60 protein-coding genes and 2 tRNA genes (2 of these 62 running past the window's edge) are annotated in these 56,854 nt (G+C 39.7%); 40 read left to right on the top strand and 22 right to left on the bottom strand.

Features of this window, described 5'->3' with window-relative positions; all coding sequences use genetic code 11:
• The 3 genes in view from pepP to ATS72_RS08555 are tightly spaced (at most 16 nt apart) and all read left to right on the top strand, a layout consistent with a single transcriptional unit that may run on beyond the window.
• A protein-coding gene (gene pepP, locus ATS72_RS08565) for a Xaa-Pro aminopeptidase (RefSeq protein ID WP_058430215.1) crosses the window boundary here: on the top strand, positions 1 to 313 show its final stretch. The gene continues 1,010 nt to the left of window position 1, outside the view; only the last 313 of its 1,323 coding nucleotides appear in the window; the start codon falls outside the window, past its left edge; its stop codon occupies positions 311 to 313.
• A 16-nt stretch (positions 314 to 329) separates the two neighbouring features.
• Positions 330 to 1,517, top strand: a complete 1,188-nt coding sequence (gene ubiH, locus ATS72_RS08560) for a 2-octaprenyl-6-methoxyphenyl hydroxylase (protein WP_058430216.1) — start codon at positions 330 to 332, stop codon at positions 1,515 to 1,517.
• Positions 1,514 to 2,680 (top strand): FAD-dependent monooxygenase, encoded by a 1,167-nt coding sequence (locus ATS72_RS08555; protein WP_058430217.1) that lies wholly within the window; start codon positions 1,514 to 1,516, stop codon positions 2,678 to 2,680. The genes ubiH and ATS72_RS08555 overlap by 4 nt, the downstream gene beginning before the upstream one ends.
• A gap of 207 nt (positions 2,681 to 2,887) precedes the next feature.
• Here ATS72_RS08555 and ATS72_RS08550 read toward each other — a convergent pair whose 3' ends face one another.
• Positions 2,888 to 4,087, bottom strand: coding sequence for an alpha/beta hydrolase-fold protein (locus ATS72_RS08550; RefSeq protein ID WP_058430218.1), 1,200 nt, complete (start codon positions 4,085 to 4,087; stop codon positions 2,888 to 2,890).
• A gap of 366 nt (positions 4,088 to 4,453) precedes the next feature.
• Between ATS72_RS08550 and rpsF the strand changes: the two genes are divergently transcribed.
• From rpsF to alr, 9 genes are all read left to right on the top strand, one after another.
• Complete coding sequence (gene rpsF, locus ATS72_RS08540; protein WP_006793724.1) at positions 4,454 to 4,795, top strand: 30S ribosomal protein S6; 342 nt, start codon at positions 4,454 to 4,456, stop codon at positions 4,793 to 4,795.
• Between the two features lie 44 nt (positions 4,796 to 4,839).
• Positions 4,840 to 5,157 (top strand): primosomal replication protein N, encoded by a 318-nt coding sequence (gene priB / locus ATS72_RS08535; protein ID WP_006793722.1) that lies wholly within the window; start codon positions 4,840 to 4,842, stop codon positions 5,155 to 5,157.
• 12 nt (positions 5,158 to 5,169) lie between these two features.
• Complete coding sequence (rpsR, locus tag ATS72_RS08530; RefSeq protein WP_006793721.1) at positions 5,170 to 5,397, top strand: 30S ribosomal protein S18; 228 nt, start codon at positions 5,170 to 5,172, stop codon at positions 5,395 to 5,397.
• Between the two features lie 35 nt (positions 5,398 to 5,432).
• Entirely contained in the window at positions 5,433 to 5,885 is a 453-nt protein-coding gene (gene rplI, locus ATS72_RS08525) for a 50S ribosomal protein L9 (RefSeq protein ID WP_006793720.1), read from the top strand.
• A 231-nt stretch (positions 5,886 to 6,116) separates the two neighbouring features.
• Positions 6,117 to 6,665: an RNA polymerase sigma factor gene (locus ATS72_RS08520; RefSeq protein WP_058430220.1), complete on the top strand. Its 549-nt coding sequence runs from the start codon at positions 6,117 to 6,119 to the stop codon at positions 6,663 to 6,665.
• Positions 6,652 to 7,137, top strand: a complete 486-nt coding sequence (locus ATS72_RS08515; RefSeq protein ID WP_058430221.1) for a hypothetical protein — start codon at positions 6,652 to 6,654, stop codon at positions 7,135 to 7,137. The genes ATS72_RS08520 and ATS72_RS08515 overlap by 14 nt, the downstream gene beginning before the upstream one ends.
• Before the next feature lie 8 nt (positions 7,138 to 7,145).
• Positions 7,146 to 8,081 (top strand): DUF4097 family beta strand repeat-containing protein, encoded by a 936-nt coding sequence (locus tag ATS72_RS08510; RefSeq protein ID WP_058430222.1) that lies wholly within the window; start codon positions 7,146 to 7,148, stop codon positions 8,079 to 8,081.
• Positions 8,082 to 8,191: 110 nt separating this feature from the next.
• Positions 8,192 to 9,571 carry a replicative DNA helicase gene (gene dnaB / locus ATS72_RS08505; RefSeq protein ID WP_006793716.1) on the top strand — a complete coding sequence of 460 codons (1,380 nt, stop codon included), beginning with the start codon at positions 8,192 to 8,194 and terminating at the stop codon, positions 9,569 to 9,571.
• Complete coding sequence (gene alr, locus ATS72_RS08500) at positions 9,571 to 10,650, top strand: alanine racemase (protein ID WP_058430223.1); 1,080 nt, start codon at positions 9,571 to 9,573, stop codon at positions 10,648 to 10,650. Before dnaB ends, alr begins: the two co-directional genes overlap by 1 nt.
• Positions 10,651 to 10,664: 14 nt before the next feature.
• Here the strand turns inward: alr and ATS72_RS08495 are convergent, their stop codons facing one another.
• Positions 10,665 to 10,904 carry a DUF2960 domain-containing protein gene (locus ATS72_RS08495; RefSeq protein WP_006793714.1) on the bottom strand — a complete coding sequence of 80 codons (240 nt, stop codon included), beginning with the start codon at positions 10,902 to 10,904 and terminating at the stop codon, positions 10,665 to 10,667.
• A 108-nt stretch (positions 10,905 to 11,012) separates the two neighbouring features.
• On the opposite strand from ATS72_RS08495, the gene ATS72_RS08490 reads away from it, so the two are divergent.
• From ATS72_RS08490 to ATS72_RS08480, 3 genes are read left to right on the top strand one after another with little or no spacing between them, the layout of a single operon-like run.
• Positions 11,013 to 11,264: a YkoF family thiamine/hydroxymethylpyrimidine-binding protein gene (locus ATS72_RS08490; RefSeq protein WP_006793713.1), complete on the top strand. Its 252-nt coding sequence runs from the start codon at positions 11,013 to 11,015 to the stop codon at positions 11,262 to 11,264.
• A gap of 34 nt (positions 11,265 to 11,298) precedes the next feature.
• The gene (pnuC, locus tag ATS72_RS08485; RefSeq protein ID WP_058430224.1) at positions 11,299 to 11,922 is read left to right on the top strand and encodes a nicotinamide riboside transporter PnuC; all 624 of its coding nucleotides are present in this window, start codon (positions 11,299 to 11,301) and stop codon (positions 11,920 to 11,922) included.
• Between the two features lie 3 nt (positions 11,923 to 11,925).
• The gene (locus tag ATS72_RS08480; RefSeq protein WP_058430225.1) at positions 11,926 to 12,732 is read left to right on the top strand and encodes a phosphotransferase; all 807 of its coding nucleotides are present in this window, start codon (positions 11,926 to 11,928) and stop codon (positions 12,730 to 12,732) included.
• On the opposite strand, the gene ATS72_RS08475 is transcribed toward ATS72_RS08480, so the two are convergent.
• Entirely contained in the window at positions 12,729 to 12,911 is a 183-nt protein-coding gene (locus tag ATS72_RS08475; RefSeq protein WP_006793710.1) for a hypothetical protein, read from the bottom strand. The two genes, ATS72_RS08480 and ATS72_RS08475, sit on opposite strands and share 4 nt — an antisense overlap.
• Before the next feature lie 246 nt (positions 12,912 to 13,157).
• Between ATS72_RS08475 and ATS72_RS08470 the strand changes: the two genes are divergently transcribed.
• The 3 genes from ATS72_RS08470 (at position 13,158) to ATS72_RS08460 (ending at position 17,112) form a co-directional block, all read left to right on the top strand.
• Positions 13,158 to 13,232: transfer RNA gene (locus ATS72_RS08470), tRNA-Arg, on the top strand.
• 204 nt (positions 13,233 to 13,436) lie between these two features.
• A complete protein-coding gene (locus ATS72_RS08465; protein ID WP_058430226.1) occupies positions 13,437 to 15,656 on the top strand; it encodes an EAL domain-containing protein in 2,220 nt (739 codons plus the stop codon).
• A gap of 187 nt (positions 15,657 to 15,843) precedes the next feature.
• Positions 15,844 to 17,112: an HD-GYP domain-containing protein gene (locus tag ATS72_RS08460; RefSeq protein ID WP_058430227.1), complete on the top strand. Its 1,269-nt coding sequence runs from the start codon at positions 15,844 to 15,846 to the stop codon at positions 17,110 to 17,112.
• Here the strand turns inward: ATS72_RS08460 and ATS72_RS18965 are convergent.
• Entirely contained in the window at positions 17,072 to 17,395 is a 324-nt protein-coding gene (locus tag ATS72_RS18965) for a hypothetical protein (protein WP_074210155.1), read from the bottom strand. The genes ATS72_RS08460 and ATS72_RS18965 overlap by 41 nt on opposite strands.
• 284 nt (positions 17,396 to 17,679) lie before the next feature.
• Here ATS72_RS18965 and ATS72_RS08450 point away from each other — a divergent pair, with 284 nt between their 5' ends.
• The gene (locus ATS72_RS08450) at positions 17,680 to 18,957 is read left to right on the top strand and encodes an outer membrane protein transport protein (RefSeq protein WP_058430228.1); all 1,278 of its coding nucleotides are present in this window, start codon (positions 17,680 to 17,682) and stop codon (positions 18,955 to 18,957) included.
• A gap of 108 nt (positions 18,958 to 19,065) precedes the next feature.
• Here ATS72_RS08450 and ATS72_RS08445 read toward each other — a convergent pair whose 3' ends face one another.
• The 3 genes from ATS72_RS08445 to pepA all read right to left on the bottom strand — a co-directional run bounded on the left by ATS72_RS08445 (position 19,066) and on the right by pepA (position 24,079).
• The gene (locus ATS72_RS08445) at positions 19,066 to 21,918 is read right to left on the bottom strand and encodes a valine--tRNA ligase (RefSeq protein WP_058430229.1); all 2,853 of its coding nucleotides are present in this window, start codon (positions 21,916 to 21,918) and stop codon (positions 19,066 to 19,068) included.
• Between the two features lie 53 nt (positions 21,919 to 21,971).
• The gene (locus ATS72_RS08440; RefSeq protein ID WP_006793705.1) at positions 21,972 to 22,418 is read right to left on the bottom strand and encodes a DNA polymerase III subunit chi; all 447 of its coding nucleotides are present in this window, start codon (positions 22,416 to 22,418) and stop codon (positions 21,972 to 21,974) included.
• Between the two features lie 149 nt (positions 22,419 to 22,567).
• Positions 22,568 to 24,079 carry a leucyl aminopeptidase gene (gene pepA, locus ATS72_RS08435; protein WP_010557831.1) on the bottom strand — a complete coding sequence of 504 codons (1,512 nt, stop codon included), beginning with the start codon at positions 24,077 to 24,079 and terminating at the stop codon, positions 22,568 to 22,570.
• Between the two features lie 309 nt (positions 24,080 to 24,388).
• Here pepA and lptF point away from each other — a divergent pair, with 309 nt between their 5' ends.
• Together lptF and lptG are read left to right on the top strand one after the other, a co-directional pair.
• Entirely contained in the window at positions 24,389 to 25,501 is a 1,113-nt protein-coding gene (gene lptF, locus ATS72_RS08430) for an LPS export ABC transporter permease LptF (RefSeq protein ID WP_058430230.1), read from the top strand.
• The gene (lptG, locus tag ATS72_RS08425; protein ID WP_008131921.1) at positions 25,498 to 26,565 is read left to right on the top strand and encodes an LPS export ABC transporter permease LptG; all 1,068 of its coding nucleotides are present in this window, start codon (positions 25,498 to 25,500) and stop codon (positions 26,563 to 26,565) included. The genes lptF and lptG overlap by 4 nt, the downstream gene beginning before the upstream one ends.
• 80 nt (positions 26,566 to 26,645) lie before the next feature.
• Here the strand turns inward: lptG and ATS72_RS08420 are convergent, their stop codons facing one another.
• On the bottom strand, positions 26,646 to 27,146 hold the full coding sequence (locus tag ATS72_RS08420) for an RDD family protein (RefSeq protein ID WP_006793701.1): 501 nt from the start codon (positions 27,144 to 27,146) through the stop codon (positions 26,646 to 26,648).
• A 326-nt stretch (positions 27,147 to 27,472) separates the two neighbouring features.
• Here ATS72_RS08420 and ATS72_RS08415 point away from each other — a divergent pair.
• Positions 27,473 to 27,557: transfer RNA gene (locus ATS72_RS08415), tRNA-Leu, on the top strand.
• A 101-nt stretch (positions 27,558 to 27,658) separates the two neighbouring features.
• Here the strand turns inward: ATS72_RS08415 and ATS72_RS08410 are convergent.
• Positions 27,659 to 29,551: an EAL domain-containing protein gene (locus ATS72_RS08410; RefSeq protein ID WP_058430231.1), complete on the bottom strand. Its 1,893-nt coding sequence runs from the start codon at positions 29,549 to 29,551 to the stop codon at positions 27,659 to 27,661.
• 12 nt (positions 29,552 to 29,563) lie between these two features.
• Positions 29,564 to 30,694 carry an FIST signal transduction protein gene (locus tag ATS72_RS08405; RefSeq protein WP_058430232.1) on the bottom strand — a complete coding sequence of 377 codons (1,131 nt, stop codon included), beginning with the start codon at positions 30,692 to 30,694 and terminating at the stop codon, positions 29,564 to 29,566.
• Positions 30,695 to 30,961: 267 nt separating this feature from the next.
• Here ATS72_RS08405 and ATS72_RS08400 point away from each other — a divergent pair, with 267 nt between their 5' ends.
• The gene (locus ATS72_RS08400) at positions 30,962 to 31,954 is read left to right on the top strand and encodes a fatty acid desaturase (protein ID WP_058430233.1); all 993 of its coding nucleotides are present in this window, start codon (positions 30,962 to 30,964) and stop codon (positions 31,952 to 31,954) included.
• 293 nt (positions 31,955 to 32,247) lie between these two features.
• Positions 32,248 to 32,451, top strand: a complete 204-nt coding sequence (locus tag ATS72_RS08395) for a LysR substrate-binding domain-containing protein (protein ID WP_052242911.1) — start codon at positions 32,248 to 32,250, stop codon at positions 32,449 to 32,451.
• Between the two features lie 49 nt (positions 32,452 to 32,500).
• On the opposite strand, the gene ATS72_RS08390 is transcribed toward ATS72_RS08395, so the two are convergent.
• Positions 32,501 to 33,376 carry a LysR family transcriptional regulator gene (locus tag ATS72_RS08390; RefSeq protein ID WP_006793696.1) on the bottom strand — a complete coding sequence of 292 codons (876 nt, stop codon included), beginning with the start codon at positions 33,374 to 33,376 and terminating at the stop codon, positions 32,501 to 32,503.
• 119 nt (positions 33,377 to 33,495) lie between these two features.
• Here ATS72_RS08390 and ATS72_RS08385 point away from each other — a divergent pair, with 119 nt between their 5' ends.
• The 7 genes from ATS72_RS08385 (at position 33,496) to ATS72_RS08355 (ending at position 39,034) form a co-directional block, all read left to right on the top strand.
• The gene (locus ATS72_RS08385; RefSeq protein WP_006793695.1) at positions 33,496 to 34,464 is read left to right on the top strand and encodes an aldo/keto reductase; all 969 of its coding nucleotides are present in this window, start codon (positions 33,496 to 33,498) and stop codon (positions 34,462 to 34,464) included.
• A 20-nt stretch (positions 34,465 to 34,484) separates the two neighbouring features.
• Complete coding sequence (locus ATS72_RS08380) at positions 34,485 to 36,224, top strand: alpha-amylase family glycosyl hydrolase (RefSeq protein WP_058430234.1); 1,740 nt, start codon at positions 34,485 to 34,487, stop codon at positions 36,222 to 36,224.
• Between the two features lie 43 nt (positions 36,225 to 36,267).
• Positions 36,268 to 36,459, top strand: coding sequence for a hypothetical protein (locus ATS72_RS08375; protein WP_039038435.1), 192 nt, complete (start codon positions 36,268 to 36,270; stop codon positions 36,457 to 36,459).
• A 19-nt stretch (positions 36,460 to 36,478) separates the two neighbouring features.
• The gene (locus tag ATS72_RS08370; protein WP_058430235.1) at positions 36,479 to 37,768 is read left to right on the top strand and encodes a M20 family metallopeptidase; all 1,290 of its coding nucleotides are present in this window, start codon (positions 36,479 to 36,481) and stop codon (positions 37,766 to 37,768) included.
• Positions 37,769 to 37,879: 111 nt separating this feature from the next.
• Positions 37,880 to 38,287 (top strand): GFA family protein, encoded by a 408-nt coding sequence (locus ATS72_RS08365; protein WP_039038433.1) that lies wholly within the window; start codon positions 37,880 to 37,882, stop codon positions 38,285 to 38,287.
• 12 nt (positions 38,288 to 38,299) lie between these two features.
• A complete protein-coding gene (locus ATS72_RS08360) occupies positions 38,300 to 38,746 on the top strand; it encodes a RidA family protein (RefSeq protein WP_074210154.1) in 447 nt (148 codons plus the stop codon).
• Between the two features lie 66 nt (positions 38,747 to 38,812).
• Positions 38,813 to 39,034 carry a hypothetical protein gene (locus ATS72_RS08355; RefSeq protein ID WP_039038431.1) on the top strand — a complete coding sequence of 74 codons (222 nt, stop codon included), beginning with the start codon at positions 38,813 to 38,815 and terminating at the stop codon, positions 39,032 to 39,034.
• 28 nt (positions 39,035 to 39,062) lie between these two features.
• Here ATS72_RS08355 and ATS72_RS08350 read toward each other — a convergent pair whose 3' ends face one another.
• Together ATS72_RS08350 and ATS72_RS08345 are read right to left on the bottom strand one after the other, a co-directional pair.
• Positions 39,063 to 41,123 carry a TonB-dependent receptor gene (locus tag ATS72_RS08350; RefSeq protein ID WP_058430236.1) on the bottom strand — a complete coding sequence of 687 codons (2,061 nt, stop codon included), beginning with the start codon at positions 41,121 to 41,123 and terminating at the stop codon, positions 39,063 to 39,065.
• 98 nt (positions 41,124 to 41,221) lie between these two features.
• Positions 41,222 to 41,905: a substrate-binding periplasmic protein gene (locus ATS72_RS08345; protein ID WP_058430237.1), complete on the bottom strand. Its 684-nt coding sequence runs from the start codon at positions 41,903 to 41,905 to the stop codon at positions 41,222 to 41,224.
• 119 nt (positions 41,906 to 42,024) lie between these two features.
• Between ATS72_RS08345 and ATS72_RS08340 the strand changes: the two genes are divergently transcribed.
• From ATS72_RS08340 to ATS72_RS08330, 3 genes are all read left to right on the top strand, one after another.
• Positions 42,025 to 42,273 carry a TIGR03643 family protein gene (locus ATS72_RS08340; protein WP_058430238.1) on the top strand — a complete coding sequence of 83 codons (249 nt, stop codon included), beginning with the start codon at positions 42,025 to 42,027 and terminating at the stop codon, positions 42,271 to 42,273.
• A gap of 81 nt (positions 42,274 to 42,354) precedes the next feature.
• The gene (locus ATS72_RS08335; RefSeq protein ID WP_058430239.1) at positions 42,355 to 42,720 is read left to right on the top strand and encodes a hypothetical protein; all 366 of its coding nucleotides are present in this window, start codon (positions 42,355 to 42,357) and stop codon (positions 42,718 to 42,720) included.
• A 23-nt stretch (positions 42,721 to 42,743) separates the two neighbouring features.
• On the top strand, positions 42,744 to 43,820 hold the full coding sequence (locus tag ATS72_RS08330; RefSeq protein ID WP_058430240.1) for an endonuclease/exonuclease/phosphatase family protein: 1,077 nt from the start codon (positions 42,744 to 42,746) through the stop codon (positions 43,818 to 43,820).
• A gap of 274 nt (positions 43,821 to 44,094) precedes the next feature.
• On the opposite strand, the gene ATS72_RS08320 is transcribed toward ATS72_RS08330, so the two are convergent.
• From ATS72_RS08320 to ATS72_RS08280, 7 genes are all read right to left on the bottom strand, one after another.
• Positions 44,095 to 44,382, bottom strand: a complete 288-nt coding sequence (locus ATS72_RS08320; RefSeq protein ID WP_058430241.1) for a hypothetical protein — start codon at positions 44,380 to 44,382, stop codon at positions 44,095 to 44,097.
• A 128-nt stretch (positions 44,383 to 44,510) separates the two neighbouring features.
• Entirely contained in the window at positions 44,511 to 44,807 is a 297-nt protein-coding gene (locus ATS72_RS08315; protein WP_058430242.1) for a hypothetical protein, read from the bottom strand.
• Positions 44,808 to 44,840: 33 nt separating this feature from the next.
• The gene (locus ATS72_RS08310) at positions 44,841 to 45,089 is read right to left on the bottom strand and encodes a hypothetical protein (protein ID WP_058430243.1); all 249 of its coding nucleotides are present in this window, start codon (positions 45,087 to 45,089) and stop codon (positions 44,841 to 44,843) included.
• 465 nt (positions 45,090 to 45,554) lie between these two features.
• Complete coding sequence (locus ATS72_RS08300; protein WP_058430245.1) at positions 45,555 to 45,899, bottom strand: energy transducer TonB family protein; 345 nt, start codon at positions 45,897 to 45,899, stop codon at positions 45,555 to 45,557.
• A 620-nt stretch (positions 45,900 to 46,519) separates the two neighbouring features.
• Positions 46,520 to 46,708 carry a hypothetical protein gene (locus ATS72_RS08290; RefSeq protein ID WP_058430247.1) on the bottom strand — a complete coding sequence of 63 codons (189 nt, stop codon included), beginning with the start codon at positions 46,706 to 46,708 and terminating at the stop codon, positions 46,520 to 46,522.
• Positions 46,709 to 46,986: 278 nt separating this feature from the next.
• On the bottom strand, positions 46,987 to 48,366 hold the full coding sequence (locus ATS72_RS08285; protein ID WP_058430248.1) for an NAD-dependent succinate-semialdehyde dehydrogenase: 1,380 nt from the start codon (positions 48,364 to 48,366) through the stop codon (positions 46,987 to 46,989).
• 215 nt (positions 48,367 to 48,581) lie between these two features.
• The gene (locus ATS72_RS08280) at positions 48,582 to 49,097 is read right to left on the bottom strand and encodes an NUDIX hydrolase (protein WP_006793675.1); all 516 of its coding nucleotides are present in this window, start codon (positions 49,095 to 49,097) and stop codon (positions 48,582 to 48,584) included.
• A gap of 222 nt (positions 49,098 to 49,319) precedes the next feature.
• Here ATS72_RS08280 and ATS72_RS08275 point away from each other — a divergent pair, with 222 nt between their 5' ends.
• The 6 genes from ATS72_RS08275 to ATS72_RS08250 are packed head-to-tail and all read left to right on the top strand — an operon-like array spanning position 49,320 to position 55,476.
• The gene (locus ATS72_RS08275) at positions 49,320 to 50,663 is read left to right on the top strand and encodes a sigma-54-dependent transcriptional regulator (protein ID WP_006793674.1); all 1,344 of its coding nucleotides are present in this window, start codon (positions 49,320 to 49,322) and stop codon (positions 50,661 to 50,663) included.
• Positions 50,664 to 50,676: 13 nt separating this feature from the next.
• On the top strand, positions 50,677 to 50,886 hold the full coding sequence (locus ATS72_RS08270; RefSeq protein WP_006793673.1) for a hypothetical protein: 210 nt from the start codon (positions 50,677 to 50,679) through the stop codon (positions 50,884 to 50,886).
• Between the two features lie 34 nt (positions 50,887 to 50,920).
• Complete coding sequence (locus ATS72_RS08265; protein WP_103379644.1) at positions 50,921 to 52,405, top strand: sensor histidine kinase; 1,485 nt, start codon at positions 50,921 to 50,923, stop codon at positions 52,403 to 52,405.
• A complete protein-coding gene (locus tag ATS72_RS08260) occupies positions 52,406 to 52,867 on the top strand; it encodes a response regulator (protein ID WP_008126515.1) in 462 nt (153 codons plus the stop codon).
• Positions 52,868 to 52,877: 10 nt separating this feature from the next.
• Positions 52,878 to 54,842, top strand: coding sequence for a response regulator (locus tag ATS72_RS08255; RefSeq protein ID WP_058430250.1), 1,965 nt, complete (start codon positions 52,878 to 52,880; stop codon positions 54,840 to 54,842).
• Positions 54,843 to 54,861: 19 nt separating this feature from the next.
• Positions 54,862 to 55,476, top strand: coding sequence for a fumarylacetoacetate hydrolase family protein (locus ATS72_RS08250; protein WP_058430251.1), 615 nt, complete (start codon positions 54,862 to 54,864; stop codon positions 55,474 to 55,476).
• Here ATS72_RS08250 and ATS72_RS08245 read toward each other — a convergent pair.
• A complete protein-coding gene (locus ATS72_RS08245; protein WP_058430252.1) occupies positions 55,433 to 56,356 on the bottom strand; it encodes a hypothetical protein in 924 nt (307 codons plus the stop codon). The genes ATS72_RS08250 and ATS72_RS08245 overlap by 44 nt on opposite strands.
• A gap of 129 nt (positions 56,357 to 56,485) precedes the next feature.
• On the bottom strand, positions 56,486 to 56,854 hold the end of the coding sequence (locus ATS72_RS08240; RefSeq protein WP_039038417.1) for an aldo/keto reductase. 684 nt of this gene lie beyond the right edge of the window; the window shows 369 of its 1,053 coding nt (coding positions 685-1,053); its start codon lies beyond the right edge, outside the window; its stop codon occupies positions 56,486 to 56,488.

Here is a 56,854-nt window from a genome sequence, read left to right as displayed (position 1 = left end):
AATGGCGCAACAAGCCTGTAAAGAATATTACATGCACGGCCTTGGGCATTGGCTGGGGTTAGACGTGCATGATGTTGGTGATTATAAAATAAATAACGTTGAGCGAGCATTTGAGCCTGGTATGGTTTTAACCATAGAGCCAGGACTCTATATAAGCGAAGACTCAAACGCGCCACAAAAGTACAAAGGTATTGGTATTCGTATAGAAGATAATTTACTCATTACCGAATCAGGCCATGAAAACCTTACCTTAAGCGTGCCTAAAACCATTGGCGATATTCAAGCACTTATGCAACAAACTAAAAGCGCATAACAAGTTGGAGAGCACAATGGCTAAGCAGTTTGATGTTGTAGTAATTGGTGGCGGTTTAGTTGGCGCAAGCTGTGCACTTAGCATTGCTAAAATAAACCCCTCAATAAACATTGCCGTGGTAGAAGCAAGCCAAGTAACCGATGAATACCACCCAAGCTTTGACGACCGAAGCATTGCGCTTGCTCAGCAATCGGTAGAGTATTTACAAACACTTAATTTATTTGACCAAAATGCCCCTTACACCTCTGCTATTAAAAGAGTGAGCGTATCGGATAGAGGTCATTTTGGTAAAACCCATATTCAAAGCACTGAATTTGCAAAACCTTCTTTAGGGTATGTAGTTGAGGTTAATCCATTTGGGCGCGCGCTTCATCAGCGGTTAGTGCAATCAAGCATTAGCTTATTTTGCCCTGATAGCGTAATCGAAATACAACAAACGTTGCATAGCAACGCACTGACCTTGCAAAGTGGCGAACAACTTAATGCCAAGCTAATTATTGTAGCCGATGGCGCGCAATCTCCTACACGCCAATTGCTGGGCCTTAATTTTAATACTCAGCCTTATGAGCAAGGCGCTATTATTGCCAATATAGAAGTAGCCGAAGGGCATAATAACCATGCCTTTGAACGCTTTACTCAGCATGGCCCTATGGCACTATTACCGATGAGCAATAACCGATATTCATTGGTGTGGTGTATGGAAAAAGAGCAAATTAATTCATACATGGACTTAAATGAAATCGAGTTTTTAAGTGCATTACAATCAGCCTTTGGTTACCGCGCAGGGCAATTTGTTAAAGTGGGTATGCGCGCAAGCTACCCGCTGGTATATGGACAAGCCGAATCGTTAATAGCTCATCGAACGGTGGTTATTGGTAATGCTGCTCATGCTATTCATCCCATTGCAGGGCAAGGCTTTAATTTAGGCTTGCGTGATGTACAAGTACTGAGTGATTTAATTGCCAATAGCCCTAATGAGTTAGGGAGCTATGCGTTTACACGCGAGTATGGCCAGTTGCGCAGCCAAGATATAAAAACAGTGATGACTTTAACAGATGCCTTAGTAAGGTTGTTTTCAAATTCATCTCGAGTATTAGCGCTTGGGCGAAGCATTGGCTTGTTTTCAATGGATTTATTTCCCGCATTAAAAGCCCCGTTAGCAAAACAATTAATGGGGCAAGTTAAACAAGGTTCACGTTTATGAAGCAAACACAGGTGTGTATTGTTGGTGGTGGTTGCGTGGGGCTAACGTTAGCCCTTGGGCTTGCTAAGGCTAATATTAGTGTTGTAGTACTCGATGCAGCATCAACACAAGCCCCTCCAACTGATGAATACGGTTTACGCGTAAGCGCACTTAGTATTGCAAGCCAAACATTATTAGAGCAATTAAACGTTTGGCCTCAAATTATTGCTCAGCGTGCATGTGCATATACCCATATGGATGTTCGCGATGCCGACAGCTTTGGTAAAATAACCTTTAATAACAAACAACTTGAGCTCGACCATTTAGGTCATATAGTTGAAAACGATATTATTCGCTTTGCACTTATTAAACAGTTAGAGCAGCAAAGCAATGCTACGCTAATGTTTGATACCGAATACCAGCAAATACACCAAAGTGAATCAGACGTATTTGTAACCCTTAAAAGCGGCGAGCCTATTATTGCTAAGCTGCTGGTGGCGGCTGATGGCGCAAATTCAGCTATTCGTAAACAATTTAATATGGCGCTGACCTTTAAAGATTACGATCACCATGCACTCGTTGCTACAGTAAAAACAAAAGAGCCACACGCAAATACTGCGCGACAAGTGTTTTTACCTACGGGGCCATTGGCATTTTTGCCATTGAGTGACGCTAACACTCATTCTATTGTGTGGTCTACCAGCCCTAACCATTGCGATGAATTACTAGCAATGGACGACAACGACTTTAATAAAGCCGTAATGGCTGCCATAGATGGGCAATGCGGCCTGTGTGAAGTGCAAAGTAAACGCGTAGCATTTCCACTTAAAATGCGTTACGCCCAGCAATGGGTGAGCGGCAAAGTGGTATTAATGGGTGATGCAGCGCACACCATTCACCCATTGGCAGGGCTGGGTATGAACCTAGGCCTAAAAGACGCCGCGTATTTAATTGAGTTACTCACAAGTGATAGTAAAGAATTTGCAAGCACCCGCACGCTTCGTGATTACGAGCGTACCCGCAAGCTCGACGCACAAAAACACATAGCCATGATGCAAGGGCTAAAAGAGTTATTTGAAGGCGCAAACCCAGTTAAAAAGCTAATACGCGGAGTTGGGCTGTCACTCGTTGATAACCTAGGCCCAATAAAACACCTATTCGCCAAAGAAGCGATAGGTAAATAAGTAGGTTGGGTTGAGCGAAGCGAAACCCAACAGGTAAAGTGGTTAGTTTTTAGCTGTCAGCTTTTAGAAAAGAAAAACCGATGTTTAATTTAAACATCGGTTTTTGTTTTTAAGTAGTGTGAAACAGATTAAAAGCTGCGCTTTTCACGCGACGAGCATAGCTCGTAATTACTATCGTTAGCTAAAAAGCGCTTTGCGTTAAATTAGTTACAAATTGGCTTGGGCTTCATTCACCATATCTTTGAGTGCATCAATTAACAGTGGGTCGCGCGAATTTTGTTTAGCAAGTTTTAGTGCGTGTTTCATACTAGTAACAGCCTCCTTAAATTGTTTGTCAGCTGTGTACCCTTGAGATAATCGCATGTGGGAGTAGGCTGCATTTGGGTAATCGCGAGTAAAGTGTTTAAGCGTCGTTATTGCTTTTTTAGTATTACCAAACTTTTGCTGGCGGTGGGCAAATTCTACGTACACATCTTGTGGAATTTTAAGCTCAAATCCGTACTTATCGCTCAGTGCTTGGTAGTAACCGGTAATAAGCGATACATCAGCAAATTTTCCATGCTCGTCTGTTACTTTAAATATTAGGTCGCTAAACAAGTGAATTAGGCTATCGCTAATTGCTGGCAGTATGGTGCCCATGTGAGTAAAAGTAGGGTAATGCTTATATTCCCATTTTAGCTGTGTGGGCATTTGTTGTTCTAAATTTACTAACGTATTTAATGCGCCTGTATAAAAACGTGCGCCTTCACTCGCTACACTAATAAATAACTCTTGAGCGCCTTTAGGGTTTTTAGTGTATTTAATAATATTATTTTTTAACTCTTCGTCACTCCACCAACTATTTGGGCTAATAGCTATGTAGTTGTTAAACAATTCAGGCTGATTAACTAAAGTATAAAGCGCCAATGTACCAGCGTTAGAGTGACCAATTAAAGTGTTGTAGCCGTTAGTTGAGTAATTATTGTTTATGTATGGCATGAGTTCATCAGACACAAACTTTAAAAAATTATCGGTTTGCCCAGCGTCAGGCCACTTATTTTTAACAAAGGTTTGAAACTCCGTTTTAGGCTCGCCTTCTACTTTGGGTAAGTAATCACGAACACGGTTAGTTGTATCAATAGCAACAAGCATGGCATTAGGTATTTGCTCGTAATCAACAAGGGACTTTATAACGCCAGACGCCGTATGAAAGTGCTCAACACCATCAAGTAAATAAATAACATAAAGCGGTTGGTCGTCTTTTACAGTGTCAGGTATGAAGATGCTGATTGGCCTATCTTCGTTAAGTATTTTTGATTGTAGAATAACTTTTTTACCAACGGTTATGTCGGTTGTAGCGGTGTTTGAATAGCTAAAAAAAGAGGTGCTAAAAGTAAGTATCAAGGCAAGCGATAATAAGAGCTTCATAAATATCCTTATTTAATAATGTGTTGCTTAATAATTGCACGACTTTAGGCTTGAGTAAACGTTTATATTTTAGGAGCACATATAGGGCTTTATTAATTAAAAGCTTTGATTTTTTTGTGCGAGCAAGCTCAGCGACTTTCAAAAAAACGAAGGCACTTACTTTCAATTTACTTATTGATAGCGGGGCATCGAGTACCATCACCCAATAGCTTTAACACTTATCTATTAAAGCTTAAAAAACCTGCTTGCTTAATTATCCTACTAAGCGTAAAATGCGCGCTCATTTCGGCTTTTAAACTATTAATTCCTTGCCTTAAACCGACCGGCCGAAACGGTAGAAGGCTCTATTAACCGTAAGGAATATCCATGCGTCATTACGAAATCGTATTCATGGTTCACCCAGATCAGAGTGAGCAAGTTGCTGGTATGATCGAACGTTATACTGGTTCTATCACTGAAGCTGGTGGTTCAATCCACCGTCTTGAAGATTGGGGCCGTCGTCAATTGGCTTACCCAATTAACAAGCTTCATAAAGCTCATTATGTTCTTATGAACGTTGAAGCACCTACTGAAGTAATCAGCGAGCTAGAAACTACTTTCCGCTACAACGATGCAGTGCTTCGTAACTTAGTTATCCGCACTAAATCTGCAGTAACTGAAGCGTCTCCTCTTGCAAGAGAAGAGAAGAAAGAAGCACCAGCTGCTTAATTGTTTTGAGTCCAAGCATGGCGTTTAACTGGCGGTAAATATAAATGGTTAGCCCTTTTATGAATCAGCTGGTTTTATCTGGGGTAGTTTGTAAAACACCCAAGTTAAGCCAAAGCCCTGCTGGCATCCCGCATTGCATTTTTGTTTTAGAACATAAATCGATGCAAACCGAAGCAGACCTTAACCGTAATAGTTATGTAAAGCTTCAGGTTGTTGCCAGTGGAAAGCAAATGCAACAACAGACTCAACATTTGCACGTTGGGCAGGCATTGCAAGTGAGTGGTTTTTTAAATCGCCACGAAGGTCGTAACGGCCTTAGCCAATTGGTTTTGCATGCTCAGCATATAGAAAGAATTATTTGAGGAATTAATCTCATGGCACGTTATTTCAGACGTCGTAAGTTCTGCCGCTTTAAAGCGGAAGGCGTACAACAAATCGATTACAAAGATCTAGCTACTCTTAGAAACTATGTTACAGAAAGTGGCAAAATCGTACCTAGCCGTATTACAGGTACTAGCGCTAAATTCCAGCGCCAGCTAGCAACTGCTATTAAGCGTGCTCGCTACTTAGCCCTTCTTCCATACACTGACTTACATAAGTAAGCAGCGGATTAACAGTTTTTAAAAGGTGTAGAAACATGCAAGTTATTCTACTAGATAAGATCGCTAACCTAGGTAGCCTAGGTGAACAGGTTGTAGTTAAATCTGGTTTCGCACGTAACTTCCTTTTCCCTCAAGGTAAGGCAGTTCCTGCGACTAAAGCTAACATTGAAACGTTTGACGCTCGTCGCGCAGAACTTGAAGCGAAAATCGCTGAACAGTTAGTTGCTGCACAAGCACGCGCTGAAAAACTAGAAGCATTAGCAGAAGTTACTTTAGTATCTAAAGCTGGTGACGAAGGTAAGTTATTCGGTTCAATCGGTACTCGTGACATCGCTGACGCTATCTCAGCTGTTGGTGTTGAAGTTGCTAAGTCAGAAGTTCGTTTGCCTCTAGGTACTATCCGTGAGACTGGTGAATTTGACGTATCAATTTCTGTTCACACAGACGTAACGGCTACTATCAAAGTAATCGTAATCGCTGAAGCTTAATTTTAAATTAAGCGACAAAAGCCGTGCTTTTAGCACGGCTTTTTTGTGCCTAAAATTCAGTTTTTTTATTATTAATGTGGTAAAGCCTCCTAATACTCTTCTTATTTAGAATTTAAATTCTTTAAATTTATTTTCATTTCATTCAAACCTTTTACCGCTGTTATTGCGTCTAACTTATCAATACACTGGAAATGGTACCAATACCATAATAATTAAAAGGTGATATCACGGATGTTACACGTTAAACCCGATCAACCCGCTGAGTGCGAAAATGCATTGATTGAGCGCGTAAAGTCGGGTGATCAAAGTGCATACACAATGCTTTACCAATTGCATATAAAGCGCGTTTACGGTTTGTGCTTGCGCTTATTAGCTGATCAGTCACACGCTGAGGATGCTGCGCAAGAAGTGTTTGTTCAGGTGTGGCACAAAATAGCAATGTTTGATGGTCGTTCGCAGTTTTCTACTTGGTTATACAGTGTGGCGAGTAATATTGCGATTAACTACTTACGTAAACAAAAAAGCTGGGTACAAAAAGTCGTTAGCATTGAACAAGACGGTATGGATGAGCAATCGGCTAAAGACTGTAAAGGCTTAAACGGCTTAGATAAGCTAATTGTTAGGTTACCTGAGCGTGCACGGATGGTGTTTGTATTGTTTGCAGTAGAAGGTTATCGACATGAAGAAATAGCAGATCAATTGGGTATTGCCGTTGGATCAAGCAAATCACAATATCATCGAGCAAGGCAGTTATTACAAGAGTGGTATGAAAATGAATAAACCAAACTTTGACGACTTTTTAGATAAATCATTAAACACGCTTGATAAAGAGATAACGCCACAAAAAGATCTGTGGGCAGGCATAGATAGAGCCATTGTAAATACCAATGAGCCTGAGCAATCAGCCGTTACTTTATGGCCAAAGTTAAGCGCAATTGCGGCATGTACCGTTGCTGCACTAGTGGCGCTCAATATGTTTGTAATCAACCCTAAACCACAACCGGTTGTGGCCATAAGTGACTATTTTGCACAGCAAAAGCAAAGCTTACTGGTGCAGTATAAAAATCAAGACGCCTTAACCGATAATTGGCAAACACAATTACAAGAGCTTGAGGAGGCAGAGTATGCCATTAAGCAAGCACTTAAAAACGAACCCCAAAACCAGGCATTGCTAACAATGTTAGCGCAGATTTATCAACAACAACTTGATTTGATTAATAAGGTGCATGCACCTCGTTGGCAAAGTATTTAGGAGAAAACATGAAAGCAATTTTACTAGGATTAAGCTTATTTCCACTTGCTGTACTTGCAGGAGAAAAAATTGATAAACAAATAGAGGTGCCAAAAGAGGGTACTGTTTTTATTGAGAATCAGCGTGGTGATGTAAGTATTGCTGGTTGGGATAAAAGCGAGTTTAAAGTAGTGGGCGAGCTTGACGATAAGGCAGAAGGTTTTGAGCTCGAAACAAGAGGCGACAATACATATTTTGTTGTGAAAATGCCACGTAAAATGGGCTGGGGCAGTAATGGCGATGGCTCTAAACTAACTATTTTTATGCCGCATAGCAGCGCATTAGACTTTCGTGGTGTTAATGTATCGGTAATAGCTAAAGCACTTAAAAATGGTGCAGAAGTAAATGTGGTTAATGGTGAAATTACCGCACAAAATTTAGCAGGTAATATTAAGCTAACCAGCGTTAACGGTGATGTGAATGCACAAAACCTGAGCGGTAATATTCAATTTGAAACGGTAAATGGCGAAATAAATGATGAACAGTCTAGTGGGGAGTTACGCTTTAGCGCTGTGAATGGTGATATTAAGTCGTCATCAAGCGCGAGCGATGTTCGTCTTGAAAATGTGAACGGTGACATAAACTTTAAGCTGGCTAGCATCAAAAACCTACGTATAAACACTGTAAATGGTGAAGCTGAAGTTCGTATTGGTGAGCTACTGGACAGTGCAGATGTACGTTTTGAGTCGGTAAGTGGCGATGCAGAGTTTTTCTTTCCTGCTAATGTATCGGCTAAATTTGAGATTGAAGCCCATGCCAATGGCAAAATTATTAATGAGCTTAGCAATGACAAAGTAAAAAAAGCCAAATATGGCCCAGCCAGTGAGCTTGAGTTTGTTATTAATGGCGGCAATGCAGACGTTGAAATGGATACTATAAGTGGCCGTATTGAGCTTAAAAAGTAAATCGTAAACTTTTGAGTTACAAAAAGCAGGAAAAGATTTCCTGCTTTGCTATTTGCACAACCCCGGCAAGTCGATAGAATAGAGCCATTCAATTTTAGTACTGTGAAGTTATGGCCAAACCAGATAAGCAAGTCGATACCCTTAAAGTTCCTCCCCATTCAATAGAAGCTGAACAATCTGTTTTAGGTGGCTTAATGCTTGATAACCAAGCATATGACCGCGTAGCCGAACTTGTTGTATCTCAAGATTTTTATACTCGCACGCACAAGCTGATTTTTGAAGCAATGACAGAGCTTGCAGAGTTGGGTGATCCAATCGATTTAATTACGATTTCTGAAAGCCTTGAAAAAAATAATAAACTGGCAGGAATTGGTGGTTTTGCTTACTTAGCCGAAATAGCCAAAAATACACCGAGTGCCGCTAATATCGATGCATACGCTAATATTGTGCGAGAGCGTGCGGTTGTGCGTGAAATGATTGGTGTAGCAAATGAAATAGCCGAGGCCGGTTTTAATACCGAAGGGCGCACAAGCCATGACTTATTAGATTTTGCCGAGAGTAAAGTATTTAAAATTGCTGAGCAGCGTTCAAAAAGCACCGAAGGCCCGCAAAGCATACACAACATACTCGAAAAAACCGTTGATAAAATAGAAGAGCTATACCAATCTCCGCAAGATGGTGTAACAGGCGTAAGTACCGGCTATGCTGACTTAGATAAAATGACCACAGGTTTACAGCCTTCTGATTTAATTATTGTTGCAGCACGTCCTTCAATGGGTAAAACCACCTTTGCGATGAACCTTGCAGAGCATGCGGCAATGACACAAGACAAGCCTGTGCTTATTTACTCATTAGAGATGCCCTCTGAGCAAATCATGATGAGGATGCTGGCATCACTTGGTCGTATTAACCAAACTAAGGTACGTACTGGTCAGCTAGACGATGATGATTGGGCGCGTCTTTCATCAACCATGGGCTTGTTGATGGAAAAAGGTAAAATGTACGTTGATGATGCATCAGGGTTAACACCTACCGATGTTCGCTCACGTGCACGTCGTATTGCGCGCGATCATGGTGGTATCAGTATGATCATGGTTGATTACCTTCAGCTTATGCGTGTGCCGAGCTTGTCGGATAACAGAACCCTTGAAATTGCAGAGATTTCACGCTCTCTTAAGTCACTAGCAAAAGAATTAAAATGTCCGGTTGTTGCGCTTTCGCAGCTAAACCGTACGCTTGAGCAACGTGCTGATAAACGCCCAATTAACTCAGATTTACGTGAATCTGGCTCGATAGAGCAGGATGCCGATTTAATCATGTTTATATACCGTGATGAAGTCTACAACGAAGACAGTACTGAAAAAGGCATCGCCGAAATCATCATAGGGAAACAGCGTAACGGTCCAATTGGTAAGGTGCGCTTGACGTTCCAAGGGCAGTTTTCTCGCTTTGATAACTACGCAGGTCCTGCGATGGATGACGAGTATTAATGCGCTTAGCTACTGCTGAAATTAATTTAACGGCACTTGCGCATAATTTAGCGCAGGTAAAGCGTTTTGCACCAAACAGTAAAGTTATGGCGGTATTAAAAGCCAATGCTTATGGCCATGGTTTGGTTAAAATTGCACAACATTTAAATGATGCAGATGCATTTGCAGTAGCACGTATAGATGAAGCTTTAGCGCTTCGTGCTGGTGGGTTAACAAAACCGATTGTGTTACTTGAAGGCTTTTTTAATAAAGACGATTTACCTATTTTATTGGCCAATAACTTTCAAACTATTATTCATGATGGGTATCAGCTTGCCGCTTTGGAAGAGGCTGAGCTTGAAGCGCCTTTATTGTGCTGGCTTAAAGTAAATACCGGCATGCATCGCTTGGGTATTGCCCCAGAGCAGTTTGATGAATTTTATAAGCGCTTGCAAAAAACACCCAACGCCAATAACACCGTTAATTTAATGACCCACTTTGCATGCGCGGACGATGTAAATAACACCAAGACAGCACAGCAAATTTCACAGTTTGACTGCCTAGTAAATAATATTAACCAAGCACATTGCTTATCTAACTCGGCAGGCATTATTGCTTGGCCGAATGCTCATGGCGATTGGGTACGCCCTGGTTTAATGTTATATGGGGTATCACCTATGGCAAACGCATTGGGTGAGCAGCACCAGCTTAAACCCGTTATGCGTTTAACGACACGTGTTATAGCAGTGCGCCATGTTCAGGCTAACGAGGCCGTAGGATATGGTGGGCGTTGGAAAAGCGATAAAGCGACTCAGTTAGCTGTGGTTGCTATGGGATATGGTGACGGTTACCCGCGACATGCAAAAGAGGGTACACCAGTGGTTATTGGCAAGCAGCGCTATGGTATTGTAGGTAGTGTGGCAATGGATATGATTAGCGTAGACATAGGCCAAAACGAGCACAACATAAAAGTAGGCGACAGAGTCACAATGTGGGGCCCAGAGCTACCAGTAGAAGAAATAGCACAGTGCGCCGATACCATTCCTTACGAGCTTTTGTGTAATATTACACCGCGCGTAAGTTATGAGTATCAGCCATAATTAAATAGTGATAATTACTCTTTAATAAAGTAAATATCACTAAAGCCCATGCGGGCAAATTCTTGATCACGAAAGTTACGAACAGAAGCTGACCCTTTAGAGGTCATTTCTATTTGCTGTACCATGCTTAAGTAATTCGTTAAATCAATGCCTTCGGCAGCAGCAATTGCTTGATACATGTCGTGGTATTTATCTTTAGCAAAATTTATTTCGCGCGGTTGGTTTTTAAATTTATAGGTTATTCTGCGTGCCATATTACGCTCATTGTAATTGAGTATTAAAGCGATTTTACACTGTATTTAGTAGCGGCTCTAGCATTGAATGACACGATATAACTAGGCACTCAAACCATAGGGTTAATAATGAAATTATCAGTAGAGATTAGTAAGTACCCACTTCATCAAGATTACATTCCTTTTATCAAAGGCTTTATTGATCGATTAAACGAATACGATGGTTTAAAAGTGATTACTAATACACTATCGACACAAATTTTTGGCGATTATGATTTAGTGATGCAAGTACTCAATACCGAAATTAAACGTTCATACGAAGAGTTTGGCAAAGCTATTTTTGTGTGTAAGTTTTTGTCTGGCGATTTATCGCCTCAGTAGTTTTTTCGCCACAATTTAACGGTAACAGCACACTATGGAATTTATAACAAAAACGTTAAGCGGTTTTACTGCCATGTCGCACTGGGAATATATTGCGGTTGTGTTATCAATTGCTTATTTATTGTTGGCGATAAAAGAAAGCCTGTGGTGCTGGCCTGCTGCGTTTTTTAGTACGCTAATTTATACTATTATGTATTGGAATGGCGCATTGCTAATGGAGTCATTACTCAACTTTTATTACATGTATATGGCTGTATTTGGCTGGGTTGTGTGGCGAAAAGGCAAAGCTAATAATAACAACCTGAGTATTAGTTCTTGGTCTATGGAACGTCATGCGCTTTTAATCATACTTACCTCTATTGCGGCAACAGGCATTGGGTATTTTATGACTAACTATACGCATGCTGATTTTGCCTACCTCGATAGCTTTACAACCTGTTTTGCCGTTGTGACGACTTACTTAGTTGCCAAAAAAATCCTTGAAAACTGGTTGTATTGGATAGTCATAGACGCAGCGTCTATGTATTTATATTACGAAAAAGGCTACTACCCAACATTAGCGCTTTTTGTGTTTTACACCATTATGGCAGGGTGGGGATTTAAAACCTGGTATGAAGAATACGAGCAAAGCCAAGCTAAGCCACTCACACAGCTTTAATTTATGAGTGATTACAATGCACTTATAAACAAATGCCGTGCGTTTATAGCACCAAGTAGCGTTATTTCATGCGTGCCTTTATCACAAGGTTTAAGTAACGAAAATGTGTTAATAAATACGACTCAAGAGAAGTATTTATTAAAGCGTTACAAAGACCATTGGCCAGAATATGCCTTAGAGGCACAGCGTCGCCTGAGTGCGTCAAATATATGCCCTTCCCCTGTATGGCTTGATAAACAAAATCAACTGGCTGTGTTTAATTACTTTGACGGTAGTACCGAAAATAGTCTATCAATTGACGACGTGATTAAAAAGCTTGTCACTGTCCATGCTTACTCGGTTAGCACTGAGCCAATGAACATAGCTCAGGAGCTAAGCTGTTATAAATGTTCACCAGTGTATCTGGAGCATCAGCAGCAAATTAGTGCAGCGGTTAACTTTATTACAGCCATGCCAATCGAGCTTGGTTTTTGCCACAACGATTTAATTAAAGATAATTTAATAGTGAGTGAGTCAGGCAGCTACTTAATTGATTTTGAGTACGCTAAAACAAACGACGTGTATTTTGATTTAGCGGCGCTAAGTGTTAGCTTTGAGCTAAATAAAAATAACGATGATGCGTTATTAAATAGTTACGCTAAATATAAAGATAAACAGGTAGGGTTTGTAACATCAACCGATAAGCTTAATTGTTATAAGCTGTTATTTTTGGTTTTAAGTATTGGTTGGTATGAGCAGCGCGACATAAGAGCTCCAGCAAAAAAATTACGCGCGCAGCTGCTAAAACTTATTGCAGCATGTGGCTTTTAAAGGCCACCAAAACGCGCTGCTAACTCTTTATATTTTGCTACTTCATCTGCATCAAACTGCGGTTCGCCGTTTTCATCTTCTGACTTAGCGATTAATAAACTTTCACGTGCAAGACGTTTTACGCGCTCTTCTTTTACACCTAAAAATTCTGCAACTTGCTCCGTAGACATCAAACTCATTATTAATTCCTCTTTTAAATATTTTCATTACTGTGACAATGATAGTTAAAATGTTGCTAAAGCGTAACTATTTTTATCGAATATTAATAAATAACGCGTTTTTATAAAATAGTCACATGTTTTATTCAAAAGTGCCTAATTAGTAATCATATAAACTAATGTCGCTAGCATTTGTGTAAAGATGGCTTTATCATTAGCGCATGCTAACACATTGATATCGCGAGTTGATGTGGCGGCAGCAAATGTGCTCTCGTGGTGAAATGGATATCACGTGGCCCTCCGGAGGCTGAGTTGTAGGTTCGATCCCTACCGAGAGCGCCATTTGATTTAACTAGGCCAAAAACTTACCTGTGTTTTACTCCCTTTCTAATTATTAACCACCTTGCTTAAATAGACTTTACTGCCTATTGTTTTGATTATGATAGATATCTAATTATGCCATTGGTGCGTTGTGTTTGTGTTACTCAAATACATCAATAGAACAAAGGTGTATTAATACATTCGTACTTTTGGGAAACACAGTGAATGGATAGTATTGAGCAGCTTAAATTTGATCTGGCAAAGGCAGATGCCAAAATATCTGAGCTAGAAAAAAACGCCTGTTGTAATGATTTATTTATACATATATTTAACTCTTCCCCTGTCCCATTTGTATTGAATGACGCTCATAACACTATTGTCCATGCTAATGATACGTTCGTTAATATGTTTGGTTATAGAGCAAGCGATATACCCACATTAGATGAATGGTGGGGCATAGCACTTCCTAATAGCCATTATCGCGACTGTGTGATGAACTTGTGGCACAAAAAATTAAACGATGCAAAAAAAATGAATACTCGCTTTGTGCCAATGCAGCTAACTATACAGTGCAAAGACGGGTGTAAACGTACTGTACTTGGCAGTGCCGTTCCTTTAAAAAATGGGGATGCCAGTATTACATTAAATATTTTTTATGATATTACTGAACTTGAGTATGAAAATAGCCAAATAGGTGAGCTATCTAATATCATTACTGAATTAACCCTTTCTTTAGAACAGCAAAAAAACGATCTCATACTCGAAAAACAAAAAGCCTCAGTAAACACAGAGCGGTTAAGTTTAGCCATGAAGGGCGCTAATGATGGACTTTGGGATTGGGATATTGCTAACGAAAAAATGTATTACTCACCGCGATGGAAATCGATGTTGGGGTATAAAGAAGACGAGCTTACAAATAGTTTTGCTACATGGGAAAGGCTTGTTCACCCTGACGATCTAGCTCCAGCAGTTGCTAAAATTCATTCGTTTATGGAATCTAAAACTAAGCACTATGAAGCTGAGTTTAGAATGCGCCATAAAAATGGTAGCTATGTAAATATTTTGTCTCGTGCTTTTGTTGTTGAAAGTGAGGAAGGTGAAATTACTCGTTTAGTGGGCACTCATGTAGATATTACAGCAAGAAAAAAATCAGAAGAAAAACTCAGCTACCAATCATCTCATGATTCACTCACTGGTTTAGCAAATAGAAGAGAGTTTAAGCGTCGCGTTGAGCTTTTATTGTCAGTTGCTGCTGAAAAACGAGTTGATCATGCTTTATGTTATATGGACCTTGATCAATTTAAAGTAGTGAATGACACCTGTGGTCATTTAGCTGGCGATGAATTACTTCGTCAGCTCGGTTCTTTATTGCAAAAAGTAGTAAGAAAAACAGATGTGGTAGCACGCCTCGGGGGGGATGAGTTTGCTGTATTGATGGAAAACTGCTCATTTGATAACGCCCATCGTGTAACTAGCTTAATTCAAAAAGAAATTGAGGATTATAGATTTGTTTGGGAAGGTCGTAGCTTTCGTATAGGTGTAAGCATGGGGTTGATCCAAATTACCGATAAATATGTGGATTTTACAGAGGTGCTAAAGTTAGCTGATGTTGCTTGTTATATAGCAAAGGAGAAGGGACGAAATAGAATCCATGTTCATTATGATGATGACGAAGAGCTCGCAGTGCGCCAAGGCGAGATGCAGTGGGTAAATAGAGTTCAAGATGCAATAGATGAAAACCGCTTTAAAATATACGCACAATTAATTGAGCCACTCGCTTGCGATAAAAATAAACATTATGAATTGCTATTGCGTATGGTCGATGATCAGGGAGGTATAATTCCTCCGGGTGCTTTCTTACCTCCTGCAGAGCGCTATCAACTGATTGTTAAAGTAGATAGTTGGATGATTGAAAACGCATTTAAGATGATTCTAAATAACCCTAACTTTCTCAAAGGGGTTAACTTCTTGTCTATTAACCTTTCAGGACAGTCACTTACTAATGAGGACTTTTTAATATTTGTTACAGAGCAACTTACCCTTTTGGGTGAGCATAGTGAAAAGATCTGTTTTGAAATAACCGAAACAGCCGCCATTTCAAACCTAGAACTTGCCAGTAAGTTTATTTCCCAATTAAAAGTGCTAGGGTGCCGTTTTGCACTAGATGACTTTGGAAGTGGTTTATCATCATTTGGATATTTGAAGAACCTCAAGGTGGACTACCTTAAAATAGATGGGATTTTTGTAAAAGATATTGAGGTTGATCCGATTGATCATGCAATGGTGAAATCAATAAATGAGATTGGCCACGTTATGGGTATGAAAACTATTGCTGAGTTTGTCGAAACTTCACGAATTAAGCAAACTCTATTAGAAATGGGCGTAGATTACGCGCAGGGTTATGCTGTACATAAACCACAGCCAATAGAGGAACTATTAAAATAATTAGCTTCGAGCAACTAGATTAAAGCCACCTAATTAATAGCGTGGTAAATTTATTTAAACGTACTTTTTTAAGTGAGTGATAAGCAATCCTTTATAGTCATTTATTAACGTAAATGAAACAAATGTTAGACTTGTACAGGTGTAAAATGCTATCAATGGTGTTTAATTACCTATTTTAAATACCTTTATGCTTATTACTCTACCTATCACTGAACTTGTTCCCGGCATGTATGTCGATAGCGTAACTAAGCAACATGAAGGTGTTAATGGAATAAAAATTAAAACCAGTGGTTTGGTTCGTGAAAAATCGATTATAAAACGTTTAGCGACAGAAGGCGTGCTTGAGCTATTAATTGATTTTACTAAAGGCGATGTAGCCATCCCCGCTAAGTACAAGCCAACTTCCAAGTCCCCTGTAAAAAATAAAAATTTAGCGTCTACAAAACTAAGTGATCAAACAAAGGCAAAGCCTGCCAAGGATAAATCAAAACTCGTAAATACACCTGCAAGTATAACGCTTGAGCAAGAGTTTGCTGCAGCCAGTGAAGGTTACGAGCGCCATAGTAAAAAATTAAAGTCGCTATATGGAGATATAACCGCAGGCATGGCCGTTAATGTAAAAGTACTTGATGAAATAGCCGGTGAGATAGTTAGCTCCGTTTTTCGAAATACCAACGCTATGACCATACTTACGCGCGTAAAAGACAAGCACAATTATAACTGGCGACATATGATCAATTGTGCCATTTTTACCGCCGTGTTTGCTAAGTACTTAGGTTACAAGCAAGGGGTTGTTCAACAATTGGCAATGGGCGCATTACTCCATGATTTAGGCCAAGCTAAAATACCACAAGGTATACTATCAAAACCCTCTAAGCTGACCGAATTTGAAATGAGCGCGGTAAAAAAGCATGTATCTCAAGGGCTGATATTAGCAAAAGAGGAAGAGGGTGTAACGCCACTCATGTTAGACATGATAGTAAATCATCATGAGCGATTAGATGGCTCAGGTTACCCCAGAGGTGTAAGTGATCAAAAGCTCAGTCGTGCTGCGCGTATTATGGCTATTGTTGATGTATATGATGCGATGACCGCTGATAAGCTATACAAAGAAGGCGATGAGCCTATTAATGCACTACGTTACTTATTGGCTAGTAACAAGTTATTTGATGCTGAGTTAGTGCAGCGCTTTATAAAGTGTTTAGGTGTCCACCCTGTGGGAAGTATTGTTAAATTAACTAACGAGCGTTTAGCAATCGTGTTAGAGGGAAATACCCAAAACCCTATTAAGCCAAAAGTTAAATTATTTTATAATGCAAAGCATAATCATCACGTAACGCCTAAAGATATAGATTTGAGTACCGACAACCAAGAGCTTAAAATTTTAGCGAGTGTAAAGCCCATGGATTATCAAATTAACTTATCTCGTTTGTTAAAAGATCATCTGCTCGTTTAGCCTTAATACATCGGCGCTTTTGGTTTGCCTGAGCTGATATAAACGCGCCTAAAAAGCAACTTCCCATTAGTACCAACCACAACAAAGTGCCAAGCTCTACATGTAAAGCTGTGCAGCAAAATATGAGCGATACAACAGCATTTAACATAGCGCCTAGCCAGTAACGATTAACAGGGTTGTCGCATTGTCCGGCCTGTGTGCACGCGCAGTAATTTGCCTTATAAAAGAAAAATACACTGGCTCCACAAAAAATGAGACCCACCATAATTAGAACAATCAGCACAGTTTTAACCCGTTGGTTATTTTAAAAAGAGTTTAAAATGCGGCGTAATTCATGTCAATCTAAATGATAATTAATTACATTTAGAGTAATTGCTCTAATAACACATTTCTTGTCCGATGAGTTTTAAATAGTTGTTAAAATGTAGTTAAAAAACGTGTTTTTTAGGTGTTTTTGGTGTGATCATGAAGTTTTTTTCTAAAAATTAATGTAGTGTAGCCGGGTTTTGAATATAAGTAACAACACACATAGCTACCCAAACAGTGAGTTTGGTTAAGGACACAACAATGAAATTTTCTAAAACGCTTATCGCAGCCTCGCTTGCATTTGTTTCAGCTGACTCTTTTGCAGCTGCGTTTCAATTAGCTGAGCAAAACGCATCAGGTTTAGGCCGTGCTTATGCTGGTGAAGCATCTATCGCAGACGACGCGTCTGTTGTTGCACGTAACCCTGCTTTAATGACTGTATTTAAAGATAAGCAACTAAGTGTTGCTGCTATAGCCGTTGTTCCAGATGTGAGCCTTGAAGGCACTGGTACAAACAATGGCATCGACCCGAATGCATTAGATGACGACAGCATTGCGCCTAGCGCTGTTATTCCAGCAACGTATTTCACTATGCCAGTAAACGACAGAGTATCAGTTGGTTTTGGCGCATTTGCTAACTTTGGTTTAGCAACAAAATTTGATGACGATTACGCGGCAGGTCAAATTGCCGGTGAAACAGAAATTGTTACCGTTAATATGAATGCAAGCGTTGCCTATAAAGTAAGCGAGCAGTTCAGCTTTGGTATTGGCTTAAATGCAATTTATGCAGAAGCTAAAATTATTCGCAAGTTTGGTGCTTCAGCTTTACCAATCCCCGCTTCAACAGATGCAGTAAACCTTGAAGGTGATGATATTGGTTACGGCTTAAATGTTGGTGTAATGTACCAATTAGACGAAAACAGCCGTTTTGGTTTTAACTACCGCACAGAAACTGATATCACGTTTGAAGGTGAATACTCAAACGAGCTTCCTTCTGCATTTATTCCTGGTGGATTAGACGGACAGCTTGAACTTCCAGGTTCGGTTGAAATAACGCTACCTGCTATTGCTGAGTTTTCTGGTTCACATCAGTTAGACGAAAAATTAGGCTTGCACTACAGCGTATTGTGGACTGGCTGGAGCAGCTTTGATTCATTAGAAGCACAAGTAACAGCACCAACGGGTGATAAGTTTAGCGCATTTGAAAAAACAGAAAATTTCTCTGATGCACTTCGTTACTCAGTAGGTACTGACTACCAGTACAACGAAAACCTATTGTTACGTGCAGGTATTGCGTTTGACGAGTCGCCTGTATCACAACAGCATTTGTCAATCTCGATTCCAGACACAGACCGCTTTTGGTTCTCTTTTGGTGGTAACTACATCATCGATAAAAACTCAAACGTTGATTTAGGCGTGAGTATTATTCGTGGTAAAACACAAAACTACACTGAAAAAGATAACTTAGGCTCGCAGTGGTCTTTTGAATCAAAAGGTCATGCTACGCTTATTGGCGCGCAGTACAACTACACGTTTTAATGTAAAAGTGCCTTTAGCTTAATCATTAGGCACAAAAAAAGCCGCTCACTTTTATTAAAGTGAGCGGCTTTTTAATGCCTGCTAAATTGCTTTAGCAGGTGACTAAAATTATAAGCTTTCAATCTTCGTTTTTTGCTCAAGCAGCTTAGTTTTAGCATCGGTGAATTCAGCTAACTTAGCGTTTTCTTTTGCAAGAACGGCTTCTGGTGCATTGTTTACAAACTTTTCGTTAGCGAGTTTGTTTTGCACTTGCGCTAGGCCTTTCTCTGCTTTTTCAAGTTGCTTGTTGATACGTGCAAGCTCTGCTTCCACATCAATTAAGCCCGCCATTGGGATCATTATTTCAAGGTTGCCAACATAAGAGGTTGCACACGCTGGTGAGTCGTCTTTGTTTTCAAGCATTGTAAACTCTTCAAGCTTAGCCAATGATGCCAAGAATGATTTGTTTTCTTCAATACGGCGCACATCATCGCTTGATGCGTTAGCCAGTAAAACGCTCAGTGGTTTACTTGGGCTGATATCCATTTCACCACGGATATTACGAATTGCTAAAATGAATTGCTTAACCCACTCTAAATCGTCCATTGCTTGTGCATCAACATTGGCTTGATTATAAACAGGGAAACCCTGAACCATAATACTGGTACCCGCTGTTTCAAGGCCAGCAAGTGGTGCAACACGTTGCCAAATCGTTTCAGTGATGTAAGGCATCATTGGGTGCATTAAGCGTAATAAGCTTTCAAGTACGGTAATAAGGGTATGACGTGTACCGCGTTGCTGTGCTTCACTGCCTTTAAATAATACCGGCTTGGTCAGCTCTAAGTACCAATCACAGAACTGGTTCCAGGTGAATTCATAAAGCGTGTTCGCCGCTAAATCAAAACGGTAGTTATCAAGGTGCTCGGTGTAGGTTTTAACGGTGGCTTCATATTGGCCTAAAATCCAACGATCAGCTAACGAGTACTGTTTTTCACTGTCGTTAAAGCCACAGTCTTGCTCTTCTGTGTTCATTAATACGTAACGGCTTGCGTTCCATAGTTTATTACAGAAGTTGCGGTAACCTTCAAGACGGTTCATATCCCAGTTGATATCACGACCGGTTGATGCCATGGCAGCTAAAGTAAAGCGTAGTGCGTCGGTACCGTGTGCTTCAATACCGTTTGCAAATACTTTGCGCGTGTCTTTTTCAATTTTAGCGGCAAGTTTAGGCTGCATCATGTTACCAGTACGCTTTTGTACTAAGTCTTCAAGCTCAATGCCGTCAATCATGTCTAGCGGGTCAAGTACGTTACCTTTTGACTTAGACATTTTATCGCCGTTGTCGTCACGTATTAGGCCAGTAACATATACTGTTTTAAACGGCACTTGTGGTTTACCATTTTCATCTTTAATAAAGTGCAGCGTCATCATGATCATACGCGCGACCCAGAAGAAAATAATATCAAAACCTGTTACTAACACGTCAGACGGGTGGAAGGTTTTTAAATCATCCGTGTTTTCTGGCCAGCCTTGCGTTGAGAATGTCCAAAGCGCTGACGAGAACCATGTATCTAGTACGTCTTCGTCTTGGCTAAGTGCTACGCTATCTGCAATGTTGTTATCGCGGCGAACTTCTGCTTCGTCGCGGCCAACGTATACGTTGCCTTCGCTGTCGTACCAAGCTGGAATACGGTGACCCCACCAAAGTTGACGTGAAATACACCAATCTTGTACGTCGTTCATCCACGAAAAGTACATGTTTTCGTATTGCTTAGGCACAAATTGAATGTCGCCGTTTTTAACTGCATCTTTAGCAGGTTCTGCAAGTGGCGCAACACGTACATACCATTGGTCTGTAAGTAGTGGCTCAATAACCACACCAGAGCGGTCACCGTAAGGAACAGTTAGGCCGTGGTCTTCAATTTTTTCAAGTAGGCCAAGTTCTTCAAATTCAGCGATAATTGCTTTACGCGCAGCAAAACGATCAAGCCCATGAAAACGCGCTGGAATTGGCGCATCAAGCTCAAGCTCTTTGCCGTCAAAGGTGTAAGTTTCACCTTGCGTTAAAATAGCGGCGTCTTTATCGAAAATATTGATCATTGGCATTTTGTGACGCTTGCCAACTTCGTTATCGTTAAAGTCGTGTGCTGGGGTTATTTTTACACAACCTGTGCCTTTATCTTTATCGGCGTGTTCATCAGCAACAATGGTGATACGGCGATTAACGATAGGTAATAAAATGTCTTTACCAATTAAATCTGTGTAGCGCTCGTCATCTGGGTTTACTGCAACACCAGAGTCGCCTAGCATAGTTTCTGGACGAGTTGTGGCTACGACAATGTAGTCTTTACCGTCTTGTGTTTTAACGCCATCGGCTAGTGGGTAACGTAAGTTCCACATGTGGCCTTGTTTGTCTTTGTTTTCTACTTCAAGGTCTGAAATTGCCGTGTGTAATTTTGGATCCCAGTTTACTAGGCGTTTACCACGGTAAATTAGGTTTTCTTTATGAAGGCGAACAAATACCTCTTTAACCGCTTCAGATAAACCATCGTCCATCGTAAAACGTTCACGATCCCAATCAACCGATGCGCCAAGGCGGCGTAATTGCTTAGTGATAGTACCGCCCGATTCGTTTTTCCATTCCCAGATTTTATTAATAAAATCTTCGCGGCCTAAATCGTGGCGTGTTTTACCTTCTTCAGCATGCAGTTTACGCTCAACCAACATTTGCGTTGCAATACCTGCGTGGTCAGTACCTACTTGCCATAATGTGTTGTTACCTTGCATACGCTTAAAACGCGTAAGGGTATCCATTATTGTATCTTGGAAAGCGTGGCCCATGTGTAAGCTACCCGTGACATTTGGCGGCGGGATCATAATAGAATACGGTACGCCTTGGCCAGATGGCTTAAAGTAGCCTTTTTGTTCCCAGTCTTGATATAGAGACTGTTCAATATCTTGCGGATTGTAGGTTTTATCCATTACACAGAACCTTAAATAAGTACTTAAATTAGTTGGTTAGTTTGCCTGAGTGGCTAGCTATTAATATCTTGCGTGGTGAGATTGGCACCGAGTTGGCGTAGCTTTTTAAAACGCTCGCGGGCTGCTTGTTTAGCAACAGGTTCTACGGGGACAAAATCAAAAACTTGGTTAAATCGGCGAATGTAATCAGGTAGCTGAGTGGCCAAGTTTATTAAAACTTTTCGGTTGCCAACAGGTGGCGTAATACCAATTTCAACAGGGGCTCCGCCTTTAGGGCCTTCACCTTGTAAATTGTGTGGTACAAAACTGTCTGGGTCGAATGCCCAAATAATTTCATCAATGGCACAGGCTGTATCGTTATCGTTTACACAAATAAATACACGTTGCCCATTACGATACTGATCGGCCGCTATTTGTGCAGCCAAAGCAAAATGATCATCAGCCTGGGCTTTAGACTCATCTTGTTGCTTTAGAACGAAAAATTTAGCGTTCATGTTCATTGTATCGGGCTTTCCCATGACATTGAATGTGCACTAGGTTAATACACATAAATTAAGAGGCAGATTTTGCCATATAACGGGGTTTGCTTCAATTAATACACAAATAAATAAGGCGCCTAATGGCGCCTTATTTTGAACTAAACAGATAATTAATCGTGTGCTGCTTCGCTTACACCCGCTCTGTTCAATAAATACTGAGTTAGCATAGGAACAGGGCGTCCTGTTGCGCCTTTATTTGCACCACTTCGCCATGCAGTACCCGCTACATCTAAATGCGCCCAATTATATTTTTTGGTGAACTTAGATAAAAAACACGCTGCGGTAATTGTGCCTGCCGCGCGCCCACCTAAGTTAGTAAAATCAGCAAATGGGCTTTCTAGTTGGTCTTGATAATCGTCCCACAGTGGTAGCTGCCATGCACGGTCGCCACTTTGCTCAGACGCTTTCAATAAGTCGTGGGCAAGGGGGTTATGGTTTGCAAGCAAACCTGTTGCATGAGCACCTAATGCAACAATACATGCACCTGTAAGGGTGGCTACATCTATAACGGTATCTGGGTCAAAACGCTCCACGTAGGTTAACGCATCACATAATACTAAACGACCTTCAGCATCGGTATTAAGTACTTCAACCGTTTGCCCCGACATCGTTGTTAAAATATCACCTGGTCGGTAAGCATTTGAACTTGGCATGTTTTCACAACCAGCTAAAATACCTATTACGTTTATAGGTAATTGCATTTGTGCTAAAGCGCGCATTGCACCTATAACACCTGCAGCACCGCCCATATCGTACTTCATTTCATCCATGGCTTCGCCAGGTTTAATTGAAATACCGCCGGAGTCAAAGGTTAAACCTTTACCAACTAACACAATTGGCGCTTGCTCGTCGCTTGCACCTTTGTAGTTAATAACCGACATAACAGATTCGTTATCACTACCACGGCCAACCGCTAAGTATGAGTTCATACCAAGCTCTGCCATTTTTTCTTCGCCAATAATATCAACGGTGATGTTATCAAAATTAGTAGCTAGCTCTTGCGCTTGTTCGCCTAAATACGCAGGATTACAAATGTTGGGTGGCATGTTGGCAACGTCTTTACACAACTTGCTGCCAGCAGCGATAGCTAAACCGTGCTCAATCGCACTTTCACCAATAGTGAGTTCGCGGCGCGTGGGTACGTTAAATACAATTTTACGAAGTGGGCGACGCGGGTCTACTTTTTTACTTTTAAGTTGATTAAACGTGTATAAGCAATCTTGTGTTGTTTCTACGGCTTGGCGTACTTTCCAATAAGTATCTCGGCCTTTTACGTGTTGCTCTGTTAAAAAGCATACCGCTTCCATAGAGCCTGTATCGTTTAGGGTATTTATTGTTTTAGAGATAATTTGTTTGTATTGCTTGTCATCAAGCTCGCGCTCTTTACCGCAACCTACAAGCAAAATACGCTCGCTTAATACGTTAGGGACATGGTGCAATAATAAAACTTGGCCAGGTTTACCCTCTAGGTCGCCACGGCGAAGTAAATTTGAAATATAACCATCACTGATTTTATCGAGTTGTTCACCAATGGGGGATAACCTGCGTGGTTCGTACACGCCAACGACAATACATGCGCTGCGTTGTTTTTCTGGGCTACCACTTTTTACGCTAAATTCCATTGTTGCTCCTGGTTGTGAGTCATTTAAGCTAATAAATAAGGCCAAAAATAATATTTTCTAGTCTTAGTAGCTAAGCTTATGTAGAGATAATACTCATTTTAGCTGATTTTTACCGACTCTTACTGTGTAATTGAACTTTATATGCTTAAGGGCTACTAATGCAACATTATATCTTGCACTTAGGTAGGATAATTAATTTTGATGGCTTATAATAATAGCCTATTTGTCGGTATAAACTGTGCAAAATAGCTATTTAACTATTCGACACTCACTATTGTAGTGAAATACTAAGTTTAACAGGGGCGAGCATTGCTTATTTTTCGTTATTTGACCGCTGAGGTTTTAAAATCGCAGGTCGCCGTATTTTTAACTTTAATGACCATTTTTTTATCACAAAAGCTGGTGGTTATTTTAGGTGACGCATCAGAGGGCAGCATTCCTGCTCAATTAGTGCTGTCGATGATTGCGTTAAAGTTACCACAACTTGCCTCGTTAATTCTTCCATTGAGTATATTTTTAGGCATTATTTTAGCGTACAGCCGTATTTACGCCGACAGCGAAATGACGGTATTAAAAGCGTGTGGTGTGAGTGAATGGTATGTAGTGCGTGTAACTTTAATATCAAGCGCAGGTTTAGCGCTTTTGGCTGGCGGATTAACTATGTACCTAGCACCGTGGGCCAGTGAGCAAGAGTATCAATTAAAAGAACAAGCTAAAGCTGACGCTGGGCTGTCAGCATTAAGAGCCGGTCGTTTTCAAGAAACAGGGAACGAAAAAGCCGTGGTGTTTATTCATAATATTGAAAATGGTGGCAAAGAGCTAAACAAAGTGTTTGTTGCACAGCTACCAAATAGTGATAACGATGAATTAGCTCGACTAGTATACGCAGAGCAAGGCGTGGTAATTGAAGCGCAAAACGGTGAGCAACAGTTAGTGTTAACCGATGGGAAACGATACGAAACCGACGCAACAACACCAGCATTAAACCTTACTGAGTTTGATGGTTACAGTGTACAAATTCGTGAACAAGAAATAGAGCATCAACGCCGTAAGTTAGAAGCTGTGCCGACTAATCAGTTGCTTGCTATTAATACGCCTGAGTCTATTGCTCAATGGCAGTGGCGTATCGCTATCCCTCTTTCTATTCCGCTGCTTACTTTACTAGCAGTGCCGTTAAGTGTGGTTAATCCTCGCCAAGGTAAATTTGCTAAATTGGTACCCGCTATAAGTTTGTATCTTGGGTATTTTATTTTATTAAATGCCGCAAAATTCGCGATAGAAGATGGCAAAATACCGCCGTCAATTGGGCTTTGGTGGATTCACTTGAGTGCCTTATTTATTGGTGGCTTATTAATTATTAAAGGCCGCCCAATAGGCGCTTTGCTTAAAGCTGTTGTCACTAAGCGGGAGTTAAGCTCATGATGAAAACACTCGACTGGTATTTAGGCCGCAGCATCTTACAAACAACAGGCTTTGCTTTGTTGGTTTTAGTTGGCATCAGTACCCTAATTAAATTTATTGAACAGTTAAAATCGGTAGGGCGTGGTAGTTACGATTTGATTACCGCCATGCTGTATACGCTTTACAGTATTCCTGGTGATTTAGTGGTGTTTTTCCCTATGGCTGCGCTCATTGGGGGCTTAACAGGGCTTGGTGCGCTTGCTTCAAATAGTGAATTAGTGGTTATGCAAGCAGCGGGTATGTCGCGGTTGCAAATTATTGGTTCGGTGATGAAAACCGCCATGTTTATGGCCATTTGTATGATGGCGCTTGGCGAATGGGGAGCACCAGAGGCACAGTTACGTGCAAAAGAAATGCGAAACCAAGCTATACATGGCGGAGATGTGTTTAGCGCACAAAAAGGGGTTTGGGCGAAAGATGGAAATAACTTCATAAATATAGAAGATGTGGATGAAAGCGGTAAGCTTAACGGTTTGCACATGTACTATTTTGATAGCTCACTTGAACTTACTCAAATTACTAAAGCTAAAGAGGCAATTAGCCGAAAAGATGGGTGGCTTTTACGTGATGTAAACAAAGTCATTATTACGGATGAGTTAATTACAACTGAACTACACCCAGAAGAGTTTTACCCATCGCAACTAACCGCTGAAAAGTTAGGTGTTGTATCTGTAAAGCCAGAATCGCTGTCATTTACAGGGCTATGGTCGTACTTAAGCTACTTAGAGCAAAATGAGCAAGATACCAGTACTTATGATCTTGCTCTTTGGCGAAAGTTTATGCAACCCGTGTCGGTTGCGGTTATGTTATTGGTTGCGCTCTCTTTTATATTTGGTCCGTTACGCACTGTAACTATGGGCGCACGAATAATTATGGGTGTTGTAACAGGCATTGTATTTCATTTAACAAACGAGATATTTGGTCCCGTGGTAATGGTTTACCAAATACCTGCCATAATTGGCGCCGTGCTGCCTAGTGTTATTTTTATAGGCTTTGCGACCTACTTAATGAATAAACGGGTATAAGCGATTATATTTAAAAATAAAAAAGGGTGACTAGTAAGTCACCCTTTTTTGTTTTTAGAGGTTTTATTACTGTGTATATATTAATCGAGCTCGCGGTATATACGTTTGTTCTCTTCTTTTGAAAGAGCAACAACCTCTGTTTTAGATAAGTAATCTTGTAACGCTTTTTTGTTTTTAAAATCAACTAACACAACTAAGTTACCTAAACCAAGTAACGCGCCCATGCAGCGAATAACTGATTGCGACCAACTAATTAAATTGCCATCGTTGGTTTGTACTCTTAATCGCCATGCTCGCATACCAATTGTTTGACCGCTTTTGGTCCAAAAGTAACTAAAAAATATAACATTTACGCCCACAAACAACGCACTGCGAATGCCATCTAGTAAAGGTGAATTTTCTATAAATGCAGCAGGGTCTTGACCTTCGGTTTGTTCAATAAGGCCCGTAGAAATTAAAACTTGAATTGCAGCAAAGTACAAAATAGCGGTTAGCATAGATAAAGAAATGACGACTAAAGAGTCGTATATTAGCGACGCAAAACGGCGCCAAAAACCAGCACGTGGAAACTCACCCGACATAAAATTACTCTAACTGTTAATGTGTGGCTAGTTTAGCAAAAAAGCGCAAAAATACTAAGCGCTATAGTATGTTGGTATCATTTAACTATTGGTTTAAATAATATCTGTATTTTTAAAGTGCTTTATTTACATGACGCTTTAATTTTTTAAATGTTAAGAGTTGCCTAAATGTTAAGCGGTTGATCATGCTTATGTAATAAAAGGCTTGCTGCTAACCCTATTGTTTGTATAATGCTTGGCATAGAGACGAAGGCACATAAATAATCCTAAGCTCTAAAGTGGTTTTTCTTTATCTTCTCGTGTTTAGAAGGTTAAAGAAAAATGATGCCAGCGTGATGAAATTGGTAGACATGGGGGATTCAAAATCCCCTTCCGAAAGGAGTGCCGGTTCGAGTCCGGCCGCTGGTACCACTTTTTATAACCTCTGCTAGATTTTGCAGAGGTTTTTTTATGTCTAAAATTTGTGATGACGGACTCGAGGGTCACTCAAGGTGATATTCTAAATAGTCATATCACTTTGCGTGGCTGTTTTTTCGTATTAGCTTTGTAAATGAATCAGAGGGCATAGGGCGGTACATAAAAAATCCTTGCGCCATTTCGCAGTGAGTCTTTGATACGTAATCAAGCGTTTCTTGATCCTCTATTCCCTCTGCAATAATAGCTAAATCTAAGTTATGACCAATATCGATAATACACTTGGCAATGGCAGCGCTTTGTTCATCAGTAATGACATTTTGTAAGAACGATTTGTCGATTTTTAAGTAATCGATAGGCAATAACTGTAAATAACTAAACGACGAGTAACCTTTACCAAAGTCATCCAATGCAAACGCAACACCATAGTGTTTGAGCTTATGCATGGTTTTACTCATCTTCTCTTTATTTTCCATAAAAATAGATTCAGTTAACTCAATAATTAATTGATCGCCACTAATTGATGAGTTTGAAATACTTTCAATAATGTAATCAATAAAATGTTCGTCCTGAAATTCAATAATTGATAGGTTAACTGCAAGCTTTAAAGGCGCGATGCCCTCTAGTTGCCATTGCTCTAATAGCGATATAGCCGAGCTAATAGCAAACTCACCTATTTTTTTTATTAGCCCAGTTGATTCAGCAATAGGAATAAATAAATCGGGCGGTATAGACTCTCCGCTAGCCGTAAACCAGCGCATCAACACTTCAGCTCCCAAAATCTGATTGCAGTCTAAACCTATTTTAGGTTGTAGGTATATTTCTAATTCTTGGTTGTTTATTGCTTTGCGAAGTTCGCGCTCAATATCCATTTGTTCACGGGCATGAGCTTCTAATTTCCTATGATAAAAACGGTAGGCATTTTTGCCATTATTTTTGGCGTCATACATCGCCATATCGGCGTTACTAAGCAAGGAGTCGGGCGTAATACCATCCTGTGGATACAATGCAATTCCAATGCTTGATGATACATATTGAGGTCGACCATTTATAATAAATTCTTTACTTATTGTCTCTAACAACGCCTCGCACAAGTTTTCAATATTATTTTTTGACTTAACAAGCTCAACAAGAATTACAAACTCATCACCACCTATTCGGGCAAGTGTGTCTTGCTCTCTTAAACGGTGGTTAATACGCTCTACCATTTTGATTAGTAGTTCGTCGCCGCCTTTGTGGCCTTCAGTGTCGTTAACTCGCTTAAAGTTGTCTAGGTCTAAAAAGAGCACTGCGGTCATCGAATCATCACGTCTTGCAAGCGTTAGTGAATGCTCAAGACGGTCCATAAATAATTGACGGTTTGCTAATCCAGTTAGGGCGTCATGGTAGGCTTGAAAATGAATGATTTCTTCATGTTCTTTTTCAACGCTGATATCACGAATGCAAAATACACGACCAATAAGTTGGCCATTTTTAAGCTGAGGAAGTGAGCGGTAGCTATAATATTTGTCGTCGATAGATTCAAACTCGCCACTCAAGGCCTGTTTTGAGTCTGCTTTTAATTGCGCGATAATGTCGGCGCTTTTGTTGCCTTTTTTTATTACTTTATCTATTTGGCTAAAGTAATTATATGCGTTTAAATTAAAGCGCTCGAAGAACTCTCTGGCCATTATATTGGCGCTCACAACGTTACCTTTTAGGTCTAGCACAGTAACTTGTTCGCCTATAGCGTCAAATGTTGCATTAAGCACGCTAATTGAGTGTTCTAATTGTTGCTGTGTATCAGAAAGCTCATTAAGTTGGTTTTTAAGTAAGTCATTACGTTCGTTTAATTCGTTAGACGTAATAAATAATGAGCGCTCTAAAATATTGATTTCGCGCTCATTCAGTTCATAAGCATCAGATACCCGCGATATAATATCGGCATACTCTTGAACAAAGCTTTCATCCACCTTACTACGTTTTAACTGGCGTGCTAACAGTTTATGCAACTTGTAAACCTCCTAGTCTTCACTTAATAAAGTCAGGGTCATGGTTTGATTATGTAAATGACATGGCCCCAGAGGTACGTGAGGCGATAACTCGCCGTAAGAGTAAAAGCCGGTTCTAGTGCAGTTTTCGGGAAGTAAGTCTGCAATTGTTTCAAGCTCTTCTTCAATTAATTGGTCGAGTATCATTCGTCGACCAACACAGCTCACTAAAAGCGCAAGACAAGGCTGGTTGCTGCCCATCATTTGTATGGCTGCTTCACCTGCCTGTTGTGCTCCATCAATCAGATTTTCGTAGTTTGCGCGCATTAGTTGGCATTTAGCCCCTTCAGGAAGATTACCTGCAAAGGTCATGCTTTTTTTATCTTCATCAATACTTAAAATGGTTCTGACTACGGATTGTTCTTCACCAACTTCTTGCATAGATAGCGGGAATAATAAAGCAGAGCTTGGCAGCCCGTCAGCGTATTCACCTAGCATCGTTTTGTACAATTCCAGTGAAGGACTGTGGTCTATTTCATAAAGGGTATTTTTAGTTGATTTGGTAATTTCGCGTATAGGGCCAAATGGTTTCCACCCGCCCATGGTGCCATGGCTAATATTTAACTTTTCGCCATAAAACCCAACAAGAACTACCAAGCCTTTAGTTACGTTATCATTGTGCCATACTATGGTTTCTTTAAAGCGAGCCTGATCACCCGCTAAGCCACCAGTTACAAGTACGTTTTTAGGTAATGCGCCAGTAATACTCTCAATGAGCTCGCTGCCATTTATAAGCTGTCCATCAGAAACAACAAACACATAACGTAAGCCATTATGATCTAATTGATTTACAAGTGCGGTGCCCAAAGAGCTTGAGTCGGCATAGTTACTAATGTTATCTGACTTGGCAACAACATGACTTTTCTCAAAGTGGACGGCGGTCAGCGCTATGCTTTCGTCGTGTATTTCACTACCTTGAATTTCTCCGCTGGTAGAGCACCCTAAGATTTCAGCCTCAGGGAAAGATGATTTTAATTGAGACAACATGTGTGATGTTGCCATGGCATGTCTGTCACCAAAAGCAAATACTAATGCAGCATCAGATTTTTTAGGTAGCGACGTTTGCCATTTGCCTTCTTTATAAATAGATTGAAAAGTGTTCATAATTTAAAGGCTTTCCCTACAACTATGTTATTTATAATATAGATTATAGGGTAAATGCAGGTAAATCCACATTTGTTACGTTTAATTAACGCTCTTTTGAAGTGCTTACCACTTTATATATTAAGTATTTAACCCTTTTAGATAGGAAATTAGACTTAACATTTAAAAATTGATTTTTTGCTTAAATACAATGAAATCCAACTTAAATGTTTTAGCGTATAATGTAATTAAGTATCATGTTTACAACACGGTTTTAAGAACGTTCATATGACTCAGCTAAGTGCCAAACAAAATATTCAAGCAATTGTCAAAGCTATAAAAGCAGAAGAGGCAGTAATACGCCAAAAATACCCTTTGCTTGCTCATCAAAATACCATTGGACTTGTTATATTATTGCTCTCGTTGAGTGCTTTAATTGGCGTTGGGGTTTTGTATTACCTTGCCATTATTCCTGCTTGGGCTTGTATTATTTTGGCAGCTATGGCGGCTTCGATTTCTCACGAACTTGAGCATGATCTAATTCATAAACAGTATTTTAGTAACCAGCCTTTAATCCATAATTTTATGATGATAACTGTTTGGTTGATGAGGCCAAACACCATTAGCCCATGGTATCGCCGCAAAATGCATTTACATCATCATAAAACATCAGGTACGGAGCAAGATCTCGAAGAGCGCTTAGTGGGCAATGGCATTAAAAATCCATTTATGCGTGCGCTTGTTATTGTGGACGGTTTACTCGGTTTAGTTATTAATACCAAACGTTTTAGTAAAGAAATTAAAGGATTTAGTTTTTTAAGCGTGTTTAATGCGGGTTTTCCGATAACAACAACATACTTCATTATTTTGTATAGTGTAATTATATTCCACACTGTTAACTTTTTTGTACCCATTGAAGCAAGCACTCCGGCACTAGCGTTAGAGGTTTTAAATGTGTTCGAATTTTTAATGGTTGTGTTAATTGTGCCTAATATAGTGCGTTCAAGCTCGCTTAATTTTGTCACATCAAGCATGCACTATTACGGTGGCGTAAATAATATGCTTGAGCAAACACACGTAATTACAAGCCGGTTATTTATGCCGTTTCACCTTTTTTGCTTCAATTTTGGTAAAACGCACACTATTCATCACTTTGTACCAAACCAACCTTTTTATTTACGCCAAATGTTAAGCAAAAAAATACTCGACGTAATGCGCCAGCATAATGTACGGTTTAATGATTTTAACAGCATTAAAAATGCAAACGCTTATAAAGCTTAGCTAAAGTTAAGTTTAATTGACGCATTAAAAAATAAGCAAACATTGCTACATGAGCGGTTTAATCGTTCATGTAACAAACTGGAATTACTCCCACAATGGTAAAAAAACTAGCCTTTCTGGTACCAAATTAGTGAGCTTGTTGAACCCTCCCTTTTATCAATTCAAATAGCTTTATGACTCTAACCTTTATTAAGATGGGTACATTTAAAAAATTTAATTGTCCTCTAAACACAGTTAAAGCTAACACGCGGTGCTGGAGTTAATCCTGAGGGTAAAATACGACTTTAAAATTCTTGGAGATTATAGAGGTTAAAGACTTACAAAGTTTAAAGGAGTTTGCTCCAGCAGTCCGGGGTATAGCGCAATTACCTTACGTTAACTCAGCACTCAAAAGCGGACAGCTGGTAAAGGTATTGAATGAATACGCGCCAAGCCCACAACCTATTAATTTACTTTATCCGTCTCAACGTTTGTTAAGCCCAACTGTTAAAGCTTGAGTAGATTATTTAGTAAACCATATATCTCAATATAAAAGTAATTGGTAAGCTAGTTTCTAAACCAGTTGGTGGTGAATTTAATAAAACGGCTAATACGTGCAGATTCGTTAATTAGCTGAGGGTGAATTAAATACACATCAGATTGCGGATACTGTAACTGCGTTAATACCGGTTTTAAAGTGTGTGCGTTAATTTCTAAATCTACTAAATACTCGGGGGTGTATATAATTCCCTGACCTTGCAGTGCGAGGTTTTTAAGCATGTGGTTATCATTAATACTTAGTTTTCCCTCAAGCTCAATGGCCCTATCGGAAAAGTGCCAAAGGCTAAATTGCGTGCTGGTTAAACAGCTATGCTTTAATAAATCTTCAACACTGCCTGGCTCACCATTTTTAGCGATATAGCTTGGGGCTGCGCAGCACACCTGCTTATAACTAAATAGCTTTTTGGCAATCATGTTTTGTGGTGGATTAAGGGTTGATCTAAATGCAATATCGTAATTGCTTTGTATCAAGTCGTGAGGGGTGTAGCTGCAGTCTATATTAAACTTAACATCAGGGTACTCTTGATTAAATTGTTCGCAAATAGTGAGCAGGTATCTATTGGTAAATTGGCTCGGCGCGGTAATTCTAATATTGCCAGCAATAGCCTCGTGTTCATGGGCTAATGTGCGTTCTAGCTCTAATAATGTACTTTTAATATTTCCCATACAGCTAAGCACATGCTCTCCCTGCTGGGTGAGCTTTACACTGCGGGTTGTACGAATGAGTAGGGCTCTTTGGTATTCTTTTTCGAGCGCTTTTATTTGCTCAGACAAATACCCCCGGGATATCCCAAGCGCTAAAGCTGCCTTTGAAAAGCTTAAGTGTTTGGCTACTTCGTTAAATAAAAATAACCGTTCAAATTTTTTATGTTCTCTAAGCATTTAAATGAGCACTGTGTTTTTATTGTTTGTTATAACAAATAATGAGTTTTATTTTTAGTATTTAGTTGAATAATTTAATCGGTAAACTACAAGTCACTCTTTTTTAATACTGATTACTCATGACCAATAAACCGATTTCTCAATTTATACCCAATGCTAGCGAACTTATTTATGGCTGTATGGGCCTGGGTGGCGGCTGGAATAACAACCCAATAACCAAAGCCGACATACACCAAGCACACACAGTGGTAGAGGCTGCGCTTGAAAATAACATTAACTACTTTGACCATGCCGATATTTATACTTTTGGTAAAGCAGAGCAGGTATTTGGTGAAGTTTTAAAAACGCGTACCGACCGTGATAAGTTAATTATTCAATCTAAATGCGGTATTCGCTTTGAAGATGAACATGGCCCTAAGCGTTATGACCTTTCAGGGCAGTGGATAGAACACAGTGTAAATAATAGTTTAGCGCAGCTAAAAACCGATTACTTAGACGTACTTATTTTGCACAGACCTGACCCACTCATGTGCCCACAGGAAATTGCTAGCACTTATAAAAAACTAAAAAGCCAAGGCAAGGTACGTTTTTTAGGGGTGTCTAATATGCAGCAACATCAAATAAAAGCCATTCAACAAGCCCTTTCAGAACCACTTATTTTGAATCAAGTAGAAATGAGCTTATTAAAAAATGACTGGGTTGAAGAGGGCATATATGCTGGTAACGCGCAAGGCGCAAATATTAACTTTACGCCAGGCTTAATAGAGTTTTGCCAGCACAAAAATATACAGCTGCAGGCGTGGGGAAGTTTAAGCCAAGGGTTGTTTTCGGGTGCTGATATAACCGGCGCTGAAACCCATATCAAAAACACCTACCAATTAGTACAAAGCTTAGCTGCGCAGTACGGCACAAGTGCAGAAGCCATTGTACTGGCATGGTTAAATAGGCATCCTTCAAACATACAACCTGTGATAGGGACTACTAACACAGCGCGTATTAAAGCGTGTGCACAAGTAAGCAAAATACAGTTAACGGCCGCTCATTGGTATGCACTTTACGAAAGTGTAAAAGGTTGCGAGCTGCCATAGTTTAGTAAAGGAGCACTAAAATGATAAAAAACACACTAACAACATTTTTACTAAGCACAGTCGTGGTATTAACGGCTTGTAAAAGTAATCAGCCACCACCGGCCGATAACGCAAACACGGCAAGTGCTAATAATTATTTACAGCGCGATGTACGCGACGATATATTTTATTTTGTATTACCAGATCGTTTTTATAATGGCGATCCGCAAAACGATAATGGTAGCAAAGAGCATGCTATTTCGGCTGGTGGGTTAAATTTAACAACCACCAGTGGTTTTCATGGTGGAGATATAACAGGTATTGAACAAAAGCTAGACTACCTAGAAGCACTAGGGGTTACAGCCATTTGGATGACGCCATTATTACGCAATCAAGCGATTCAATTCGGGGGTGTTGCGCACCATGGTTATTGGATTGTCGATTTTAGCGAAATTGACCCGCACTTTGGTGGTAATGCTTCTTTAAAAAAACTAATTGATGCGGCTCATAAAAAAGGCATTAAAGTATTTTTTGACATAATTACTAACCACACTGCTGATATTATTCGTTACGATGAATGCCACATGCCAGACGGTCAATTTAAAACGGGTTTAACGCATTGTGAATATAAAGCGCTAAATAACCCTAAGCCATATAACCCATTTATTCCAGAGCACTTAAAAAATGTTAAGTACCCACAGTGGCTAAATAATGTCGATTATTATCATAATCAAGGCGACAGCACCTTTAGTGGCGAAAGCTCACTTAATGGTGATTTTAACGGCCTAGACGATTTAAAAACAGAGCATCCGCAGGTGGTGAGCGGCATGGTCGATATTTATCAAAATTTAATAAAAGAGTTTAAGCCCGACGGCTTCAGAATCGATACCGTACGCCATGTAAATCTCGAGTTTTGGCAAACATTTACACCCGCTATTATTGATTACGCTAAGGCGCAAGGCATTCCAAATTTTCATGTGTTTGGTGAGGTTTACGACTCAAATCCTAAAAACCTAAGTGTATTTACTACAGAAGGTAAAATTCCATCGGTGCTTGATTTTGCATTTCAAAAAATAGCGGCCGATGTGTTTTTTAAAGGGGAGAACCCAAGCGCCATTAGCGAGCTGTTTGCACAAGACTCACTATACAAAGATGAAGACAGCCAAGCCGATTTACTTATGACCTTTTTAGGTAACCACGACATGGGCAGACCTGGCTTATTTATAAACCAAACATTTGATCACGAAGGTGACGAGCTTAAATTAAAGCGCAGCCAATTAGCGCATGCGTTTATGTTTTTATCGCGCGGTATACCAGTTATTTACTATGGCGATGAACAAGGTTTTACAGGCGATGGCCACGATATTGATGCACGCGAAGATATGTTTGCATCAAAGGTTGCAAGCTATAACGACAATAACCTTATAGGCACTACCCAAACAACGGCTGATGATAACTTTAATCAGCAGCACCCATTATTTAAAGCTATTGCTCAATTAAGTAAGTTACGAAAAAATCACGAAGGGCTTCGCCGCGGTGAATACAACGACTTATTTTTTGCTGAAAACACTGGCATGTTTGCGTTTTCACGCACAGTAAAAGGCGCAGATCAGGCATATATTATTGTGTTTAATAGCGAAAAAACGCCACAAACAATAGAGTTTAATAGCTCCTATAAACACTTGTCCCCCCTTGTAGCTGCCGAGCAACTTGAGCAACAAAATGGCAAGTTAACGGTCACTTTAAAAGGGCTTAGTTATAGCGTGTATATTGCTAAATAATTAAGGGTTTAGGTTAAGTAAAAGCCAGCTGCTAAGCTGGCTTTTGTATTTAAATAAGCGAAATAGAGTAGGCAGTATTGAAGTAGGTAAACAAGCTGGGTTAGTAATTATAAATGACAATATTGCAGAAAATGTGTCGGCTATCCGTAATATGGAAACTGTATTTAAAAATGGTGTAGGCTATAACTCAACAGCACTTTTCTATAATACTAAATCGGTTGTTGGGCTTCATTAAAATAATAAAGGAAAACAGGATGAAAAAATCACTACTTTCAGTGGCATTAGGTTTTGCTGCACTTGGTACGTTTAACGCGCAGGCAAACCTTGATCAACACGTTAAAAATGTAGAGCAGCAGGTAATTGAATGGCGACGTGACTTTCACCAAAACCCTGAGCTTGGTAATCGCGAAACACGTACCGCAGGCATTGTGGCTAAACACTTAAAGTCGTTAGGTATGCAAGTACAAACCGATATTGCTTACACCGGTGTTGTGGGTATTTTAAAAGGCGCAAAGCCTGGTCCTACGGTAATGCTACGCGCCGATATGGATGCACTACCGGTAACCGAAAAAACAAATGTGCCATTTAAATCAACAAAAACAACAAATTTCCGCGGTGTAGATGTGGGGGTAATGCATGCCTGTGGGCACGACACGCATGTAGCCATGTTGATGGGCGCAGCACAAGTATTGGCCGATATGAAAAGCGAGCTGCACGGTAATATTATGTTTGTGTTTCAGCCAGCTGAAGAGGGCGCACCTATTGGCGAGGAAGGCGGTGCAGAATTGATGCTCAAAGAGGGGATATTTACCAAATATAAACCCGACGTAGCATTTGGTCTTCACATAACATCGAGCTTACACAGCGGCAAAATTGGTTACAGAAGCGGCCCTGCTATGGCCAGTTCTGATAGGTTTGAAATTACTGTTAACGGCCGCCAAGCACATGGTTCAGCACCTTGGACTGGGGTTGACCCTATTGCAGCGGCTGCACAAATTGTAACGGGCGTTAACCATATTGTGAGCCGCCAAGTAAATATAACCAAAGAGCCCGCAATTGTGTCGTTTGGCAAAATAGCAGGGGGAGTGCGCAATAATATAATTCCTGAAAAAGTTGAAATGGTAGGTACAATTCGCAATTTTGATATGAATAATAGAGCACAGATTTTTGAAAAAATAAAAACAACGGCTACACATATTGCTAAGTCGTCGGGAGCAGCTGCCGATGTGCATATTCATGAAGGTTACCCAGTAACGGTGAATAACCCTGAGCTTACTGCGCAAATGCTGCCAACCCTCGCAAAAGCGGCGGGTAAAAATAACGTAGTGGAAATGAATAAGATTACAGGTGCAGAAGACTTTTCGTTTTATGCATTAGAAATCCCAAGTGTCTTTGTATTTTTAGGTGGTACGCCAAGTAGCCAAGATTTAAAAACGGTACCAAGTAATCATTCACCTTATTTTTATGCTGACGAATCATCGTTTAAAGTAGGGACTAAGGCATTAAGCCTGCTCGCTGTAGATTACTTAGATAGTAAAAAGTAGGCTGCTAACAATTGAGTTAGTAAAGGTCATAAGCTAACTCAATGTTGTATTTTAAGCGCAGTGCGTAAAGATGTGTGAGGGCTTTATAGGCCTAAATTAGAGGATTATTATATGAAAATCACAGGAAGCTGTTTTTGTGGCGATATAACTTATGAGGCCACCACACAAAATAATAACGTAATAGTATGTCATTGTAGTGATTGCCAACGGATGTCGAGTGGACCATTTAGAGCTGTTGTAATTGCAGATCCTAATTCGGTTGATTTTACAAAAGGACAACCGAAAGAGTATGTAAAAACAGCGCAAAGTGGCAATAAGCGAGCGCAAGGTTTTTGTGCCAATTGTGGTACATCACTTTATGCAACTAATGAGTCACCTATCGATCGTATATATGGGTTGCGTTTAGGTGCTGTTGATCAGCGAGAGCAATTTAAGCCTTCAGCACAAATTTGGTCAAAGTCAGCACTTACGTGGTTGGCCGATTTACATAAAATTCCTGCTTATGACACCACACCATAAGGTTAAGTTACTATGAAACCTACTTCTTTAATCACTTTATATATAAGCGCATTCATGTGCATGAGTGCCCATGCTAGTTCAAGCAATGTTGAGTTTTTAAATACCACCAAAGTGGCTCCAAACTTACCATTTTCGCAAATAGTAAAAGCCGGTAATACGCTTTATATGTCGGGACAAATAGGGATTAATCCTGAAACCGGTAAGTTAGCAGCGGGTGGTTTTGAAGGTGAAGCTAAACAAACACTTGAAAATATTAAACGCACTTTAGAGCAGCATAACTACAGCATGAGCAATATTGTAAAGTGCACCGTTATGCTTACCAATATTAACGACTTTAAAGCGTTTAACGCTATTTATACGCAATATTTTAGTGCGCCGTATCCAGCGCGTAGTGCATTTGCAGTAAAAGCGTTAGCGCTTGATTCTTTAGTAGAAGTTGAATGTATTGGCGCAATTTAGGAATAGTTTGAAAGTTTTGTCGCTAATTACGTGTCATATAATTAGTAACATTATCGGGATACAACCATGTGCAGTTCACCAAAAAGTAGTCGAGCAGTAAAAAAGTCAGCTATTCATTTCAATGACGAGCTTACTCAAGAGCAACGTATACGCTTTGCAGCAAAGGCTAACTTAGCACAAGAACGCAGAGAGCAACGGGAGCTTGCTAATTCCCGTTACGCTCAAAAGCACCCGCAAATTAAGTCATCAAAAGGTTTTTTTTCGTGGTTGCAGCAATGGGTTAACTAACATTAACCCACATTCTATTTATAGTTGCTTACCAAGAGTAAGATGCTGAAATCATTGCATTGCGTGGTTTACCCGGAAAATATCTATCGCCTGTAAAACTGGTGTAATCAGCTCGCTCTGCATACGCTTTATTGGTCACATTTATAATACGAGCCATAACTTCAATATTTTTTGTTGCTTGCCACTGGGCGCGTAAGCTAAAAACCGAATGGCCTTCGTATTCATTTAAGTTCTCAGGGTCTGTGTAGTAATGGCCAACATGATGCCATTGAAGTGCAAATTGGGTGTTGTTACGTGCTTGCCACGTAATATCAATATTAGCAATGTTGCGTGGTGCGGTATCTATGTCGTTGCCATTTATGTTTAGGCCGTTAATAACTTGGTTGTTAGTGTAACTATGTTTAGCATGTGTACCTGCAAAGTTAACTGACACGTTATTGGGTAATTGATAATTAAGTTCAAGTTCCACACCTCGATGGCGAGAGCTGCCATCATTTACAGTGAAAAAGTCGCTATCACGGTAAATAGTATTGTGTTTACTCATAGCATATACAGATAAGCCGTAATTAAATGCACTGTATAATCCTTTTATACCAAACTCAGCGTTGTTAGCTATTTCTGGGTTTAAATTAGCGGTGGTTTGCTCGCGTTGTAATTGATATAACTCAGCAGCTTGTGGCGCTCGGTAACCGCGAGAAAAGTTAGCGTAAAACGTGTTATTACTGTTGTATTGGTAACTTATTCCAAGTTTAGGTGAGGCATTACTAAAGCTATTTTTAGTGCTAGGAGGACGACTGTATCGGCACCCACCAAACCCGCACTCGCTACCATCTTCTTTTGTTCTGCCCGCAAGCATATTATTTGTGTAGTCGTACTGCATGTGCTCGTAACGAACCCCGGCCGTTAATAGCCATTTATTTAATTGCCAATTCACGGATGCAAATGGTGCATAAAGTGTGGCATTGACGTTGTAATCGTAATGTTTACCCTGTGGCACGGTAGCCACTAAAAATGCCGAACCTTGCGTTGCCTCGTTTTGACTTTGTAAAAAGTCGGCTTGGGTGTACTCGCCATCTAAGCCTAAGTTCAGAGTTACATTGTTATTTATACTGTGCTTATAAAGCGATTGAACACCAATACCTGTTTGACTGTTTTTTTCAAGCGGTGTGCCTGGCAAAAAATGTTTAAAAAAGTCCATACTTTGATCGCGCATATACACAGTGGTAGAAAGTACATCGTTATTGGCTAATTGCCATGTTGCATTGCTCCACGCTCGCAAAGATGTTGCCTTTCTAAATGCATCAGGATCGAAGTTTTGCTGTGCTATATCTTTATTTTTATAGCTTTCAAACCCAGTAATAAAACCAGCTGTTTGCTGATCTAAATGTGTATAAGTTATGCCCGATGTGAGCAATAGATTATCGCGCTCTAGACGATGGCGTATATTGACTTTTTGTTGCTTAACACTTTCATCATCACGGTACCCTGTATCGTCAGTAATGCTGGCGTTTATGCCAATTCCGCTGTTTCCATAGTCTTGCCCTGCACGTAATTTAACGCGTGCATAGCCATATGAGCCATAATCTACGCCCAATAAACCGCCGCCTTGAGTTGTGTCGGGTGTTATAACATTAATAACACCATGCACAGCATTTGAGCCATATAAAGCTGACCCCGGCCCTTTTAACACCTCAATACGTTGGGCCATTTCACTATGCGATTCAAATAGCTCGTTAATATTACAAAAACCCGCAGCGCGAAGCGCTATTCCATCTTCTAAAGTTAGCACACCACCACATGCGCCAGCCCCAGACAAAACTGGCGAGCGAAGCGCAGGTAAATATTCTTGGCCATTGCCGCGTTGCACATTAGCACCGGCAACGCGTTGAAGGGCTTCTTCAATATGATTAGGTGCAATACTTTTAAGTTGCGCATCGGTTAAGGTGGAAATAGACAATGGGAGTGAGCTAGAAAGTGCTTCTACCCTTGATGCTGTGGTGGTAATAACTTCAATTGAGTCTGTACTTTTCTGATCAGCAACAACAGCTTGGCTAAACGGCAAAATGAGCGGCAAACAATAATATTTCATACATACCTAAAACGTTTGGGGAAATAGCTTGGTTAAATGATATGTGGTTTTTATAGGCTTTTAAACTTGTTGCGTTAAAGTGCATGTATAACCGTAAATTATTGTTCGTAATATTGCTTTATTTGCTTATCAATTAAATTTATATCGACTACACCCGGCTTAAATGCAATATAAACAGGTAAGCTGGATTCATGGAACTGACGAGCGTGAATGCCGACACTGTTTTTTGCAAACCAAAGCCCAGCTTGATAATTAGTGATTATAAAATCAACACGCTTTTTTTCTAATAACTTGAAAGAATCTGACGTTGAAAGTGTATGCATTATATTTTTAGGCAATATATTGTATTTATCAGCTATTTCATTAGGTAAGGCAACGCCTCGGAGCATAGCTATTCTAGTGCTAGAAAAGTCTTTGTTATTTAGGGTACTTTTATCTAAAGCAAATAATCCAAATTTGGTGACATGTGTAGGGTGCTGAGTAAACTCTAAATGCTTTTCACGTAGGGTGTTTGTTGCTAAAGAGAAATAACAGTCGTAATAGTTAAGGGTCATTTCTTTTTTTACGCGTGCCCAAGGTAAGTGTATTACTTTAATGTTTAAGCCTAAGCTTTGATTTAAGTAATTTATCAGTTCAATGTCTGATCCGGTAAAAATGTTTTTTTGCTCATCAAAAATAGTATAAGGCGGGTAGTGAGTTGTAACGCAGCGTAATGTTTTACCTGACTCGGCAACTGCTAACGATGACGCCATTAAAGCGAAGATTAATAAAATAAAACGCATGACTAGCAAATCCATTTTCTTTTAAGTATATAAGCTATTTTTAAATTTTAAAGTGAGTGATGAAATTGATGATCTACGCGTTTTTAAGTCGCGTATAAATTTAATTTTTGGAACACACCATGTTTAACGCAGAGCAGCAATCACGCATTATTGAAATGGCGTGGGAAGATAGAACGCCATTCGAAGCCATTGAACAACTATACGGATTAAAATACCCTCAACTCGTCGCTTTTATGCGAGAGCACATCTCTAAAGGGAGCTTTAAAGTGTGGCGTAAGCGCCACGCAGGGCGTAAAACTAAGCACTTAAAGTTACGCGATCCCGCTATTATGCGCAGTCATTGTAAAACTCAGTACAAACACCGTTAACACCGTAAGTTTAAGCGCTATTTCATTTGATGTTCATCCTAGCTTGTTAGTCTTAGATGACTATTAGCACTGGAGATACTTATGAAAGCAGCTATTTATATCACACTCATCACAGTTGCGCTGTCATCTGTTGGGGCACAAGCTAACCCAAACAAAGACAATCATGGCCAGCACCAAGGTAAAAAGGTTGGCCATAAAAAATACAAGCATCATGATCATAACTCTCTTTCTAAAAAAGAGAAAAAGCAGTTACTTCGTGCAGGATGGACTCCACCAGGCAAAAATAAGCGTTACCATACTGGTGATATTTTAGAGGTTGATATATACAAACGTGGTAGGGTTGTTGAACGTTCGAGAAATAAGGGTACTGTAAGTATTGAAATCGACCGTAAAATTATCCACTTAGTACACGATACACGAGAAATCTTATCAATTTTGAGTCGCTAAATTAATTTAAAGGGATTTAAGTAATGCTTACATTGTTGGCTGTAACTACTGGCTTTTTTTTACTGGTAACTTTACTACCCATGTCATACAGCCAGCACTACCTGGTTAGAAGCTGCGATTTTGTTCGCTTACAAGTGTTTTATATTGCTGGTTTTATATTTGCTAGTTCACTATTTTTGTTATGGCTAAATAATGATACGCACTATATTTATATTACGCTCGCATCTGTAATTATTATGGTTTTACAAGGTAAGTGGATCTTTCCTTATACTTGGCTTGCAAAAAAAGAAGTACAAAGCGCGAGCAAAAACAGCGAGCACAGCATAAGAATTATGTCGGCTAATGTGCTTATGTCAAACCACAATAGTGAGCAACTAATAGCGTTGGTGAATCAGCATAAACCTGACTTACTTATTACACTTGAAAGCGATAGCTGGTGGGAAGAAAAGCTATCGGTGCTTAAAAAAGATTACCCTCATTATATTGAATGCCCTAAAGACAATCGCTATGGCATGCACTTATACAGCAAATTTAAATTACTCGATGCGCAAATATGTGAGCTCATTGAAGATGATATTCCTTCAATTCATATTTTATTTGAAAACGACGAAGGCCTTGAAATGCAAGGGCACTTTATTCACCCAGCACCACCAAGCCCAACTGAAGAAGATTCATCACGCCCACGCGACTCAGAACTAATAATGGTTGCCAAAGCAGTTAAAAACCCAACTCGTCCAACAATTGTAGCAGGCGATTTAAATGATGTAGCATGGTCGCGCAGTACGCGTTTATTTATGCAAATAAGTGGCTTTTTAGATCCCCGTAAAGGTCGCGGCTTTTATAATACATTCCACGCGGGTTACTTTTTTATGCGCTGGCCGCTCGACCACCTATTTCATAGCCAGGGTTTTAAGGTTAAGCGTATTGAGCGCTTAGCTAAATATGGCTCAGATCACTTTGCGCTGCTTACCGAGCTTTCTTATGAAAATGCCAGTCAGCAGTCATTAGAGGACAAACCCGACAAGTTAAAGCAAGAAGAAGTTGAAGAACTTACCATGAGCAAAGCCGATAAGCGAAAAGTCCCCAGGTTTGAAAAATAGTAATTGTTATTAGGTTGTGTAGGTCGGATAAGCGAAGCGCCAACGACTAAGCATTAACAGATAAATATCTAGCGCCTCGGCAACGTCCTTTGACATGACATGACATCGTATCGTAAGCTTAGTTCGACTGCTTTGATTTTGAAATTAACGGGGTAAAACGATGTCTATCTAGATTGGGTATATCTAGGCATTTTAGCCTCCTCAAAATGATGAGGAGGAGTCTACTAAAATGGGTGAGGAGTAATTACCCTTTTGAGTGCCTTGTATCTCTTTATTACGCCAAGTCTTCTTTTTTGGTTGAAACAGCCAATAGTGATATTGAAGCGGCATAAGTAGAAAAGAAAGCGATATACGCCACACACAAACCGACTAAGCCGAAAATATTGCTTTCAATTGATATGTCATAAATTAAATATGCTGATATTGGTAATGAGATAATTGAAAAAGCTTTACCGCGAGAAAGGATCACTAGCTTATTTTTAATATAAGGAATTGCAAGTATCAATACTGGAATCAATAATAGCCCAGCAAATAAGATATCGATTTTAACTTCTGAATTCATTTAATGCTCCAATTCGTTTGAAAATATAACGCTTCATCAAGAAGCGGTCTAGGCTTGCTAAACTTATGTGACGAAGGAACTCGATCAAGCCGTGACGAGCCTTTCTTCAGTGACTTGTTATATTTATGTCACTCTAATACTTTATCTAAGTAAGGTTCGATTTCAGCACTTTCATCATTAGCGGTCTTTATCCCAAGAATGAGTATGGAAAGAGCAAACCAGCCAATAGCGAAACCAAAATTAAAAAGTATTAAGAAGACTAAAGCTGGTATTCCGCACCAAAGAAACATAATTAGCAATCGGCGAGAAATATTTATAGGTTTGTCTTCTCTGAATTGTTTAACTGCGCTATTTACGATCTCCATTTTTTCACTTTGCTTGAGACCTTTTAATCTTTTGTCATCATATAAATTAAAATAAAACATTAAACCTCCTTGAAATTCCTTGTTATGTTTACACTACTTCCATGGAATCCATGATTTTGGTGCATGACCTGTTACCGCAACTTTTAAAAATAATAGGAAGCAATAAGGAGCTGATAACATACCGAATAAAGCCCTAAAATCTAGGTTGTCAGAACTAACATTACCACGTTCAAAAAATGCATATAACAAGCTACAAAAGGCAAAAAGTCCACAAATAATAAATATTATTGCCAAAATTCTAATAAACGGAGTAACTTTCTCACCTTTCCACGGTGCTTCCATAAAACCTCCTTCTAAACATAACGCCCGCTTCAGCTGCGCCGGAATCGGAGTTTTTTTGTGTTAATGTTTGAGCGCAGCGAGTAACACAAGAACACGGAGGTTTTGGCGTCAGACTGGAAGCGCTTGTTAGTTGTTTGCATGTAAATTTGTTGAGTATGATTTTTATTCGCCGGACTCATCATGGTCTTGCTTGCTATTTATAGATAAGCCAATTGCAACTCCGATAGCTATGCCAACACCCATGCCCAAGGCCAAGTTATTCATTGCAACTCCTATTCCTGAACCTATGGCTACACCAATAGCAATTCCGAAACCCACGGGGCTTTTAATGTTGTTACCTTTATTCCATTTATTCAATTGTTATCTCCAATACAACTAACGCTCCGTTAACGGGCGAGCGCTTTTTGCGAGTCCGTGCCAGCGTTGTTTGCTGGCGTTTTCGTTAAACGGCTTGTTATAAGCCATTTACTCAAAATTGTCGAAATCAAATTTAAAAGTTACTTCAAAGCAACGTTCTTCGTGCTTTGAGGCATTGAATTTCCATTTAGTTAAGGCTCTAAGCGCTTGCCTATCAAAAATTCTTCTCGGTTGAGAACGAGTTATTTGACGCTCAATAACCTCACCTTCACCATTAACGGTAATTTTGATATCTACGTAACCGATACCTAAAATCCGTTCAGAATGAATTGGCCATTGAGGATTCACAGTTTCGATTAACGCAAATTTTTCACCAATACATGAATCTACTTCATATGTATCGGTATTAACAAATGATACTAATGCTGAGATTAAAACTAATTCGATCATCATGGCTTATAACGCCGTTTTAAGCGGCAAATTGCATTTGGCTAAAATAAGTGAGGCACGAACAAAAAACCAACTGTAATTTGTCCGCCTTGAAAACCCTTGTTATACGTTTATTTAACCGTCCGGTCTTTAAAGTATTTATAAATACTGGAATAACCAGTTACTGCATAGAATATGAATATTGAGCCTAATCCTACACTAGTAATTACAGTGCCAACTCCAGAATTCCCAGTCGGTTCTCCTACAATAGCTATAAATACTCCATGCAAGATGAATAATGAACCCAGCAAAAAAGCTATAATTCGAAATACTTTAGTTCGCATAAACTCAAATCCTTTGAAACGTATAACAATTTAATCAAAGGACACTTTCCCCATATTTGCGTAAAAAGGTCCTTATTTCATGAATTTTTACTGTTAGAAAATATTGTAACTTATTGCCAGCTATAAATATTATGCTTAATTTAGGTTATTTAAGCATGTAGAAAAAAGGAAAGTTTCCTCTTATTATTCCCAAACTAGCGCTCACCTTGGTAAAGGTTGCTTTGCATTGTGAATTCATCGTTGCCTTTTAGGCCAACCCTCGGGTTTTTATCTTATTTTTAAGCTTAGATTTTGTCGCATTTATAGTGTTTTTCTAGCTTGCTCAATACATTCAAATTTTTTACTTGTAACGCTTTTTATGTTTTGTTCACCACCGCATTCAATGGCAGCCATTTTTTTGTGGTTATATACATTATAGGTTTGTGCTAAAGCACCTGCTGATAATGCAACCGCTGTAATAACCACTAATTTTTTTATCGTTTTATTCATATTTAATCCTTTATGCTGCTCTACTTAATTGAGACTTTTGCTATTAAGGCACTCAGCTTTTTATGAAATATTTAATAAGTAGTAAATAAGTTAGCAGCCATTAAGCTGGCTTAAAACCCTAAATTTGTAACAGTGTATGTTTGTTAAACTATTTTTGATTATTAGCGCTTAGCGAACTTTTATTTGTTAAGCATAAAAAAGCCTAAAAGCGGCAGTTCGCTTTTAGGCTTAATATTTATTGCTGCTATTTTATTCAATAACAGGTATGTTGCATTGTATTATGCGTTGGCAATCATAATACTTTTAATATTCACAAATTCGCGCATACCAAAGCCACCGTGCTCTCGGCCGTAGCCACTTTCTTTAACACCACCAAAAGGTAGATTAGGCTGTGCAAGGCCGTAACCGTTAATGTTGATCATACCGGTGTCAAAGTGCTTTTTAGCCAGTTCGATGGCTTTTTTCTCATCCTTTGAAAAAATACCACCGCCTAAACCATAGCGAGAGTCGTTGGCAATGCGCATAGCATCGTCGTTGTCTCTTGCTTTAATAAGTGAAGCGACAGGGCCAAATAATTCGTCGTCGTATGCGGGCATACCCGGCGATAAGTTATCGAGAATTGTAGGCGGGTAGTAGTAACCCGTTTGCGATGGAATTTCACCACCCGTTACAATATTTGCACCTGCTTTAACCGATTGCATGACTTGGTCATGAATACCGTCGCGTAAATCTTCACGTGCCATTGGGCCAAGGTCTGTGTCATCAGCCATGGGGTCACCCATTTTAAGGGCTTCAAATTGTTCTTTAATTTGTGCTTTAAAGTCATCGTAAAGTGACTCAACTACAACAAAACGTTTTGCTGATACACAGGTTTCACCGTTATTGATAATACGTCCTGTTACACAGGTTTTAACGGCAAGTTCTAAATCGGCATCATCCAGTACTAAGTAAGCATCGTTACTGCCAAGCTCCAGTACTGTTTTTTTAACGTGTTTACCGGCTTCTTCGGCTACTTTTTTACCCGTACCGTCACTGCCTGTAAAGGTTACACCGCTAATTGCTTTGTGGGCAATTAGGCTACTTGCTGTTTTACCATCAATAAGTAAATTGCTAAAGCAATGCTCCGGGAAACCGGCTTGTTTAAATAGGGCTTCGATTTTTTCAGCCATGCCAAAAACGTTACCTGCGTGCTTAAGTACGGTCGTGTTGCCGGCCATAATGTTAGCTGCGCTGTAGCGAATAACTTGATAAAGCGGGAAGTTCCAAGGTTGAATGCCTAATAAAACGCCCGTAGGTTGGTAACTAATAATGGCGCGGCCACCGTCCATGTCTCGTTCTTCGTCCGCTAAAACTTGTGGGCCGTTTTCTGCAGTATAACGACAAATTCCGGCACATAGTTCAACTTCTTGAAAGCCTTGCTCATACACTTTACCCATTTCTTCGGTCATTAATTTAGCAATGGCTTCTTTTTGTTCTTCAAAAAGTGTTGCTAGGGCATTTAAATGTTTTGCGCGTTCGCTAAATGACGTTAAACGCCACTTTAAATATGTTTCGTGAGATTTTTCGATTACTTGCTCAGCCTCATGTTGAGAAAGTAGCGTGTAGGTATCGATGGTTTGCTCAGTTGCCGGATTAATCGTTTTAACTGTATTGCTCATTCCTATCTCCTTACAATTTATGTAAGCAGATAGGTGCAAATCAAAGGCCAATATAATCGCAGGAATGGTTTTGTTTTAACTTGTTGATTGTTATTGGCTATTTTATTTTTAAAGTCTTGTTTTACTTTTTTAATTTATAATTTTGTAAATTAGATAAAGTAAAAAGTACTGGTCAGTGCAAAATTTACAAACTGATTAATAAATTATACTTGGCTTTAAAATAGTGTTTGTGCAATTTGTTTGAGCAGGTAGGTTTCTCGTAAAATAGAAAGGCCTTGTTTTTCACTATTGGCTAATGTGCGTTCGTTATGTGCAATTGCATCGTTTATATCAACCCACTTTGCGGTCATGCCATTTTGCTGTTCGTAGTGCTCTAATTTTGCTTTGCCAAATTCATCGGCAATATTACACACGTAGCAATACGATTTAATATGAATAATATCAAAGTCGTTTTTATACCAAGGGCGATACTCTTCGTAGAGACCAAAATCTTTAACCACAGTAATATTTTTAGCGCCGGTTTCTTCGCTCAACTCGCGAATTAAGCCTTGTTCAATGCTTTCGCCCTCATCTACACCACCGCCAGGTAGGCTATAATCTTCATAACGATTTGTGTACATAAGTAATATTTTATTGTTTTTTATTACAATGGCACGAGCGGTAATACGTGTGAAATGAGTGCCTTGGTTTATATTAATACCAGAGTGGATTAAGGTTTTTAATTGCTGCATTTTATCTCCTTTTATTAACATACGAGTATATCAGCTGTATAAGTGTTACTTGCAAATAAAAATTGTTTTTATTGTGATCGTTATGCTTTCAGCTTACGTAAATAGAGGGTTGATATAATAGGACAATAAATCATTTAAGTTATTTTAAAAGATTAGCTCAATACGCACCTTTAAATTAGTTCTTAGGGTGCGTAGAATAAAAAAAAAGAACAGGGATTTATCATGTTAAACATACTTTTAGTAGATGATGACGTTGAATTTAGTGACGTTGTTTGCCACATAGTCGAATTCCTCGGCCACAATATAAGCACCGCAACCAGTTTAAAAGAAGCACACCAATGGTTTGAAAATAATACCTTTGATCATGTGTTACTTGATTTCATGTTACCTGATGGAAGCGGACTCCACTTGCTTGACCATTTAAAAATAATTGGCCAGTCTCCAAAAATTACACTCATATCGGGCCACCCTTCAGTGAAGGGAATATTGGCTGATATGTGTGAGCCTAATATTGGGCACCTTCTAAAACCCCTCCAACGCGAAGATTTAGAGCTTGTTTTAAATGGCCCTAAAAAAGTAGCCGTTAAAAAGGCAAAAACCAGTGGTATTACGCGTCATTTTGGCAGCTTAATTGGCGAGTCAGAGCCAATGCACAAACTGTACAATATGATTGAGCGAGTGGCCAAAACAAATGCGAATGTCATGTTAATGGGCGAAAGTGGCGCAGGTAAAGAAGTTGTGGCTCAGGCTATACACAATGCAAGCCAGTGCGAAGGCCCATTAGTGGCTAGTAACTGTGGTGCACTTTCGAAAGAGCTGATTGGCAGTGAATTATTTGGCCATGAAAAAGGCGCATTTACAGGTGCAATTGCGCGCAAAGAAGGGGTGTTTGAGCAATCAAACGACGGTACTTTGTTTTTAGATGAAGTAACCGAAATGCCAATTGATATGCAGCCTAATTTATTACGTGTTCTTGAGACTAAAAAAGTAACGCGTGTAGGGGGCAATAAAGAAATTCCAACCAATTGTCGGGTCATCTCTGCAACTAACCGAACGTTAGAAGACTTGGCTCAAAACAACGTTATTCGTGAAGATATTTACTTTAGACTCGCAGTGTTTCCTATTGATATTCCGCCTTTAAGAGATCGAAAAGACGATATTCCATTGTTAGCAAAAGCATTTTTAGATCAGCTAAACGATGAGAATGGCACCGCATTTAGTTGGACTGCTGCACAGCTTAAAGAGCTGCAAAGTTATGAGTGGCCGGGCAATGTGCGTGAAATTCGCCATGCTATTCACCGTGCCTTTATCATGAGTGACCCTAAATCAGGCGAAGTGACACTACCAGATAATCTAGAGTCGCCATTTTCACGTGTAAATAATCAAAGTGCTGATAACGCAGTGTCGGCTGGACAAACCATAGAAGAAGTTGAAAAAGAGCTCATTCATGCAACGCTAGACAAGGTACAAGGGAATAAAACACTTGCCGCACAAATGCTAGGAATTAGCACTAAAACACTTTATAACCGCCTTAATGCTTACGGTGGTATTGGCGAGTATAAATAAGTTGAGAGGTAACATGACACAGAACAATCAACCGGAGCCGCTTAATAAATTAGTTCATGACGCAAGAGCCCCTTTAAATCGTATTTCAATGAATGCTGAACTAATTAAGTTAGTACTTGAAAACGATATGCCAAAAGAAAAGGCACTCGAGGCACTAAATAAAATTATTAGCAATTGCCAACAATGCAGTGAAAGCTTACAAAAAATTGTTGATTCACAATGATGAAAGCGTGTTTTATGCGCAAACAGGAAACTAAATAAGCATGCAAAAACAACAAGGTAAAGCGAATGTTACGTTGGCGGCTTTTATAGTTGTGGTGTTATCTATTATTGTGGGTAATGCATTTTTGGCATTAAATACAATTCAAGGGTTAACCCAAACACAAAAAAGCTTAGACAACACTAGCATGCTAAGTTCGGCAATAGAGCAATTGCATTTATCTATTGTACAGGCCGAGTCTGGGCAGCGTGGCTATTTATTAACGGAAGAAGATGATTACCTTACACCTTACTTCGATGCAATTGGCCAGTTAGAAGCACAAACAGACCATGTTAAATCACTGCATTCGGAAATTGATGGCCAATCAGAGCGGATAGCACAGCTACTTGTTCTGACAGAAAGCAAAATTAAAGAGCTTAAAAAAACAGTTAACTTAGCGCTTGATGATAAAGAGCGCCGTGCTTTAGCTATTTTAAATACCCATAACGGCCGAGAGCTTTACAAGCAAATTCGTGAACGCGTAAATGATATTCAAGACCGTGAATTACTGTTTAAAGTGAGCCATTTTTCAAAGCTTGCTCAAATCAAAAACGAGGCCAAAATTACGTTTGCGATTACCGCTATTACTAGTGCAATACTGATTATAGGCATGTTTGTAATGACACGCTTAAACCTCAGAAATGCCGCTCAATATCGGTTTGATCTTGAGAAACAAAACGAAACATTGGCTAGTAAAGTATCTGAACGCACGCAAGAGCTAACCTTGTATTCAGACGAGTTAAGCAGAAGTAACCGGGAGTTGGAAGAGTTTGCTTTTGTGGCGAGCCATGATTTGCAGGAACCTCTGCGTAAAATTCAAGCATTTAGTGACCGGTTAGAAACCATGTTCAAAGATGATTTAGGCGAAAAAGGCTTAGATTATATTGGCCGTATGAAAAACGCCGCACAGCGAATGTCGAACTTAATTAACGACTTGTTAGAGTTTTCGCGTGTTACTACGCGTGGTAAAGACTTTGATGATACTAACTTAAATGAAGTAGTTGACGATATTCTTAGCGACTTAGAGATTGCAATAAAAGAGTCAGATGCACAAATTGAAGTGGCAGAGTTGCCTGTTATTCAAGCAGATAAAAGCCAAATGCAGCAACTTTTTTTAAACTTACTCTCGAATGCGGTTAAGTTTAGACGCCCAGATGTGAGTCCGCATATAAAAATTAGTTACGAACATGAGGCTATTTTTAATGAAGATCACAATGCGGAATTAAGCTTTCAAGTAATTACCATAAAGGATAATGGCATAGGGTTCTCTCAAGACTATGCTGATAAAATATTTGTACCGTTTCAGCGTTTGCATGGTCGCTCACAATATAAAGGGACAGGTATTGGTCTTTCTGTGTGCAGACGGATTGTAGAGCGCCATGGCGGTACTATTACAGCTCAAAGTAAAGACGGTGAAGGTGCAACCTTCATTATAAAACTACCAGTGGAAGCTGCGCTTTTCACTTTGCAAGGAGAGGCTTAAATGCCCTACACAAAAGTTAAACCAATTACTATTTTAATGGCTGACGACGACGAAGATGATCGTTTATTAACGCAAGATGCACTTGCTGAAAGCCGAGTACTTAACGAGCTGCACTTTGTAGAAGATGGTGTTGAGTTACTTGAGTATTTGGAGCGTAAAGGAAAGTTTGCCGATAAAGAAGTATCGCCGCGTCCTGGGCTAATTTTACTTGATTTGAACATGCCAAGAATGGATGGCCGCGAGGCGTTAGAGGCGATTAAAGCAAATCCAAATTTAAAAGGGATTCCAGTTGTTATTTTAACCACATCTAAACAAGAAGAAGATATGGTTAAAGGGTATAACTTAGGTGCAGCTTCATACATTACTAAGCCTGTAACTTTTGATGGCTTAGTTGATTTGATGAAAACTCTTGGGAAATATTGGGTTGAGTTTGTAGAGTTGCCAAGTACGTTTAACGATTAATGGAGATTGTATGTTAGATAAAGTGACTCAGTTGCTACTTGTAGAAGACGATGAAGATGATTACATACTCACCTGCGACTATTTGGAGCAATTAGACTCACATACGTTTAACGTTCAATGGGTAAGCTCTCCAGAGCAAGCAATAGAAACGCTAAGTAAAAACGAGCACGATATTTGTTTGCTTGATTACCGCCTCGGGGCATCTAATGGGCTCGATGTTTTAAAAGAAGCGATAGCTAATGGCTTTAGCGGGCCTATTATTATGCTTACTGGGCAATCGGATGATGAACTAGATTCTGCGGCGCTTGACGCTGGAGCTGTTGATTACTTGATTAAAGGAGAAATGAGCTCAAGCCGTTTTGCCCGTGCAATTCGTTACGCCCTTGCCCGAAAAGATGTAGAGGGGGAGCGCGTAGAGCGCTTAAAAGCGGAAGCTGAAAACCGTTCAAAAGACCGTTTTTTAGCACACCTAAGTCATGAGTTACGTACACCGCTTTCGTCTATTTTAGGTTACACAGAATTGTTAATGCAAAGCGATTTTAGTCAACAAGCCGAAAACGAGCTAGGGGTTATTTACCGAAATGGTAAACACTTACTTAGCCTGCTTAATGACGTATTAGACTTATCAAAAATAGCCGCAGATAAACTAGAGCTCACACCCAGTGAAGTAAACCTCGATAGCATGCTTGCAGATGTATACACGCTAATGCGTGTATCGGTGCTTGATAAAGGTTTAGCACTTAAGTTTGAATCAGACCAAGCGCTCCCGCTAGTTGCCCGCCTTGATGCGACGCGTGTTCGTCAAATACTAATAAATTTAATTAATAACGCCGTTAAGTTTACAGATAAAGGCGAGATAGTTGTTAAGGCTTGGACGCAGCATGTTGACGGCACAGAGATGCTCTTTTTTAGCATTAAAGATTCAGGCATGGGTATTGCCCCTGAAAAGCAACAGCTTATTTTTAAACCATTTGAACAAATAGCCGATGTAGAGTCGCGTTCAGTTGGCGGTGCAGGTTTGGGCTTGGCAATATGTGCCGAGCTATTGTCTCGTATGCAGGGCAATATAAGTTTGCATTCAGAAATAGGCAAAGGGTCGACCTTTACTATTTCGGTATACCCAGGTGACATAAGTGATGTTGAGCGACAAGTGCTCAACTTTAGCAGTGCCCCACAGTTACAAAGTAAATTAACACCCAGTAAAGTACACGGGCGAGTACTGGTTGTTGATGATTTGCGCGATTTACGAATGCTGGTCGGGCATATGATCAGTAGCTGCGGTGCGCGAGTAGACTACGCAGAGCATGGCCAGCAAGCACTTGAAAAAGTGCGTATAGCCGACGCCTATAAAGCGCCATACGATATTATTTTTATTGATATTCATATGCCAATAATGGGTGGTAAAGAAGCAACCATTGAGCTTAGAAAAATGGGCTACAAAGGACCAATAATAGCGCTTACAGCTGCCACAATGAAAGGGATACATGAAGAGCTTGCAGCACTTGGTTTTAATGACGTAATACCAAAACCAGTTGACAGCAGTGCGTTATATCAATGCCTTCAGGATTACTTAGTTTCGCCTGAAAATGCGCCTCAGGCAAAAGATATTCAAGTCAAAGCGCTAAGTGAAAAAAGGCAGCGCTTTTTATTGGTAGAAGATGATGACGATGCTGCACAAATAACCCAGTTGCTTTTAGAAAGCTTAGGAGTAGAGACGGTTATAGCGTCAAGCTGTGCGCAGTGTTTGCAAATACTTAACCACGATCAGCAATTTGATAAAGTATTGTTAGATATGCATTTACCAGATGGCAGCGGAATTGACTTAGGTGAGCAGGTTAACGAACGATACCCTGAGCTGCGATTAGTTATTGTAAGTGGTGCGGAACCTGATCCAAAAGAGATAAAAGATTTAAATATTGATCGTGTTTTATTAAAACCTATTAATTTAGGCTTATTAGAAACACTTATAAGTTAAAGCGTGAGGTTTAAATTATATGCAGTTTATAACACTAGACTCTGAAAGATTAACGCCTTCAAAAGTCGTCTGCGTTGGCAGGAATTATACGGCCCACATTGCAGAGTTAAATAACGAAACTCCCGATGAAATGGTGTTATTTAATAAACCTAACAGCGCAATTACACACACTCTAAGAGCTCAGCATAATGGCGATGTTTTGCACTACGAGACAGAGTTATGCTTTGTAGTAAAAAACAGAAAATTTGTAGGTGTTGGTCTTGGGCTTGATTTAACAAAACGCACCGTACAAAGTAAACTAAAAAATAAAGGATTACCATGGGAGCGCGCAAAGGCGTTTGATGGCTCTGTTGTTTTTAGTGAGTTTGTTGCATTAAGTGGCAGCGTACATGACTTTAAATTTGAGTTAAAAATTAACGGCGCCGTTATTCAGCAAGGCGATACTCACTTCATGCTAAGTAAACCCGATGCTATTTTACAAGAAATCAGCGAGTTTATGAGCTTAGACGATGGTGACGTAGTCATGACTGGTACGCCTTCAGGTGTTGGTGAAGTGGCTGAAAACAGTACTTTTTCTGTTGCTCTGTACGCTAATGAACAGTGTTTGATTGAGCATCAGTGGCAGGTAGCTTAAAGTTAATAACCTGCTGTTGATAGTGTTTGTTGAAGTCAGCAAAACTAGAGTTTAAAAAAGTATGCTGACTTTTTATGTACTCAGGTGACTGTAAAATGGTTGTTTTTAATGCATTGTTAATCTTTTTTATTGCTTGGGTTGCAAAGTTATTTTTTGCTTTTACAGCACAGCCTATGGCACCACGTATAAAGCCAGTCTCCTCTTCAGCCAAAGGGATACTGGTTATGTTATTAAACCTTCCTTGTTTATTAAAGTAGTCAGCCATAAATGGGTAATCAATAGAGTAGTCTAAAAAGCCACGGCTTAAGCGCGCAATCACTGCTTGGCTTTCGTTTTCGCTACTCCAACTAAATGACGAGCTATTATTAAGTTTTGTATTGCTAATAATTGTGTTTATTCTATTTGAAAATTTGCGTGCCGCGGCTTGGCCGTAAATGTAGTTTTGATCGGCTAATAAATTAATTAAATTAATTGGTAAGCCGTGTTTTTTTGTTAATTTTGGGGCTAATTCTGTGGTTGTTAATACGGAGAATGGCGGGTAGACAGTGGTTGGGTTTGATAGTTTGAGTATGTGATTATTTTGTTTTTTATAAATAACACATGGAAAGCATACATTTTTACCTTCATTTAAATATTTATTTATACGCTGCTGTGGCACAACAAGCCGTGTATGCTTTACATCAGTAATTGTGTTAATTAGTTGCTCTGTTAAGTTGTCACAAAGCCCACCTTGTGGCGCTTTATCGCTTTTAGTTATGTGAAAAGGAGGTGTGTAACTTTGTAGCCAAATTATTTCTTTAATGGGCTCAGCTTGCTTAGTTTTGCCAAGTGCTGTGAACGATGAAAATAACAAACTAATTATTAATACGCGTTTTACCATTGCATAGACTTTCTTTAAAAAGTAATACTTTTAGTATAGATAGTAATTAACAATAATAAACAATCATTTTTTATTAGTTAAAAAGGCAGGTAGTGATTTACCTGCTTTTATACTTTTAAAAAACTAAAGTTAGTAAGGCATAGGATAGTTTTTGAAAATAGTCCCTATGCTCGTTAAGGTTTCGTCGTTTAAAGTGATATTAAAAGCGTCTATGTCTTCTTTTAACTGCGCCATAGTTGTGGCGCCAATTATAGAAGACGTTACTCCATCTACCTGATTACACCACGCAAGAGCAAGTTGTGCTGGCGTCATATTGTTTGCATGTGCAAGCTCTGCATATAGCTTGGTTGCTTGTTGGGCATTAGGGGTATCTCTAAAAATACCATTACGTTGTGCGAAGCTCCACCGCGAGCCTTTTGGACGAGCACCCTCTAGGTATTTACCTGTTAGCAAACCGGCTGCTAAAGGTGACCAAGGTAGGTAAGCAATATCTTCGTG

The organism is Pseudoalteromonas sp. 13-15 (assembly GCF_001468205.2).
Taxonomy (GTDB): domain Bacteria; phylum Pseudomonadota; class Gammaproteobacteria; order Enterobacterales; family Alteromonadaceae; genus Pseudoalteromonas; species Pseudoalteromonas marina.
This window is presented reverse-complemented; position numbering and strand designations above follow the sequence as displayed.

Bases quoted from the DNA above. Each gene is read 5' to 3' on its own strand.
- ubiH (WP_058430216.1), top strand. From the start codon at position 330: ATGGCTAAGCAGTTTGATGTTGTAGTAATTGGTGGCGGTTTAGTTGGC.
- ATS72_RS08555 (WP_058430217.1), top strand. From the start codon at position 1,514: ATGAAGCAAACACAGGTGTGTATTGTTGGTGGTGGTTGCGTGGGGCTA.
- ATS72_RS08550 (WP_058430218.1), bottom strand. From the start codon at position 4,087: ATGAAGCTCTTATTATCGCTTGCCTTGATACTTACTTTTAGCACCTCT.
- rpsF (WP_006793724.1), top strand. From the start codon at position 4,454: ATGCGTCATTACGAAATCGTATTCATGGTTCACCCAGATCAGAGTGAG.
- priB (WP_006793722.1), top strand. From the start codon at position 4,840: ATGGTTAGCCCTTTTATGAATCAGCTGGTTTTATCTGGGGTAGTTTGT.
- rpsR (WP_006793721.1), top strand. From the start codon at position 5,170: ATGGCACGTTATTTCAGACGTCGTAAGTTCTGCCGCTTTAAAGCGGAA.
- rplI (WP_006793720.1), top strand. From the start codon at position 5,433: ATGCAAGTTATTCTACTAGATAAGATCGCTAACCTAGGTAGCCTAGGT.
- ATS72_RS08520 (WP_058430220.1), top strand. From the start codon at position 6,117: ATGTTACACGTTAAACCCGATCAACCCGCTGAGTGCGAAAATGCATTG.
- ATS72_RS08515 (WP_058430221.1), top strand. From the start codon at position 6,652: ATGAAAATGAATAAACCAAACTTTGACGACTTTTTAGATAAATCATTA.
- ATS72_RS08510 (WP_058430222.1), top strand. From the start codon at position 7,146: ATGAAAGCAATTTTACTAGGATTAAGCTTATTTCCACTTGCTGTACTT.
- dnaB (WP_006793716.1), top strand. From the start codon at position 8,192: ATGGCCAAACCAGATAAGCAAGTCGATACCCTTAAAGTTCCTCCCCAT.
- alr (WP_058430223.1), top strand. From the start codon at position 9,571: ATGCGCTTAGCTACTGCTGAAATTAATTTAACGGCACTTGCGCATAAT.
- ATS72_RS08495 (WP_006793714.1), bottom strand. From the start codon at position 10,904: ATGGCACGCAGAATAACCTATAAATTTAAAAACCAACCGCGCGAAATA.
- ATS72_RS08490 (WP_006793713.1), top strand. From the start codon at position 11,013: ATGAAATTATCAGTAGAGATTAGTAAGTACCCACTTCATCAAGATTAC.
- pnuC (WP_058430224.1), top strand. From the start codon at position 11,299: ATGGAATTTATAACAAAAACGTTAAGCGGTTTTACTGCCATGTCGCAC.
- ATS72_RS08480 (WP_058430225.1), top strand. From the start codon at position 11,926: ATGAGTGATTACAATGCACTTATAAACAAATGCCGTGCGTTTATAGCA.
- ATS72_RS08475 (WP_006793710.1), bottom strand. From the start codon at position 12,911: ATGAGTTTGATGTCTACGGAGCAAGTTGCAGAATTTTTAGGTGTAAAA.
- ATS72_RS08465 (WP_058430226.1), top strand. From the start codon at position 13,437: ATGGATAGTATTGAGCAGCTTAAATTTGATCTGGCAAAGGCAGATGCC.
- ATS72_RS08460 (WP_058430227.1), top strand. From the start codon at position 15,844: ATGCTTATTACTCTACCTATCACTGAACTTGTTCCCGGCATGTATGTC.
- ATS72_RS08450 (WP_058430228.1), top strand. From the start codon at position 17,680: ATGAAATTTTCTAAAACGCTTATCGCAGCCTCGCTTGCATTTGTTTCA.
- ATS72_RS08445 (WP_058430229.1), bottom strand. From the start codon at position 21,918: ATGGATAAAACCTACAATCCGCAAGATATTGAACAGTCTCTATATCAA.
- ATS72_RS08440 (WP_006793705.1), bottom strand. From the start codon at position 22,418: ATGAACATGAACGCTAAATTTTTCGTTCTAAAGCAACAAGATGAGTCT.
- pepA (WP_010557831.1), bottom strand. From the start codon at position 24,079: ATGGAATTTAGCGTAAAAAGTGGTAGCCCAGAAAAACAACGCAGCGCA.
- lptG (WP_008131921.1), top strand. From the start codon at position 25,498: ATGATGAAAACACTCGACTGGTATTTAGGCCGCAGCATCTTACAAACA.
- ATS72_RS08420 (WP_006793701.1), bottom strand. From the start codon at position 27,146: ATGTCGGGTGAGTTTCCACGTGCTGGTTTTTGGCGCCGTTTTGCGTCG.
- ATS72_RS08405 (WP_058430232.1), bottom strand. From the start codon at position 30,694: ATGAACACTTTTCAATCTATTTATAAAGAAGGCAAATGGCAAACGTCG.
- ATS72_RS08400 (WP_058430233.1), top strand. From the start codon at position 30,962: ATGACTCAGCTAAGTGCCAAACAAAATATTCAAGCAATTGTCAAAGCT.
- ATS72_RS08390 (WP_006793696.1), bottom strand. From the start codon at position 33,376: ATGCTTAGAGAACATAAAAAATTTGAACGGTTATTTTTATTTAACGAA.
- ATS72_RS08385 (WP_006793695.1), top strand. From the start codon at position 33,496: ATGACCAATAAACCGATTTCTCAATTTATACCCAATGCTAGCGAACTT.
- ATS72_RS08380 (WP_058430234.1), top strand. From the start codon at position 34,485: ATGATAAAAAACACACTAACAACATTTTTACTAAGCACAGTCGTGGTA.
- ATS72_RS08370 (WP_058430235.1), top strand. From the start codon at position 36,479: ATGAAAAAATCACTACTTTCAGTGGCATTAGGTTTTGCTGCACTTGGT.
- ATS72_RS08365 (WP_039038433.1), top strand. From the start codon at position 37,880: ATGAAAATCACAGGAAGCTGTTTTTGTGGCGATATAACTTATGAGGCC.
- ATS72_RS08360 (WP_074210154.1), top strand. From the start codon at position 38,300: ATGAAACCTACTTCTTTAATCACTTTATATATAAGCGCATTCATGTGC.
- ATS72_RS08355 (WP_039038431.1), top strand. From the start codon at position 38,813: ATGTGCAGTTCACCAAAAAGTAGTCGAGCAGTAAAAAAGTCAGCTATT.
- ATS72_RS08350 (WP_058430236.1), bottom strand. From the start codon at position 41,123: ATGAAATATTATTGTTTGCCGCTCATTTTGCCGTTTAGCCAAGCTGTT.
- ATS72_RS08345 (WP_058430237.1), bottom strand. From the start codon at position 41,905: ATGCGTTTTATTTTATTAATCTTCGCTTTAATGGCGTCATCGTTAGCA.
- ATS72_RS08340 (WP_058430238.1), top strand. From the start codon at position 42,025: ATGTTTAACGCAGAGCAGCAATCACGCATTATTGAAATGGCGTGGGAA.
- ATS72_RS08335 (WP_058430239.1), top strand. From the start codon at position 42,355: ATGAAAGCAGCTATTTATATCACACTCATCACAGTTGCGCTGTCATCT.
- ATS72_RS08330 (WP_058430240.1), top strand. From the start codon at position 42,744: ATGCTTACATTGTTGGCTGTAACTACTGGCTTTTTTTTACTGGTAACT.
- ATS72_RS08320 (WP_058430241.1), bottom strand. From the start codon at position 44,382: ATGAATTCAGAAGTTAAAATCGATATCTTATTTGCTGGGCTATTATTG.
- ATS72_RS08315 (WP_058430242.1), bottom strand. From the start codon at position 44,807: ATGTTTTATTTTAATTTATATGATGACAAAAGATTAAAAGGTCTCAAG.
- ATS72_RS08310 (WP_058430243.1), bottom strand. From the start codon at position 45,089: ATGGAAGCACCGTGGAAAGGTGAGAAAGTTACTCCGTTTATTAGAATT.
- ATS72_RS08300 (WP_058430245.1), bottom strand. From the start codon at position 45,899: ATGATGATCGAATTAGTTTTAATCTCAGCATTAGTATCATTTGTTAAT.
- ATS72_RS08290 (WP_058430247.1), bottom strand. From the start codon at position 46,708: ATGAATAAAACGATAAAAAAATTAGTGGTTATTACAGCGGTTGCATTA.
- ATS72_RS08285 (WP_058430248.1), bottom strand. From the start codon at position 48,366: ATGAGCAATACAGTTAAAACGATTAATCCGGCAACTGAGCAAACCATC.
- ATS72_RS08280 (WP_006793675.1), bottom strand. From the start codon at position 49,097: ATGCAGCAATTAAAAACCTTAATCCACTCTGGTATTAATATAAACCAA.
- ATS72_RS08275 (WP_006793674.1), top strand. From the start codon at position 49,320: ATGTTAAACATACTTTTAGTAGATGATGACGTTGAATTTAGTGACGTT.
- ATS72_RS08270 (WP_006793673.1), top strand. From the start codon at position 50,677: ATGACACAGAACAATCAACCGGAGCCGCTTAATAAATTAGTTCATGAC.
- ATS72_RS08260 (WP_008126515.1), top strand. From the start codon at position 52,406: ATGCCCTACACAAAAGTTAAACCAATTACTATTTTAATGGCTGACGAC.
- ATS72_RS08255 (WP_058430250.1), top strand. From the start codon at position 52,878: ATGTTAGATAAAGTGACTCAGTTGCTACTTGTAGAAGACGATGAAGAT.
- ATS72_RS08250 (WP_058430251.1), top strand. From the start codon at position 54,862: ATGCAGTTTATAACACTAGACTCTGAAAGATTAACGCCTTCAAAAGTC.
- ATS72_RS08245 (WP_058430252.1), bottom strand. From the start codon at position 56,356: ATGGTAAAACGCGTATTAATAATTAGTTTGTTATTTTCATCGTTCACA.